The 57,671-nt window shown below is 27.8% G+C and carries 46 protein-coding genes, 2 pseudogenes, 1 riboswitch and 1 other annotated feature (1 of these 50 running past the window's edge); of the genes and pseudogenes, 38 read left to right on the top strand and 10 right to left on the bottom strand.

Features of this window, described 5'->3' with window-relative positions:
- The 4 genes from NGI68_RS15365 to NGI68_RS15350 all read left to right on the top strand — a co-directional run.
- Window positions 1-101: the 3' portion of a GNAT family N-acetyltransferase gene (locus NGI68_RS15365; RefSeq protein WP_251862322.1), read on the top strand. 295 nt of this gene lie to the left of the window's left edge; only the last 101 of its 396 coding nucleotides appear in the window; its start codon lies off the left edge, out of view; its stop codon occupies window positions 99-101.
- Window positions 102-264: 163 nt separating this feature from the next.
- Entirely contained in the window at window positions 265-669 is a 405-nt protein-coding gene (locus tag NGI68_RS15360; protein WP_251862321.1) for an erythromycin esterase family protein, read from the top strand.
- A 198-nt stretch (window positions 670-867) separates the two neighbouring features.
- Window positions 868-1,308 (top strand): CBO0543 family protein, encoded by a 441-nt coding sequence (locus NGI68_RS15355; protein ID WP_251862320.1) that lies wholly within the window; start codon window positions 868-870, stop codon window positions 1,306-1,308.
- A gap of 232 nt (window positions 1,309-1,540) precedes the next feature.
- Window positions 1,541-2,410, top strand: a complete 870-nt coding sequence (locus NGI68_RS15350; protein ID WP_251862319.1) for an AraC family transcriptional regulator — start codon at window positions 1,541-1,543, stop codon at window positions 2,408-2,410.
- A gap of 282 nt (window positions 2,411-2,692) precedes the next feature.
- Here NGI68_RS15350 and NGI68_RS15345 read toward each other — a convergent pair whose 3' ends face one another.
- Entirely contained in the window at window positions 2,693-3,895 is a 1,203-nt protein-coding gene (locus NGI68_RS15345) for a multidrug efflux MFS transporter (RefSeq protein ID WP_251862318.1), read from the bottom strand.
- Between the two features lie 274 nt (window positions 3,896-4,169).
- Between NGI68_RS15345 and NGI68_RS15340 the strand changes: the two genes are divergently transcribed.
- Window positions 4,170-4,739: a TetR/AcrR family transcriptional regulator gene (locus NGI68_RS15340; RefSeq protein WP_251862317.1), complete on the top strand. Its 570-nt coding sequence runs from the start codon at window positions 4,170-4,172 to the stop codon at window positions 4,737-4,739.
- A 163-nt stretch (window positions 4,740-4,902) separates the two neighbouring features.
- Here NGI68_RS15340 and NGI68_RS15335 read toward each other — a convergent pair whose 3' ends face one another.
- On the bottom strand, window positions 4,903-6,321 hold the full coding sequence (locus NGI68_RS15335) for an NCS2 family permease (protein ID WP_251862316.1): 1,419 nt from the start codon (window positions 6,319-6,321) through the stop codon (window positions 4,903-4,905).
- A 115-nt stretch (window positions 6,322-6,436) separates the two neighbouring features.
- Window positions 6,437-6,537: riboswitch (purine riboswitch) on the bottom strand.
- 251 nt (window positions 6,538-6,788) lie between these two features.
- On the opposite strand from NGI68_RS15335, the gene NGI68_RS15330 reads away from it, so the two are divergent.
- From NGI68_RS15330 to NGI68_RS15315, 4 genes are all read left to right on the top strand, one after another.
- Window positions 6,789-7,052, top strand: coding sequence for a hypothetical protein (locus NGI68_RS15330; protein WP_251862315.1), 264 nt, complete (start codon window positions 6,789-6,791; stop codon window positions 7,050-7,052).
- A gap of 208 nt (window positions 7,053-7,260) precedes the next feature.
- Window positions 7,261-8,127, top strand: a complete 867-nt coding sequence (locus NGI68_RS15325; protein ID WP_251862314.1) for a DegV family protein — start codon at window positions 7,261-7,263, stop codon at window positions 8,125-8,127.
- Window positions 8,128-8,567: 440 nt separating this feature from the next.
- A complete protein-coding gene (locus NGI68_RS15320) occupies window positions 8,568-9,080 on the top strand; it encodes a DUF2179 domain-containing protein (RefSeq protein WP_251862313.1) in 513 nt (170 codons plus the stop codon).
- A gap of 435 nt (window positions 9,081-9,515) precedes the next feature.
- Complete coding sequence (locus NGI68_RS15315; protein ID WP_251862312.1) at window positions 9,516-11,435, top strand: LTA synthase family protein; 1,920 nt, start codon at window positions 9,516-9,518, stop codon at window positions 11,433-11,435.
- 127 nt (window positions 11,436-11,562) lie between these two features.
- Here the strand turns inward: NGI68_RS15315 and NGI68_RS15310 are convergent, their stop codons facing one another.
- The 4 genes from NGI68_RS15310 to NGI68_RS15295 all read right to left on the bottom strand — a co-directional run bounded on the left by NGI68_RS15310 (window position 11,563) and on the right by NGI68_RS15295 (window position 17,213).
- Window positions 11,563-12,954, bottom strand: coding sequence for a sigma-54 interaction domain-containing protein (locus NGI68_RS15310; RefSeq protein ID WP_251862311.1), 1,392 nt, complete (start codon window positions 12,952-12,954; stop codon window positions 11,563-11,565).
- 830 nt (window positions 12,955-13,784) lie between these two features.
- Complete coding sequence (locus NGI68_RS15305) at window positions 13,785-14,420, bottom strand: CatA-like O-acetyltransferase (RefSeq protein ID WP_251862310.1); 636 nt, start codon at window positions 14,418-14,420, stop codon at window positions 13,785-13,787.
- A gap of 265 nt (window positions 14,421-14,685) precedes the next feature.
- Window positions 14,686-15,264, bottom strand: a complete 579-nt coding sequence (locus tag NGI68_RS15300; protein WP_251862309.1) for a pentapeptide repeat-containing protein — start codon at window positions 15,262-15,264, stop codon at window positions 14,686-14,688.
- 725 nt (window positions 15,265-15,989) lie between these two features.
- Window positions 15,990-17,213 (bottom strand): NupC/NupG family nucleoside CNT transporter, encoded by a 1,224-nt coding sequence (locus NGI68_RS15295; protein WP_251862308.1) that lies wholly within the window; start codon window positions 17,211-17,213, stop codon window positions 15,990-15,992.
- Window positions 17,214-18,311: 1,098 nt separating this feature from the next.
- Window positions 18,312-18,558, top strand: a binding site (T-box leader).
- 52 nt (window positions 18,559-18,610) lie between these two features.
- Between NGI68_RS15295 and asnS the strand changes: the two genes are divergently transcribed.
- From asnS to NGI68_RS15270, 5 genes are all read left to right on the top strand, one after another.
- A complete protein-coding gene (gene asnS, locus NGI68_RS15290; protein WP_251862307.1) occupies window positions 18,611-20,002 on the top strand; it encodes an asparagine--tRNA ligase in 1,392 nt (463 codons plus the stop codon).
- 366 nt (window positions 20,003-20,368) lie between these two features.
- Window positions 20,369-20,884: an RNA polymerase sigma factor gene (locus tag NGI68_RS15285; protein WP_251862306.1), complete on the top strand. Its 516-nt coding sequence runs from the start codon at window positions 20,369-20,371 to the stop codon at window positions 20,882-20,884.
- The gene (locus NGI68_RS15280; RefSeq protein WP_251862305.1) at window positions 20,881-21,660 is read left to right on the top strand and encodes a hypothetical protein; all 780 of its coding nucleotides are present in this window, start codon (window positions 20,881-20,883) and stop codon (window positions 21,658-21,660) included. The genes NGI68_RS15285 and NGI68_RS15280 overlap by 4 nt, the downstream gene beginning before the upstream one ends.
- Window positions 21,657-22,532, top strand: a complete 876-nt coding sequence (locus NGI68_RS15275; RefSeq protein WP_251862304.1) for an ABC transporter ATP-binding protein — start codon at window positions 21,657-21,659, stop codon at window positions 22,530-22,532. Before NGI68_RS15280 ends, NGI68_RS15275 begins: the two co-directional genes overlap by 4 nt.
- A 13-nt stretch (window positions 22,533-22,545) precedes the next feature.
- Window positions 22,546-23,802, top strand: coding sequence for an ABC transporter permease subunit (locus NGI68_RS15270; RefSeq protein WP_251862303.1), 1,257 nt, complete (start codon window positions 22,546-22,548; stop codon window positions 23,800-23,802).
- 309 nt (window positions 23,803-24,111) lie between these two features.
- Here NGI68_RS15270 and carB read toward each other — a convergent pair whose 3' ends face one another.
- The 4 genes from carB to argC all read right to left on the bottom strand — a co-directional run bounded on the left by carB (window position 24,112) and on the right by argC (window position 31,073).
- Window positions 24,112-27,300 carry a carbamoyl-phosphate synthase (glutamine-hydrolyzing) large subunit gene (carB, locus tag NGI68_RS15265; RefSeq protein ID WP_251862302.1) on the bottom strand — a complete coding sequence of 1,063 codons (3,189 nt, stop codon included), beginning with the start codon at window positions 27,298-27,300 and terminating at the stop codon, window positions 24,112-24,114.
- Between the two features lie 98 nt (window positions 27,301-27,398).
- Complete coding sequence (gene carA / locus NGI68_RS15260; protein ID WP_251862301.1) at window positions 27,399-28,466, bottom strand: glutamine-hydrolyzing carbamoyl-phosphate synthase small subunit; 1,068 nt, start codon at window positions 28,464-28,466, stop codon at window positions 27,399-27,401.
- 15 nt (window positions 28,467-28,481) lie between these two features.
- Window positions 28,482-29,699, bottom strand: coding sequence for a bifunctional ornithine acetyltransferase/N-acetylglutamate synthase (argJ, locus tag NGI68_RS15255; RefSeq protein WP_251862300.1), 1,218 nt, complete (start codon window positions 29,697-29,699; stop codon window positions 28,482-28,484).
- A 333-nt stretch (window positions 29,700-30,032) separates the two neighbouring features.
- Complete coding sequence (argC, locus tag NGI68_RS15250; RefSeq protein ID WP_251862299.1) at window positions 30,033-31,073, bottom strand: N-acetyl-gamma-glutamyl-phosphate reductase; 1,041 nt, start codon at window positions 31,071-31,073, stop codon at window positions 30,033-30,035.
- A 410-nt stretch (window positions 31,074-31,483) separates the two neighbouring features.
- Here argC and argB point away from each other — a divergent pair, with 410 nt between their 5' ends.
- The 24 genes and pseudogenes from argB to NGI68_RS15130 all read left to right on the top strand — a co-directional run.
- The gene (argB, locus tag NGI68_RS15245; RefSeq protein ID WP_251862298.1) at window positions 31,484-32,323 is read left to right on the top strand and encodes an acetylglutamate kinase; all 840 of its coding nucleotides are present in this window, start codon (window positions 31,484-31,486) and stop codon (window positions 32,321-32,323) included.
- 51 nt (window positions 32,324-32,374) lie between these two features.
- Window positions 32,375-33,526 carry an aspartate aminotransferase family protein gene (locus tag NGI68_RS15240; RefSeq protein ID WP_502799401.1) on the top strand — a complete coding sequence of 384 codons (1,152 nt, stop codon included), beginning with the start codon at window positions 32,375-32,377 and terminating at the stop codon, window positions 33,524-33,526.
- Window positions 33,527-33,877: 351 nt separating this feature from the next.
- Window positions 33,878-34,198 carry a PadR family transcriptional regulator gene (locus NGI68_RS15235; RefSeq protein WP_251862297.1) on the top strand — a complete coding sequence of 107 codons (321 nt, stop codon included), beginning with the start codon at window positions 33,878-33,880 and terminating at the stop codon, window positions 34,196-34,198.
- Between the two features lie 505 nt (window positions 34,199-34,703).
- Window positions 34,704-36,269, top strand: coding sequence for a MutS-related protein (locus tag NGI68_RS15230; protein WP_251862296.1), 1,566 nt, complete (start codon window positions 34,704-34,706; stop codon window positions 36,267-36,269).
- 296 nt (window positions 36,270-36,565) lie between these two features.
- Window positions 36,566-37,009, top strand: a pseudogene (locus NGI68_RS17310) (C40 family peptidase); the annotation flags it as partial.
- Window positions 37,010-38,514: 1,505 nt separating this feature from the next.
- Entirely contained in the window at window positions 38,515-46,641 is an 8,127-nt protein-coding gene (locus tag NGI68_RS15220; RefSeq protein ID WP_251862294.1) for a DNRLRE domain-containing protein, read from the top strand.
- A gap of 10 nt (window positions 46,642-46,651) precedes the next feature.
- Window positions 46,652-46,978, top strand: a complete 327-nt coding sequence (locus tag NGI68_RS15215; RefSeq protein ID WP_251862293.1) for an Imm8 family immunity protein — start codon at window positions 46,652-46,654, stop codon at window positions 46,976-46,978.
- Between the two features lie 456 nt (window positions 46,979-47,434).
- Window positions 47,435-47,596, top strand: a complete 162-nt coding sequence (locus NGI68_RS15210; RefSeq protein ID WP_251862292.1) for a hypothetical protein — start codon at window positions 47,435-47,437, stop codon at window positions 47,594-47,596.
- Window positions 47,577-48,353: a ribonuclease domain-containing protein gene (locus NGI68_RS15205; protein ID WP_251862291.1), complete on the top strand. Its 777-nt coding sequence runs from the start codon at window positions 47,577-47,579 to the stop codon at window positions 48,351-48,353. The genes NGI68_RS15210 and NGI68_RS15205 overlap by 20 nt, the downstream gene beginning before the upstream one ends.
- Before the next feature lie 11 nt (window positions 48,354-48,364).
- Window positions 48,365-48,796 (top strand): barstar family protein, encoded by a 432-nt coding sequence (locus NGI68_RS15200; protein WP_251862290.1) that lies wholly within the window; start codon window positions 48,365-48,367, stop codon window positions 48,794-48,796.
- Window positions 48,787-48,930 (top strand): hypothetical protein, encoded by a 144-nt coding sequence (locus NGI68_RS15195; RefSeq protein WP_251862289.1) that lies wholly within the window; start codon window positions 48,787-48,789, stop codon window positions 48,928-48,930. The genes NGI68_RS15200 and NGI68_RS15195 overlap by 10 nt, the downstream gene beginning before the upstream one ends.
- Window positions 48,931-48,960: 30 nt before the next feature.
- A complete protein-coding gene (locus NGI68_RS15190; RefSeq protein ID WP_251862288.1) occupies window positions 48,961-49,458 on the top strand; it encodes an SMI1/KNR4 family protein in 498 nt (165 codons plus the stop codon).
- Between the two features lie 357 nt (window positions 49,459-49,815).
- A complete protein-coding gene (locus NGI68_RS15185) occupies window positions 49,816-50,244 on the top strand; it encodes a hypothetical protein (protein ID WP_251862287.1) in 429 nt (142 codons plus the stop codon).
- A 17-nt stretch (window positions 50,245-50,261) separates the two neighbouring features.
- Window positions 50,262-50,822, top strand: coding sequence for a CPCC family cysteine-rich protein (locus NGI68_RS15180; RefSeq protein ID WP_251862286.1), 561 nt, complete (start codon window positions 50,262-50,264; stop codon window positions 50,820-50,822).
- Between the two features lie 111 nt (window positions 50,823-50,933).
- Window positions 50,934-51,458, top strand: a complete 525-nt coding sequence (locus NGI68_RS15175) for a hypothetical protein (protein ID WP_251862285.1) — start codon at window positions 50,934-50,936, stop codon at window positions 51,456-51,458.
- A gap of 503 nt (window positions 51,459-51,961) precedes the next feature.
- Window positions 51,962-52,468: a hypothetical protein gene (locus tag NGI68_RS15170; RefSeq protein WP_251862284.1), complete on the top strand. Its 507-nt coding sequence runs from the start codon at window positions 51,962-51,964 to the stop codon at window positions 52,466-52,468.
- Between the two features lie 257 nt (window positions 52,469-52,725).
- Complete coding sequence (locus NGI68_RS15165) at window positions 52,726-52,992, top strand: hypothetical protein (protein WP_251862283.1); 267 nt, start codon at window positions 52,726-52,728, stop codon at window positions 52,990-52,992.
- 445 nt (window positions 52,993-53,437) lie between these two features.
- Window positions 53,438-53,563 (top strand): hypothetical protein, encoded by a 126-nt coding sequence (locus NGI68_RS16985; RefSeq protein ID WP_286010123.1) that lies wholly within the window; start codon window positions 53,438-53,440, stop codon window positions 53,561-53,563.
- A gap of 10 nt (window positions 53,564-53,573) precedes the next feature.
- A complete protein-coding gene (locus NGI68_RS15160) occupies window positions 53,574-53,870 on the top strand; it encodes a contact-dependent growth inhibition system immunity protein (protein ID WP_251862282.1) in 297 nt (98 codons plus the stop codon).
- 222 nt (window positions 53,871-54,092) lie between these two features.
- Window positions 54,093-54,560, top strand: coding sequence for an imm11 family protein (locus tag NGI68_RS15155; protein WP_251862281.1), 468 nt, complete (start codon window positions 54,093-54,095; stop codon window positions 54,558-54,560).
- A gap of 140 nt (window positions 54,561-54,700) precedes the next feature.
- On the top strand, window positions 54,701-55,921 hold the full coding sequence (locus tag NGI68_RS16980; RefSeq protein WP_353505412.1) for an RHS repeat domain-containing protein: 1,221 nt from the start codon (window positions 54,701-54,703) through the stop codon (window positions 55,919-55,921).
- A gap of 17 nt (window positions 55,922-55,938) precedes the next feature.
- Window positions 55,939-56,283: an Imm40 family immunity protein gene (gene imm40 / locus NGI68_RS15140; RefSeq protein ID WP_251862280.1), complete on the top strand. Its 345-nt coding sequence runs from the start codon at window positions 55,939-55,941 to the stop codon at window positions 56,281-56,283.
- A gap of 415 nt (window positions 56,284-56,698) precedes the next feature.
- Complete coding sequence (locus NGI68_RS15135) at window positions 56,699-57,076, top strand: DUF2247 family protein (protein WP_251862279.1); 378 nt, start codon at window positions 56,699-56,701, stop codon at window positions 57,074-57,076.
- Window positions 57,077-57,376: 300 nt separating this feature from the next.
- Window positions 57,377-57,671: pseudogene (locus NGI68_RS15130) on the top strand (hypothetical protein); the annotation flags it as partial.

The following is a 57,671-nucleotide window of genomic DNA, read 5'->3' as shown; positions in this document are numbered from 1 at the left end:
TAATGTTTGTATCGTCTAAAGATAGAAAAGAAGCTCATAAATTTTATGAGTCAGTTGGATATTATAGGGATGTGGTTCAAGGTTTTAAGAAGTATTTGTAAATACAGAATGTTTTAAAATCGGGGAATTAATTAACAATATATGTAACAGGAATTTTATATGGTTCCTGTTATTTTTTTGTGCTTAGAAAATCATCAGCTAAGCAGGTAGTTTATTATGTGTAATTAATAATATAGTACATTACTGTTATTTGAAAAATTCATTATGATAAGTAGAGAGAAGAGAGTTAATAAGATTAAGTTGAATCTAGATGAATTTGGTAATGACTATTATGCTATTGGAACAGATTTTAATAAGAGTACTTTTAGTGCAGTTACAAGCAAAGATAAAGATAAAAATTTTAGTATTATAAATTCAAATTCCTTGGTATACGAATTTTTAAGTTTACCAGGAAATATATATTTCATGGATTTTAAAAAGGCTAAATCCGATAGTGATTTAAAGAAAATCGTTGAGGAAAAACAGGCCATGGGAAGTGTAGGTGCAAAGTTTAATAGTTGGCAAAAGATACTAAAAAGATTTTATACTTTAAATATGGTACCAAGCAAGGCTTATGATGGAATAATAGTAGTTAAAACTGCTACTCCTACAGAAATACTAGAAAATTAATAGGTGGTGTACAATGTGAGTTGTAGGGAATAAGGCAGTATATGTGTCTTTAGAATACACTGAAAATTTTAATTTTAAAATTGGTAAATTGACCAATAGAGAAATAAAAGTTAAAAATAAGTTAATCGTATGTATGTATTTATTCATGAATTTGGGAATTATAATATAAAAATGATAATTAGGTGATTTAATATAATAGTGGGTTTTATAATTCCTTGGATCTCCGGTGTAGTATTTTATTTTAAAGATAAAAAAACTCTTTTCACTATAGCACCATTCCAAAGTGTTATAGCATTTACAGTAAACTCTTGGGGAATATTTTATAAGTTTTGGAGCATAGCACCCCACCAGTATGAAAAGTTTTCTACTATGCCATATGATTTAGGTATATATCCAATACTTTCTGTTTACTTGATATATTACATTAAGAAAACAAAAATTAATCCTTATATTCTTGTGATTATTGCAGCAGTTTTTACAACATTTCTAGAATGGCTTGGTATATTAAATGGAAAAATCCTATATTCAAATGGATGGAATATAGGATTTGCTTTTATTAGTTATTTGTTGCCATATTTAATAAACTATTGGTATTATAGACAACTAAAAGATATGGGGATTTTTAATAAGGAAAGTTAGTGTAATTTCTCATAATATGTTCTATAAATATCAACTACTAAGAAAAATTTACTTACAGCAATAATAATTATAAACACTTTTATAAATTTTATTATTGTTTGTAAGTATTTTTAGTTTATTATAAAAAACTCTTAAAATGTAATTTAAATAAGATTGATATTTTTCGTACAACAATTATCAAGCAGTTAATTTATAAATAAGATAAAGTATTAATTGAAAGGATGATGGAAAAATGTTAGAAAATTTAAATACTGTACTGGAGTATATTGAACAGCATCTGACAGAAGATATAAAGAATCATAAATTGGAACTTATTACTGGTGTTTCTGATTATCATTTTAGAAGAATATTTTCATTTTTATCAGGAATATCATTGAGTAATTACATCAGATTAAGACGATTGTCAAAAGCCGCTATAGAATTGCAACAGGGTGCTAGTATAACGGAGACTGCTTTTAAATATGGTTATCAATCTATAGAAGGATTTTCAAGAGCATTTAAAGAATGGTTTGGAATATCTCCATCAAATGTGAGTGAAGCAATAGAATTTAAACTTTTTTCTAAGATGTCCTTTCAACTAACAATAAGGGGAGGAATAAATATGAATTACAGAATAGAAGAAAAGTCAGCATTTAAATTGGTAGGATTAAGTGCTAAAATACCCATCCAATTTAACTGGGAAAATAACAAAATAAAAGAAAAAATAATTGATAGATTTACTGAGGAACAACGACAGTTACTTAAAAACTATCGTAATACTCAGGTGAAAGAAGTAGTTAATGCGTCCTATAATTTTGATGAGGGACGTTATAATGAAAAAGGATTTTTAGATCATCTCATCGGGTCTATAACAACACTTGATATTGATTTCCCAGAACAATTTACTGTAATAAATGTACCACAAAATATATGGGCAATATTTAAAGTAGAAGGACCTTTCCCAAATGCTTTGCAAGATACTTGGGCAAAGATATTTAGTGAATGGTTGCCATCAACTGACTATCAACTTGTACAAGCGCCAGAAATTTCTTTTAATTATGATTTTTCTGATCCTAAAAATATTAAGAGCCAAATATGGATTGCTGTTAGTAAAAATAGTTAGGTTATATTAACTTTAAAAAATAGTATTATTTATAAAATATATATACAAAAAGTTTTAAAAAGTCATGTAACCTTATTGATGTTTTCAAAAATATACTGAAAGTTCATCCTATATATGTTTTATTTGTTAATATATTAAAAATCTCGGGAAATGTTTATTTTAAGGTTTGTAAAACATCACTAAATTAAATAGCTATAAAATATGAATTTAGTGATGTTAAATATTAGTTTTATAAATGGTCAAGAAAAATGAATATATTTTAGGATTAGAATTTGTTTTATATTATACTGAATATTTTTTTAAACTAAGCTTTTTATATACTTTAAAATAAACCCATATTGCATTTATAAATAACAGTGCACTAGTAATAAAGAATACATATCTAATACCAAAATTAGCGGCTATTTGCCCACCTAAAATTGAACCTGCAAATACACCTAAATATTGTGCAGAAATATTAAAACCATAAACTCTTCCTGTAAGAGAAGGGGGAGTAATCTTTTTAACTAATACATTAACAGAAGGATTGAGACCACCCATAGTTAAACCCAACAAAAAACGAAGTCCCATTAACTGCCAAACATTTTTTACAAAGGCCTGGGGTATAAAAAGTAGTGCAGCCACCACAAGGGCTACCAATATAATTTTGTGTGCTCCAATTTTATCAGAAAGTTTTCCAAGTCTTGGAGCTGCAATTATATTTGCTAGTCCTGAAGCTGAGAATGTGATTCCAGCTAAAAGAGCAATATGACTGGCGCTACGAGACAATTGGCTAACATATATTGTTACGATGGGCTCTACAGAATATAATCCTAAAATTAACACAAAAGAGGTAACAAACATTATAATAGTTAGATCCTTGTTAGGAATACTATTCCATGATTCTCTAGTTGTGAGTTCATTTTTATCTTCAGGAGTAAAAGATTCCTTTACAAATAAATAAGTTATAATAAATGTAGCTATAAGTAATGCACCAGTAATAAAGAAAACATTTTTTAAACCAAAGTGTTCTTCGATAAATCCACCAATTATTGGTCCAAGCAAGGATCCTGCAATATTTCCTGTTGAAATAGTACCTAAGGCCCATCCAACATGTTCTCTATCTGTTTGAGTTGCAATCAATGTAGTGCAAGCTGGACTATATCCTGTTACAACTCCTTGAAGTAATCTTAATCCTATAAGTTCATATACATTACGGGAAAAACCCATAGTAAATATAACTATAGACATTCCAAGACTTGCTCTTAAAAGCATAGGTTTTCGACCATATTTATCAGCGGCTTTACCCCAAATAGGAGAAAAGATAGCTGAAATTATAAAGGTAGCCCCAAAGGCTATTCCTGAAATTTGTTCAATTGAAGCTGTATTAGAAATACCAAGCTGTTTTATGTATAAAGGTAATACAGGTGCAATTTGGCTCATTCCTATACCCGATACGAACATTCCAATCCAACAAACTACTAAATTTCTTTTCCACAATTTCATAAATAAACTCCTTTTCTTACTGTAACCAAACCATTGTATAAAATTAATTAATAATATGTGTTTCTTCTATATTTATTAGTTTCTTACATAAGTAATAATAAAACAAATATTATATATTTATTTTAATTTATTACACAGTACATAATAAAATTCACAAATATGCTTTATTATATAATAATAAACTATAATCTATAGTTTGTAAAATACAATTTGTAGTTTGTAAAAAATATTATAATATGTTAAACTATCTTATAATATTGTAAGGAGTGGCAAAATGGTAAGAAAACGAAATCTAACCAAAGAGAAAATTATTAAAGTTTCTTTGTTATTGGCTGATGAAATTGGTCTTAATCAAGTTACTTTTCAAAAGATTGCAGAAAAATTGGATATAAAATATCCATCGTTATATAATCACTTTAACAATATGGATGATCTTAGAATAGAGATGACCATATATCTTTTAAATGAATTAAATTTGAGTTTAATGGAAAACTTAATTGGGAAAAGTGGGGAAGATGCTATAAGAAAATATGCTTATGCTTATCGAGATTTTGCCTTTAAGAACAGCAGTGCTTACAGGCTTTTTGTTAATGTTGCTAGCACAGAAAATGAAGAAATAAATAGATTATCAAGGCAAACTAATAATATAATGCATCAGGTCTTAAATTTTTATATTAAAGATGAAACACATTTAATACATAAAAGTAGAGCATTGAGAAGTCTTTTGCATGGATTTATATCCTTAAAGTTTCTTGGATATTTCCAAAATAAAGTTAGTCCAGAAGAAAGTTTTCAATTTATGATAGATGATTTTATTTTATCTCTTAGTAAAATTACAAGTTAACAAACTTTAAAATATAGAGATTAAAACAAGAAATATTTTAATCAATGAATGGCTATAAAAATAAAGTATTATATTTATTTTTATAGCCATATATTTTCTCTAAAAGTATTTTTGTTTTAAGTATGAGGGTAGTAGAAGCCTTTTAAGTCCAAATTTTTTTAGTTTATGCACTTGGTAGCATTATAAATCTGATTATGAATAATACAGCTAATACATAAACAATAGGATGAACTTCTTTATGTCTTCCAGTGAATATTTTCATTATTGGGTAGAATATTATGCCTGCTGCAATTCCGTTAGCTATACTATAACTAAATGGCATGATTGCTATAGTAAAGAAAGCTGGAAGTGCTTCTGTAAAATCATCAAAGTCTACATCTTTAACAGAGCTTACCATTAAAACTCCTACAATTACAAGCGCAGGTGCAGTAGCTTCTGCAGGGGCTATGCCTACTAATCCACTAAAGAATAAGGATAGTAAAAATAATATTCCTACTACTAATGATGTTAATCCTGTTCTTCCTCCTTCAGCGATTCCTGCTGTTGATTCTACATAAGTTGCTGTAGTTGTAGTTCCAAACATAGAACTTATAGTTGTGGCGACAGCATCAGATAAAAGAGCTTGATTCATATTTTTAATTTTACCATTTGGCAAAATCATATCTGCCTTTTGTGCTGTACCTACTAAAGTTCCTATAGTATCAAATAAATCAACTAGGCTAAAGGTTAATATAACCATTATGATACTGGTGAATGCTCCTATAAATCCAGCTCCATTATGATGTATAAGTCCATTAAAATCAAAAGCTAAAAATGTTGGGGCTACAGAAGCTGGTGTACTTAATATCTTCAAACCAGAAAGGTTAGTAGCTCCAAGAGGCATTCCTATAATAGTAGTTACAATTATAGATATAAGCATACCACCTTTAACTTGCCTTGCTACTAATATTCCCATTAAACATATTCCAATAAGTGTGAGTAAAGCTTTGGGATCAGAAAAACTTCCAAAGCTAATTAAAGTACTTGGATTAGATACGATAATATGTCCACTTTTTAAACCTATTAAAGCTATAAAAAGACCTATACCACCTGTTATAGCTATTTTTAAATTTTTAGGTAGAGCATCTACTATTTTTTCTCTTATGGATGTAACGGTAATAATTATAAATATAATTCCAGATATAAATACAGCTGCTAAAGCTTGTTGCCAAGTATATCCTAATGTTAAACATACACTATAAGTAAAGAAAGCAGTAAGTCCAATACCAGGAGCTACAGCAAAGGGTAAATTGCCGTAAAAAGCCATTATTATAGTTCCAATAGCGGATGTAAGACACATACCTGTAAATAATGCTGCCACTACAGGGTCATTTAAAGTGGTGAGTTTTCCTGCGGCATCTCCTTTTAAGCCTAAAGAATTCATTCCGGAGAATTTTAATATGTTAGGAATGACAAGTAGAGTATAGGCCATAGTAATAAAAGTTGTAAAACCAGCAATAACTTCTGTTTTTACATTCGTTTTGTTGCGTGAAAGTTTAAAGATTCTTTCCAATAAAGAACCCGTATTATGAGTTGTTTTCATTTTTATCCTCCCTAAATAATAGCATAAATTAAATAAAACGCGAAAAAACTACCAAGGATATAAGCAAATCCTTAATAGTTTTGGAATATAAATATGTACATATAAATATATATATAAATATAAAGGATTCACCCATAGCAAAGGCATTTATGGTACCTAGTAGAAACTTCTGAACCGTATTATCAGAAATATATGGATGACATCTATGCAATTTTAATACAAATAATAGCATTTTATGCTATGCAAGTCAATGTTTATTTAAAGGAATATTAACAAATATAAACAAAAATCAATTTTTACATTTATTAATTTCTATATTGTAATGTATATAATGCCAAAAAATACAAATATTTTACAATAATTAAACAAAAAGTACAAAAAATATAGAAAAAAAGTTGACTATTGAACTAATGTTCGATACAATAAACATGTAATAAAAAATTATTATGAAATTAGGGGTTGAAAAGATGAATATTTGTGAAGTGAAGAACGATTATAATTTATTTGTTAAAATTAACTATAAATCCGGTGACTACAGTGTGCTTAGCAAAATAAAAACTCATCTAACTAATAGGGTATTAGGGGAAAGATATCTTATTGGAGGTGGAATTTTAAATAAAAAAGGATCAACACTAATTTTAAAAATAAACAGCGTAGAAGATATAAAGGAAATAAGTAGCAATGCAAATGTTAATTATAAGTTATTTGCAGTGCCTAAAGTATTAAATTAAAGTACTATAATTAATTTTTAATAGGAAAATTTATAATATAATTAAGTAAGTTTTTACATAATTATGTTATTAATAATAAATAATATAATTAAAGATATAATAAACATATATAATTTATTATATCTTATTTTTTTACATCTATTGTCATATAGCAGTAAAGTGTTATAATTAATCTATATTCGTATATGGTTATTAGGAGGAATTTTAATTGGAAAAGATTGCATTGATTACTGATACAACTAGTGATTTACCAGAAGATTTAATAGGAAAGTATAACATAAAGCAGTTAGCTTTTAGAATAATATATAAAGATAGGGAACTTAGAGATAAAATTGATATAAGTTCTAAAGAAGTTTATGAAAACTTAGAAGTAGAAGTTCCTACATCCTCATTGCCATCTATGGAGGATATGGATAACCTTTTCACACAATTAGAAGAAGAAGGGTATACCCATGTAATATCTGTAGTTTTATCTAGCGGATTATCTGGAATATATAACGGAATGAAAATAGTAAGTGAGAACCATCCTAAACTTACAACATATATATGTGATTCTAAGTCTATATCCTTAGGAGAAGGTGTAATCCTAATAGAGTGTGCAAGAATGATAGAACAGGGCAAAAGTTATGAGGAAATAGTTAATGTTATTCCTAAGATAACAGAAAATACTAAAACATTTTTCGTAGTTGGAACTCTTGAGTATTTAAAAAGAGGTGGAAGAATAGGAAAAGTTGCAGGAACTATAGCGGAGCTTTTAAATATTAAGCCTATAATTTCTATAGATAATGAAGATGGAAAATATTATACATATACGAAAGTAAGAGGTAGAAAACAATCTTTAGCTAAGCTTGTAGATATTGTTAAAGAACTTTTAGAAAAGAGCAAATGCAAAATTTATGTTATGCATGGAAATGCAGAAGAAGAAGCTAAAGAAGTTTTTGAAATACTTAAAAAGTTGCCTAATGTTACTTTTAGTATGCTTGGAGGATGTATAAGTCCTGTGTCTGGAGTTCATAGTGGCCCAGGATTAGTAGGTGTTGCATGTTTCAAAGATGTAGATTGTTACATGAACTAATATTTATATATCACTATGAGCCTATTGTATAATAAATAAAGTGATTTATTTTAATTCAATAGTTATAAAAAATTAAAGAACAGTTATAAATAAATTAAATGCATTATTTTGACTTAACATAATAATGTATCAAATGGATAAAAAGCCTTAATATTAAAGTATTTTTCTAAGTACTTAATACTAAGGTTTTTTTGTGTAGAATAGTTCACCATGTAAGTTAAAATATGTACTAAGTTCCAACTTGAAGTTGAATATAAAAAGTTCATGTAAGCTATATATTTGAGGCTTTTGATGCATATAGAAAATTATTAAAAATAATTAACATATATTTTTAAAAATAGTATTAACAATTAGAAGATTTCCATATATAATATGTTATGGTTGGATGTTTGGAATTATATTTTTTATGTTGAAAATTAAGAGATAGGGGGGCTGGTTAAATGTTATCATACTATGCATTTATATTTTTTGCTAAAATCATGGAAGTAGCACTAATGACCATCAGAACAGTTTTAATTACTCGTGGTGAAAAATTATATGGATCAATTATAGGATTTGTAGAAGTGACTATATGGCTTTATGTAACTAGTTCCGTTTTAACGGGAATTAAGGAAGATCCTATAAGAATGGTAGTTTACGCTTTAGGATTTACTTGTGGTAATTATATAGGTTGTGTTATAGAAGAAAAATTAGCCATAGGACTATTAACTATAAATGTTATAGCGGCAGAATCAGATGGTAAGAGATTAGCAGAAATATTAAGAAACGAAAATATAGGGGTAACTATGGTAGATGCTGAGGGAAAAATAGATCACAAGAAAATGCTTATAATACACGCTAAGAGAAAGAGAAGACAGGAAATTATAAGAACCATAGAAAACAGTGATATCAATGCAATGATATCTATAAATGATATAAACACTGTTTATGGTGGATACGGCATAAGAAAATAAGAATATTATATATTGGTTATATATGAAATATAAAGTTATGGATGTATATAATTGATATTTTGGTTGTAAAAACTCTATGAATATTCATAGAGTTTTTATTCATGGTTTGCATAATTCATATATATACATATATAATAGTCAATAGAGAAATATTAAAAAAATTTTAATATTTTATTTAAACCATATACATAGGCAAATCTTATACTAATATAGAAAAGTTTTAATTAATACATTTAAGTAGAAGTTGACTTTTCCTTTTTATAAAAGGCTTGAATTTTAAATAAGTATAGATAATGATATTCAATTTACATTTGAGAAATTTATAAATCAAAATTTATATAATATATTAGTACCAGGATATAAAATACATTAAATTAATAGTAAGTTCTATATGTATAAGTTTAAAAAGCAAAATATTATTAGTGAGGGATGGAAATGGAGCGGGCTTTAAAGTTAAAAAATGTAATCACGAAAATACTTATTAGAAATTTAGACATAATATTATTTTTATTATTAGTAAGTTTAAAGGTAATTTTTTATGGAAAAGAAATATCTCCAGAATTTTTTAGCTACAAGTATATACTACCACCAGTAATTGCATCTGTAGGGATACTGCTAGGAGTAGGTTATTTCTTGCAGAAATACAAAAGAACTAAATTTTTATATGTAATTAATATAATAATCAGTTCTATAATTTTAGCAGATTTATTATACTTTAGATATTACAAAGATATTATATCTATAGGAGCTATAAGAAATGCTTTTTTATTAGGAGGTGTTGCCTCCAGTATTGTAAGTTTATTTAAACCGTTGGATTTTGTATATTTTTTAGATATATTTCTTATTTTGCCTTTCTTAAAAGTATACAAAAATATGCCTTATAAGGAAAACAAAAGAATTATACGATTAGGAATAGGAACTTTAATACTGGCAGGAGCTATTTTATTAAACGGAATAAACATATATAAGTTATCAGTAGATCAACCAGGATTACTTAACACTATGAGCAACAGAATATATATAACCAAGGTTTTAGGAAATGTGAACTTTCATGTTATAGATGCTTATCAATTTACAAGAAATAAAATAAATAACAGCAAGAAACTTCCTGAAGCTAAAGAAAAGGAAATAGTAAATACCTTTGATGAGAGATCAAAAATACAGGGAACAAAATTGAAAGGCGTAGGGGAAGGTAAAAACCTAATAGTCATACAAGTAGAAGCCCTTCAACAATTCGTTATAAATCGAAAAGTAGAGGGACAGGAAATAACCCCTAACTTAAATAAATGGATAAATAGAAGTTTGTATTTTGACAATTATTTTTATCAAGTAGCAGCAGGAAATACATCTGATGCAGAATTTATGTCTAATAACTCATTATATCCAGCAGCTTCAGGAGCGGCTTATTATATGTATAGTGGCAATGAATTTAAATCTATGCCAAGCGAATTTCAAGACAAAGGATACTATACAGCAGCTATGCATGGATATAAAGATGGATTTTGGAACAGAAATGTAATGTATAAAGCCCAAAAGTTCCAAGATTTTTATGGAGAATCTACTTATAATATAGATGAAGAAGTAGGTTTAGGACTAAGTGATAAATCATTTTTTAATCAATCTTTAGAAAAAATAAAAGAATTTAAACAGCCATTTTATAGTTTTCTAGTAACTTTGAGCAGCCATTTCCCTTATGATGATGTAAAAGGATATGGAGAATTTAATGTAGGAAAATATGAAGGTTCATTTACAGGTAATTATTTAAAAGGTATACATTATACAGATGACCAAATAGGAATGTATTTAGATAATCTTGAAAAAGAGGGATATTTAGATAATTCAATAGTAGTTATTTATGGAGATCATAATGCTATATCTAAGAACTATATACAAGAGTTGTACGACTTTGTAGGAGAAAAATCACCAAACGATTTAAAATGGTATGAATTACAAAAAGTACCTATGTTTATACATTTCCCTAAAGATGAGAATAAAGGCGTAAATCATACTTATGGTGGCCAAATGGACTTGTATCCTACACTAGCTAATATGTATAATTTACCTAGAAAATATATGTTGGGTAATGATTTATTAAATGTTAAAAATCCTAAAGTTACATTTAGAAATGGATCTTTTAGTGATGGAAAAGTGTTTTATATTTCTTGGACAGGAGAATATTATGATATAAAAACTGGACAAAAAATTCCGGAAACAGAAGAATTAAAGGCTAAAAAGCAGGAAAGTGCTAATGACCTTCAAAGTTCAGATGATTTATTAAATCATAATTTAATAAAAAAATTGAAACAAGAATCAACAGATACAGAACAACCAAAAGAAAGTGAATCAAATAATTAGAAATATATTTTATTAACATGACCCTAATTTTTTATGACAATACAATAAAGCTATATAAATTAGTTGTGATTAATTTATATAGCTTTATTGTATTGTCTAAATTAATGGTTATTATTTGTACTTGTATTTAGTAATTAACATTTATATTATATTTATTTATTTTTCTATATATGGTAGCTCTACTAATGCCTAATAGCTCTGAAGCTTGAACAATATTTCCTTTACAATGGAATAATGCATTTTTAATAGCTTTATGCTCTAAAACATCTAATGGAATTATAGGTTCTTTTTCATCAACAGAACAGTTAACTGATCCAGTTTTTATTAATTTGCTATTTAAAAATTTATCTGTAATAATATTATTTTCACAGATATAGTAACTTCTTTCTACAACATTTCTAAGCTCTCGTACATTTCCAGGCCAACTATAGCATTTAAGTTTATCCATAAATTCAGGAGCTATCTTTTTAAAGTTTCCTGGATTTTTAATATTTAATTTATCTATAAAATAATTAGTTAAAGCTTCAATATCCTCAACTCTATCATTTAAAGGTATTAGATGAATATTAATAACATTTAATCTATAATAAAGATCTCCTCTAAAGTTTTTATTGGAAACTTCTTCAGCCAAATTTCTATTAGTAGCTGCTAGTACTCGAATATCTATTTTCTTTTCATGAGTACCACCTACTCGCATTATTTTTAAATTGTCCAAAACCCTTAATAGTTTTGATTGAACATCTAATGGCAATTCTCCAATTTCATCTAAAAATATAGTACCACCATCAGCAAGTTCAAATTTACCAGGATAGCCGCCTTTAGATGCACCTGTAAAGGCACCTTTTTCGTAGCCGAATAATTCGCTTTCAACTAATTCTCTAGGGATAGCAGCACAGTTTACTGCTACAAAAGGACCATGATGCCTATCACTATGATTATGAATAGCTTGAGCAAATAGTTCTTTACCAGTACCACTATTACCATCTATTAAAATACTACAATCAGATTCAGAAGCTTTTTTAGCTAATTCTATTATGCTCTTCATTTTTTGATTCTTAGTTATTATGTCCTCAAAAGCATAGGAAGCTTTATAACCAACCACATTATTAACTAATTTATGTATATGCCTTGTATCTCTCATGGTTAAAATGGCTCCAACAATGGAATTGTGAAGTCTTACAGCCATTATGTTTGTAATACATCTTATAGAATTATTGCCTATAAAAAAGCAGGAATCTATGCTAAATTTATGGGTACCATTTTCAAGACAGTCCTGTATAAAACCATAATTTTTTAATATATCTTTTATAGAAGATCCTTTTAATTTATCTTCTGTAGAATTTAAAATGTTTAAACCCATAGTGTTTATTTTTATTATATTGTAATTATTATCAACAAGAATAAGTCCTTCATAAGCCACATTAAAAGCTACTTGAAGAACAGACACTGATAAAAATTTTTCACTATTTTCATTAGAAAATAGATTATCTAAATTAATAGTATTATCGTCGTTTACCAAAAAAATCACCTCAGTATTAGTGGTTGGTTTTAAAACTGTGATCAATTAAGTATAACATAAAAATCCACATATATTAAGCATTCATGTATATATGATATTGTGAAATAGACTTACTTTACAAAAGTTTATATCTAATTCTTACATATTACTTAACAATTTAAGAAAATTGCCACGTAAAAGGTTACTACCTTAGATTAAAAAAGGGATATGTGGCTTGAAAGGCAGGTCAATTAGCTAAGAAGTTCTAATTTAATTTTTTAAGATATATGGTCCAAAATATAAATAATAAATTTTAAAGCTTTTTCCAATGCCTTTTGCACCACATATACCAATTTTTTAACTTAAAGGAAGATATTAAACTATTTAAACGTAATTTTCTATGTAAGAGGAAGTACTAAAGGATGATTTTACTATTTTTGTTACGTAAAATCTACAATTATATTTTTATGATTGAAAGAAATGACTTTAAAAAAATTTTGGTTACAAAATAAATGCATAACATGTGTAATAAGTGTATCATTCATAAACTTTAACTATATTGATTCTTATGCTAAATATTTATGTGTGTTAGCAAACAAATTTTATATTTCAATTTAAAATTTTTATAGCCACCTATTGACTAAAAGTATTTCTTGTTTTAATTTTTTGTTATGTCGTAATTTTATTGAATTGCGAAATAAAAAATACCGCATAGTCTTTTGAATAATATGGTATTTGAAAAATATTTTTAATTTTGTTCTCAGATAATCAAAAACTAAAATTTGTTATATTTATACTGAAACTTAATTTTACTGTTACACTCTAACATTATACAGCATAAAATAGAAACACTATTTTTCATTCATTTCATCCTGTAAGTTCTTAAAAAACATGGATACATGATAACCGTCTGCAATTGCATGTGAGATTTGTATTGTAATCGGCATCATTAGTTTTGAATTGATTTCTTCATATTTCCCAAGAGTAATCATCTTCGTAATTTGATTTTCCTGTGTTTTTGAATTGGAAGAAAAATGTTCAAAATGCATCCAAGGTATGCAAGAAATATTAAATACATTGAGTGGTAAATCCATTTGGGGAACAATTATGCTTGAATCAGCATATTTTGCAGTTACATTTTTATATTGCTTATCAAATGCAAGATAACTTTCCATCGGTTCTTCACACAGTGTGAAAAAGAGTTTGCTCTTTTTGTTGAAACTAGAGAATGTTGGAATAATTTTTTCCCATTCAATAACATTTCCATCAAGAATGTCATATCGAAAATTTTGAATCGAATTCATTGCTTTATAGATTTTAAACACTGTGTACGCATGAAAACTAATTGATTCTTGATTGCACTTTTGCACAGCAGTTGTTACAGCTATTTTTATTGTAAATTCAATAGTAGTGCCTACACTTGTAAAGTATTGAAAATAGTCTGCTCTATCAAATTCTTTCATGTCTATTATTTTGTATGATTTCATAGCATAACCCTCCAAATTCTAATTTATGGATTAGTTTAATAAACAACTAACTCACATAATTATACAATAGTTATTATATCATTAATATGGTATTATTCAATTTTCAAAGAACATTTTCTCTTAACTATTTCACAATATCTACATTCTTGGGTCTACTATTTGAAATACGACGTAAAAACACCATAAAATTCAATTCATGAATAATACGGTGTTCAACTAAACTGTTAGTTTTTTCAATTGTTACATTAAATATAAATTTTATATATTAATCTATCACTATATCTATTGATTTTAACAAATTTGTTACTTCAGGAAATGAAAATTTCGCCTTCTTTAATTTATTACTTTGAATATCAATAGCATATCCATATGCCCCTCTAAAATCTGCCCTTGTCATATCGCATTGGATAAACTGTGTGGATTCAAAACGTACATCTTTAAAATTTCCATCTATCAAATCACAATCTTCAAAGAGACTCTCTTGAAATTTTGAACCAGAAAAGTTAAAGTTGTTTAACCTCATTGATATAAAGTTATTATATTTAAAGAAACATTCCCTAACTGTATTTATTGGTCCTTTACTAAGGGAATCTCCCTTTAAAGTATTCCAGTTTATACCTATAAATTCTGATTCATTTAGTGTGGCATTCTTCATAGTGGAAAATCTAAATATAACACTATTCATAGTGCAATTATAAAATGTACATTCTTTAAATAAACAATTATTAAATTCTACATCTATGAAATTACAATTATAAAAATCACAATCAATATATTCTTTATTGCTTATAATTTCATTCCTAAACTTCAAATCTTTAATTTTCTCATTTTCAAAATAATCCATAATACTTCTCCTCACTAAAATATACTTGTTTAATATAATTTATGAATATGGCAATTATACTATAATATCTTCTTTAGTCTTCATAATATATTACAATTATCACTTAAACATCAACATTATATCATACAGTAAAAAAGTTTTATCCAATAAAAATATTTTAAATGTATTTTTACATGGTATTATTCAATTTTCAAAGAATATTGTTCATATCTTCAATTTTATAAGTTATGTTGCCTTAATTTCAAATTACGACGTAATAGACTTTAAAGGATAAGAATTAAAACAAGAAACACTTCTAGTCAATAGACGGTTATAAAAATGAAGAATACTAATATTAGTTCACAAATAAAGTATTCTATTTATTTTTCTGGATATCTATTTTCTCTAAAAGTGTTTCTTGTTTTGATACCTTAAAATATTGTTACATAGACTTCAAGTAAAAAAGGGCAGTAAAATTATACTTAAATAATTATACTATCTTCCCTCAGATTAAAAATTGGGATATGTGGTGTAAAAGGCATTAAAAAGCTTTAGAAGTTCTTATTTATTTTTTAAAAGGATATGTGTCCCCAATATATGTTTGAGCGTTAGTTAGTTTATATTTTAGATCATATATCTTAAAAAAATTAAAGTAGAACTTTTTAGTTAATTGATCTAACTTTTTAAACATATATCCTTTTTAAATCTAAGGGTGGTAGAAACTTTTTGCGCGTAATTTTCTTAGATTATACTAATATTCCAGCTATGCAAGCTGTTAAGAAGCTGGCTACTGTACCGCCTATTAGAGCTTTTATGCCAAGTTGAGCTATTTCACTTCTTCTCTTTGGAGCAAGGGCTCCTATACCGCCTAGTTGTACAGCTATAGAACTAAAATTAGCAAATCCACATAGGGCATAAGTTAGTATAGTTACTGTTCTTGGATTTAATGTTCCTTGTTTCATAAGGGTAGATAAGTTTGAATATGCTACGAATTCATTTATAACAGTTTTTTGTCCAATAAGAGAACCTGCTGTTAACATATCTTGTGATGGTATACCCATTATATAAGCAAAAGGAGCACAAACATAACCTAATATATTCTCAAAGGTTAGACCATTAAAGCCAAATAAATGACCAATACCTTCTAAGCCAGCATTTAACATAGCTATTAAAGCTACGAAGGCTAGTAACATAGCCCCTACATTAAGAGCCATTTGCAGTCCTTCAGAAGCACCTCGTGCAGCTGCATCAATAACATTTTTATCTAATTTTTCTGTTTCACAGTTAACGTTACCTTTAGTTATGGCTTCTTCAGTTTCAGGAACTATTATTTTTGCTGCAACAAAAGCTGCTGGTGCAGACATTATAGATGCAGATAGTAAGTGAGCTGAACTTATACCCATTCCTATATAGCCTGCCATTACGCTACCGGCTACTGTAGCCATTCCTCCAACCATTACAGAATGAAGCTCAGATCTTGTCATTTTTTCTATATAAGGTTTAACTATTAAAGGAGCTTCAGTTTGTCCAACAAATATATTTGCAGCGGCAGATAGAGATTCCGCACCGGAAGTTCCTAAAGTTTTAGCCATAAAATTGGCTATATGTTTTATTAAAAATTGCATGATACCTAAATAATATAGAACTGCCATCAAAGATGAAAAAAATATTATAGTTGGTAATACTTGGAAAGCAAATATATACCCAAAACTATCTGTTTTAGTAATCAATCCACCGAATAAAAATTCTGAACCATTTTTTGTGAATCCTAAGAGTGCTGTAATAAAATCAGAAAGTTTCTCAAAAATTGTTTTACCAATAGCTGTCTTTAAAATTAAAAATGCAAAAATAAATTGAATAATAATTCCTACAGAGATTAGTTTAAGTCTGACTTTCTTTTTGTTTTCAGATATTAAATAACAAATACCTAAAAAAACAAAAATACCTATGAAGCTTATAAATTTTTCCATAAAATCCTCCTTATTTTTTGTACATGAGTATTATTAAATTTTGGTCATGTTTAGTAACCTTATCTTATTTTTGTAATAACATAAAGACTACTGGATAAATAAGTTATTCTTTTCTTTAAATAGAGTAAGGATTTCTTTTTTAGGAAACTCTATTTAAAATTTAGAATCACTTGATGAAAATGATAAAATAAAAAGCCTCCACAATATGGAAGGCTCAAATATAAACAAAATTCAAAAAAATCTAATACATGTATACATTTACAACATTCATATTATTATAATAATGTGAAGATAAATTTACTTTTCCGAAAAAAATTATAGAGACTTATTTTGGTTAAGTCAATGGATAATATAGTAATTAATGTCATAATGAAGTAAAATAGCCGTTTATAAGAGATAAAATATATTAATGAATAGCAATTATTACACCTAATTGTAAATGATTTCATTATTGATATGTTTAGGAATTTCGAAATACTGAAATTTTAAATTTCCATATTTTAAAGTATAAAAATAGTACAATTCTAAATATTAGAACAATAAAAAAATTGAATGTTTGGAATGATATGTAAAGATGCTATAAGATTTTACTTATTATTTATAAAAAACCCAAATTATTTATGTGAAAGCAAAATTATAATAATCTAAGAAGAATAAGTATAATAACATTTGAAGTAAGGAATGTCTTTATAATAAAAATGTGAAACCTAAAGATATACAATTTTATAGTAATAATTATATATTTTTTATAGGCGTAAAGAAATGATAATTAAAAGGGTTTAGTAAATATCATTGACATATAAAATTATAAATATTATAATTTTGTAATAAGTTCAATAATTCTTAAATATATGTTGTATAAATTTTTGGATTAAGACTAATAATTGTAATAACACTTTTTATAAAAGCTTTAATTTTATAAAAAAGATTTGATTAAATCATATGAAGTTGAAAACAACTTATACAATGATTGTTATTTCAATATAAGTTAACTACAGCTTATACAATGTTGGATACAGGTTATATAAGTTAAAGATAGCTTATATAATGTTCGATATAAGTGAAGATACTTGCAGATATATATTATGAATTATAAAATTAAAAACTATGAAGAGAAGAGTAGATATAGATAATATTTTAAAGCGAGTGGATTAGGGTGCAAGTTCCATAAATATGCTATATTGAATAACATCTCGGAGTTTCTAACCGAAATTGTTTAAAGAGTAGGCTTAGAGGTTTCCAAAGCCTTATATTTGGATTGTATGATTATTTTTAAATCATACTTTAAAGTTGGCCTTTTGGCAATTTGGGTGGTACCGCGGAATATATACCTTTCGTCCCTGTAGGGATGAAGGGTTTTTTTATTATGAAATAAAGTCCACAGAGGAGGAAAAAACATGGATATAACTTTAGTAAAATCACTTTACAGAGAAACTGAAAAACATATGGATAAAGAAGTTAAAATTAACGGATGGGTAAGAACGGTAAGAGATTCTAAAAATTTTGCCTTTGTAGAAGTAAATGATGGAAGTTTCTTTAAAAATGTTCAAGTAATATTAGAAACTTCTTTAGAAAATTTTAAAGAATTATGTAAAATGCCAATAAGCACATCAGTTGAGGTACAAGGAATAGTTCAAGCTACACCAAATGCAAAACAACCTTTTGAAATAAAGGCTACAAGAATTTCAATAGAAGGTAAATCAAGTACAGATTACCCTCTACAAAAGAAAAGACATACTTTTGAATATTTAAGAACTATAGCTCATTTAAGACCAAGAAGTAATGCTTTCTCAGCAGTGTTTAGAGTACGTTCTTTAGCTGCTTATGCAGTCCATAAGTTTTTCCAAGAAAGAGGATTTGTTTATACAAATACTCCAATAATCACAGGTAGTGACTGTGAAGGTGCAGGAGAAATGTTCCAATTAACTACTATGGATTTAAACAATATACCAAAAACTGAAGATGGAAAAGTAGATTTTTCAAAGGACTTCTTTGGATCACCTGCAAACCTTACAGTAAGTGGTCAGCTTTCAGCAGAAACTTTTGCTTTAGCTTTTAGAAATGTTTATACTTTTGGACCAACTTTTAGAGCAGAAAATTCAAATACTGCAAGACACGCATCAGAGTTTTGGATGATAGAACCAGAAATGGCCTTTGCGGAACTTACAGATTACTTAGATAATGCAGAAGCTATGGTTAAGTTTGTAATAAACTATGTAATGGAAAATGCCCCAGAAGAAATGGTATTCTTCAATAGTTTTGTAGATAAAGGATTATTTGATAGATTGGATAATGTTGTAAACTCTGACTTTAAGAGAATAACTTATACAGAAGCAGTAGAATTACTTCAAAAATCAGGAGCAAAATTTGATTATGATGTAGAATGGGGAATAGATCTTCAAACTGAGCATGAAAGATATTTAACAGAACAAATATTTAAGAAACCAGTATTTGTAACAGACTATCCAAAGGAAATAAAAGCATTCTACATGAGAATAAATGATGATGGAAAAACTGTTGCAGCAGCAGATTTACTTGTACCAGGAGTAGGAGAAATAATAGGTGGAAGCCAAAGGGAAGAAAGATTAGATGTACTAGAAAAGAGAATGGAAGAATTAAACTTAAACAAAGAAGATTACTGGTGGTATTTAGAACTAAGAAAATATGGAGAAACTAAACACTCAGGATATGGTTTAGGTTTTGAAAGAATATTAATGTATATGACAGGAATGAGTAACATAAGAGACGTAATACCATTCCCAAGAACTCCAGGAACTGCTGAATTCTAAAAACAAACTTATTGATTTAGTTTGTTATATTGTTTAAAGTGACTCTAAGAATGGTATTTTTATAAGTTAAACCTTCAGTTTAGTTAAATTTGGTTTGATAGGGAAAATAAGATTTTGCAAGTTAACTTTAGCTAGTACAATTAGTTTATTTATTATATTAAAATTGATAAATGAAAAAGTAGAAACATGGCGTTTATAATGCCATGTAGCATATAACTTTATTAGTTATACAACTTTTAAAATATTATAAGAAGTAGCTTCATTTTGTTTGAGGCTACTTTTTACATTTTTGCAATTATATTTATATATTGACTTTTTTCAATCTATAATCGTTATAGTGTATGAGACGTCTAGGAGGTGATAATAGTGGAAGATTCTGAATTGATACTAGAAATTAAAAACGGGAAAATTCATTTGTTTGATGAATTAATAAAAAAATATTATGGGAAAGTATATTACTATTGTTACCGACATTTAAACAATAAACAGGCTGCCCAGGATCTAACTCAAGAAGTATTCATGAAAGTAATAAAAACTATTGGAGGTTATAAACATTATGGAAAATTTGAAAACTATCTTTACGTAGTTGCAGGAAATGCATGTAAAGATTTCTATAAGAAAGAAGCCAGGTATGTTTTAAAAGAAATAGAAGAGAGCTCTTCTGAAGAGGAAATTTGTAAATTGGAAAATAAAGTAATGGTTCAACAGGTTTTAAGAAAGCTTTCAGATAAGCAACGTGAAATAATAATTTTAAGATTCTATGAGGATTTAAAAATAAAAGATATTGCTAAGATTATGAATTCAGGTGTCTCTATAACTAAATATAGATTGAAAAAGGCAATGAAATTAATTAGTGAGAGTATGAAAGGAGGACAAGCATGAATAAGAAGGAGAAAGAAATAAGAGATATGTTAAATAATTATTCAGTGCCCAGTTATAATAAAGATGCACCTATGAAGGCCATTGAGTTTATTCATAAAAATTATTCAAGTATACCAAAGTTTAGAACAAACAATAAGCAATTTATTTTATCTCAAATTGGCTTTATTAGAAAAAGAACATGGCTATTTCAAGTTATAATTTTAGGATTAATTTGTTTAGCTTTTTATAATATAGATACTGACTATTCTTTAAGTTTTGAAACAGTTTCTTTAATATCAATTTTATCTCCTCTTTTATTGATTATAAATATTGAGGAAATATCAAGGATTTACTACAAAAGCATGTTAGAAATTGAATTTTCTACAAAGAATTCCCTAAAAAAGGTTTTAACTACAAAAATGCTGATTTTGGGTATAACAGATTGTATTGTATTAATTATTATGATGATATTTGCAGGAAATCTAATGAACATAAGTGCACTTAGAATTATTATGTACACATTTGTACCATTTAATTTAGTGTGTATAGGATGTATGCAACTAATGAAATATTTTAAAGGCCGTGAACTTAATTATTCTTGTATCACTTATAGTGTTTTATTAATGTTAATATTTCTTTTAGAAAAGGTTAACCACTTAGGAATTTATGCACAAAATTTTATATTTAATTGGATTTTAATTTATATAATTACTACAATTATCTTTGCTATTGAGATGAAGAAGTTCTGGAAGAGATTAGATTTGTTTGATGATGTTATTAAGGAGGGTATTATATGAATTTGTCTATAGAAAGATTAAAAAAACAATATGGCAGTAAAATGGCAGTAAATGAGCTTTCTTTAGATTTAAAAGAAGGAGTATATGGTCTTTTAGGGGCTAATGGCGCTGGAAAAACTACTTTGATGCGAATGATTTGTGGGGTGCTAACACCTACTTTTGGGGAGGTTAAATTAAATGGCAAAAATACTATAGCTATGGGGGAAGATTATAGAGATTTGATAGGATATCTTCCTCAAAATTTTGGATATTATCCAGATTTTACAGCAAAGGAGTTTATGCTATACATTGCATCTTTAAAGGGGTTAATGCCAAGTTTTGCAAAGAATAAGAGTAAAGAGTTATTAAGCATGGTAGGACTAGATTCTGTTGCAAATAAAAAAATTAGAACTTTTTCAGGAGGAATGAAACAAAGATTGGGAATTGCACAGGCAGTATTAAATGATCCTAAAATTTTAGTTTTGGATGAACCTACAGCAGGTCTTGATCCAAAAGAACGAGTAAGATTTCGTAACTTAATATCAGATTTGTCCAAAGATAAAATAATAATATTATCTACTCATATTGTATCTGATGTAGAGTATATAGGTGATGAAATACTTATAATGAAAAATGGAAATATTATTGCAAGAGATTCGGTGGAAGGGTTAATAAAAGAAATTGAAAATAGTGTATGGAAATGTACAATATCAGAATCAGAAGAAGATTATTTTTGTAATAAATATTGTATAGTAAATCTACAACATAATAGAAGTGGGTCCTTAAATTTAAGAATAGTAAGCCGTAAAAAGCCAATGAATACTGCAGTTAATGTACCTTCCTCTTTGGAAGATTTATATTTATATCATTTTCAAGATGAATTTATGGCATAGGAAGGTGAAGTATATGTTTAGTTTAATAAAATTTGAGTTTAAAAAGTTAGCAAAAAAGAAATTAAATGTTATAACCATTTTAGTTAGTATAATACTTACTATTATACTTTTTTCAACCACTATTACAAAATTTGAATACCTGGGCATAGAAGGATATTCTACAGGATTTAAGGCAATAGAGCTTAAAAAACAAGATGCTAAAAAATTTCCTATAGAGGTAACAGAAGATCAAGTGGAAAAGGACATTAAAAATTATCAAAGTCTATTTTCAAATTCTGGGAATACTATAAAAAATGAAGAAGGACAACTTTCACTTAAAAACCATGTTTTTCTTAAATCTGTTTATCCTAAATATGATTATCTATCAATGATAGCTGTAAATTACTGTGAGCCAGGTGGTGAAAGTGAAGTTTATGATCTTTCTAATTTACCTAGACTTAAATTGCAAAATGGAGCAAAATTTTATGAAACTAGAAATAATAAAATTTCAACATTTCTAAATATGAATCATAAAGGTGGAAATTATTCTGATAAAGAAAAAAAGTTTTGGATTAATAAAATTTCTAAAGTTAAAACCCCATACACCTATGGTTACTATATAGGCTGGGAATCGATACTTAGAATATTCGGAGCATTAGTCTTTACACTTTTGGCTATAGTTATAACCGTTGCTCCAATGTTTGCAGGGGAATATCAATGTGGTGCTGATTCTATTATTTTATCATCTAAATATGGAAAAACAAAGATAATTAAAGCTAAAATAATAGCAGCATTTGCATTTGCAACTATTATATTTGTATTAAATTTAATTTTTGCACTAGCTATACCTCTTTTGAGTTTTGGAACTGATGGGTGGAATTTACCTATCCAAATTCAAAATACAACAATACCGTCACCGTATAAAGCTACATTTTTAGGGGCTACTGTTATGTGTATAGGTATTGGTTATGTAGTTATACTTGGCAGTGTATCTTTTACACTTTTATTATCAGCCAAACTTAAAACACCGTTTACTGTTTTAATAGTTCAGGTAATAATTTTATTTGCTTCATTATTTATGAAGGAGGGAGCTGATAATAGTTTTCATAATCATATTCTATATTTGCTGCCATCTAAAGCTATAGATTATGAATTTTCAAAGTATATATCCTATTCATTTGGAGGGGTAATCGTTAGCTTGCTTTTAATGCGTGTTATAGTCTATGGAGCTATAGGAGTTATTTCTTTACCTCTTGTAAGAAATGCTTTTAGAAAACATCAAGTGCAATAAGTGATTTTAGGTATTTTTGTATTGACTAATGAATTACAATTTTTCAACATATTATTGGATTGATACTTTTAATTAAAAATTGTTATAATGATATTTCATATAAAGATTATGATAATAGTATTTTATTGAAATATTCAGAAGTCATATTAAATTATTAAAGGAGTTGTGGCACTAAGGGTGAATCTTAAAATATATTGTGTTAACTTTAAGCTTATAAAACAATATATTGTGTCTAATTTCTTTAATGCCACAGCTACTTTAAAGTTAAGTTTTTTAATTATACTTATATATTATTTTTGATAAATTACCTTAAGATAAATACTCTGATAAACATTTATAATTGATGATAGTATTATTTTTCTTAACATCTATAGCTTTTAAAAATATTTTAGCAGTGTCTATGGAAGTGAATACAGGTATTTTAAATTCAGCTGCTTTTCTTCTTATCTTAAATCCATCTCTCGAATTGTCATTTCCAAAGGTTGGAGTATTTATAATCAAATTTATTTTTGATTTTGATATCATGTTTATAAGTTGACTTGTATTCAAAATTTCACAATGAATACCATAGGATTTTATATATTCATAGGTACCTTTGGAAGCATAAATATTAAAACCTCTTAAAATATAATCTTTTATTAAATCTAAAGACTGTTTTTTATCCACATCTCTCAATGATATATAAATATGGCCGCTATTAGGTATAGAAAAACCCGCAGATACAAATCCTTTATATATGGCAATATCAAAAGTCTTATCTATACCAAGTACTTCTCCTGTAGACTTCATTTCAGGTCCAAGAAATACATCTAGATCGCTAAGCTTTTCTGTGGAAAAGACAGGTACTTTTACTGCATAAAAATCTTTTGAAGAAAGCAATCCTGTGCCAAATGTACTATTGGAAAGTTTTTTATTTAACATTGTATCAACTGCAAGTTTAACCATTGGAACGTTTGTAACCTTACTTAATATTGGTACTGTTCTGGATGCTCTAGGATTAACTTCAATAACATGTATATTTTCACCATCAAAAACATATTGAATATTCATAAGTCCAATTATATTGAGAGCTTTTGCTATTTTTTCTGTATAATTTATAATTGTTTTGATTGTAGAATTTTTTAATGTAATTGGAGGATAGACTGTTATACTGTCTCCAGAATGTATTCCTGTTCTTTCTATATGTTCCATAATGCCAGGAATTAATATATTTTCACTATCACAGATTACATCAACTTCTATTTCCGTTCCGCATATATATTTATCTATTAGTATAGATGAATCAATGGATACCAACATAGCCTCATGTATATATTCTTTCAATTCATTTTCATTAAATACTACATGCATAGCTCGTCCGCCGATTACATATGAAGGACGTATTATAACAGGATACCCCAATTGGCTTGATACTTTTAATGCGTCTTCCTCATTTTTTACAGCAAAGCCTTTAGGGACTGGTATATTAAGATTTTCTAATAAAACTCTAAACTTATCTCTGTCTTCAGCAAGATCAATTGCGTTATTTGAAGTGCCTAAAATTTTAACACCGGCTTTTTCTAATCTGTCTGCTAAATTTATAGATGTTTGGCCGCCGAATTGTATTATTACTCCATAAGGTTTTTCTTTTCTTATGACATTTAATACATCATCAAAATATAGTGATTCAAAGTATAGCTTATCTGCTGTATCAAAATCTGTGCTTACTGTTTCAGGATTGTTATTTATTATTATAGATTCAAATCCAGCTTCTTTAATTGACCATACCCCATGTACGCAGCAGTAATCAAATTCAACCCCTTGACCTATTCTTATTGGTCCTGAACCAATAACTAATATTTTTTCTTTGTCTGATATAATAGATTCATCCTCATCTTCGTAACATGAGTAATAATAAGGAGTTTCAACTTCAAACTCACCACTGCATGTGTCTACCATTTTATATACAGGATAAATTTTATTTTTCTTTCTTAGAGTATCTATTATTTCTTTTGATGTATTACTAAGATTTATTATTTCATCGTCTGTGAAGCCCATTACTTCAGCTTTTTTTAATGTTTCTACATCAATAGCGTTACTTTTTAATAGATTTTCCATATGAATTACATTTTTTATTCCATACAAAAACCATTTATCTATTTGAGTTAGTAGATGGATCTTATCAGGAGATATTCCTATTCTAATAGCTTGTGCTATAGCAAATAATCTCTCATCATCGCTTGCTTTTATCTTTTCAATTAAAGATTTTTCATTATAATTTTCAAATTTTTCAAGTCTTAATCCAGTAAATCCATTTTCAAGGCATGTAATAGCTTTTAATAAAGCTGATTCAAAAGTTCTACCTATGGACATTACTTCTCCAGTTGCTTTCATTTGAGTGCCTAGATTTCTTGATACAGTAATAAATTTATCAAAAGGCCATTTAGGAATTTTAATTACTACATAGTCAAGGGAAGGTTCAAAACAAGCACTGGAGGATTTAGTTATATAATTTTTTATTTCATCCAAGGAATAGCCCAATGCAATTTTCGCTGCAATTTTTGCTATAGGATATCCTGCAGCTTTAGAAGCAAGTGCGGAAGAACGGCTTACTCTTGGATTTACTTCTATAACAATATATTTTGAACTATTAGGATCAAGAGCAAATTGAATATTACAACCGCCTTCTATCTTTAATTTTCTTATTATTTTTATTGAAGCTTGTCTAAGCATTTGGTATTCTGCGTTGCTTAGAGTTTGAGAAGGGGCAATTACAATACTATCTCCTGTATGAACACCTACAGGGTCAAAATTTTCCATGTTACATACAATAATACAATTATCTTTATTATCTCTCATAACTTCATATTCTATTTCTTTCCACCCTGCCACACTTTCCTCAATTAGAATCTGTTTTATTGGGCTTAAGGATAAACCTTTTTCACAAATTTCTTTATAATTTTCAAGATTATAAGCTATACCACCACCTGTACCACCAAGGGTATAGGCTGGTCTTATAATAAGAGGGAAATTATGATTTTCTGCAAAGTGTATACATTCTTCCATAGAAGAGGCAATGGTACTCTTAGCAATAGGTTCATTTATCTCTTCCATAAGCTTTTTAAATTCTTCTCTATCTTCAGCTTTTTTAATTGATTCACTGTTGATTCCAAGAAGTTTAACCTTGAATTTATCTAATATTCCGTATTTTTCTAAGTCCATAGCTAGATTTAAAGCAGTTTGTCCACCAAAACCAGCTAAAATTCCATCTGGTCTTTCTGTCTCAATTATCTTTAAAGCACTTTCTATTGTTAAAGGCTCAATATAAACCTTATCTGCTATATTAGTATCTGTCATTATAGTTGCAGGGTTACTATTTAAAAGCACTATTTCTATACCTTCTTCTTTAAGTGCTTTACACGCTTGAGTTCCTGAGTAATCAAATTCTGCAGCTTGTCCTATAATTATAGGTCCTGAACCTAGAATCATTATTTTTTCGAATGTTTTTTTCATAAGCATTCTCCTTAGCATTCTTAAGTTTAATTTTAAATTTTCAGTAATTTTTTTAGTTAATTTGGAAAACAAATTAATATAAATATTTCTTTAGGTTTAGTCTTTTAATTTTTATTGGACATATCTAAGAATTTATCAAATAGATAAGAAAAATCCTCAGGACCTGGAGCTCCTTCGGGATGAAATTGTACAGAAAACACAGGAAGTTCTTTATGTTTCATTCCTTCTACAGTTCCATCATTTAAATTAATAAAATTAACAATCATTCCATTTTGTTCTACGCTGGTTTTATCCACTGCATATCCATGATTTTGAGAAGTAATAAAGGATCTGTCTCTATCTATATGTAAAACCCCATGATTTCCTCCTCTATGGCCAAATTTCAATTTATATGTATCTCCACCGCAAGCTAGGGCAATGATTTGATGGCCTAGACATATTCCGAAAGTGGGGAAATTTTTAATAATTTTTTTGGTAGTTTCTATGGCTTTAACAGCATACTTTGGATCTCCTGGACCATTGCTTAAAAGAACACCATCTGGTTTTGATTCTAAGATTTCTTCATATGAAGTATTGTATGGAAATACGGTGATATGGCAGTCCTTTTTTATTAAATATCTTATAATATTTGATTTTGAACCAAAATCTAAAAGTGCAATTTTAGGACCACTACCTTTAATATTATAAATTTTAGATGTTCCAATTTTTTTCATCCAGTCTTCAGGTTCATTGTAATGTTTAAGCATTGAATCTACTTCTTTTGAACATAAAGATTTACTAGAAATTATACATTTCAATGTGCCATGGTTTCTTATTTTTTTTGTTATACTTCTTGTATCTAAATTGTATATACCAACGATTTTTTGTTTTTTTAACATATTATCTAATGTGCATTTACTTAGATAATTTGAAGGATTATCACAAATCTGTTTAACAACAATACCTCTTGCATGAATTTTATCTGATTCATTATATATATGATTTACACCATAGTTTCCTATTAAAGGATAAGTCATTGTAATAATTTGACCTGAATATGAAGGGTCTGTTAGTATTTCTTGATAACCTGTCATAGAAGTATTAAAAACTAATTCTCCCAAGGATGTACCTTCATAGCCAAAATGTTTTCCTTCATACACAGTACCATCTTTTAAATATAAAAAAGCATTCATTTATAACACCTCATTCTAAGTTGTATAACAGCCATTTATTTTTACATAATCATAGCTTAAATCACAGCCCCAAGCAGTTGCGCAATTTGTACCACTTTTTAAATCCACTGTTACCTTTATTTCATTTGAGGACAGAATTTCCTTAGCTTTATTTTTATCAAATTCTAATCCCACACCATTTTTTACTATATAGAGCTTATCATTAATATCTTCTAAATAAATATCTACTTTATAAGGATTGAAATCTGCACCAGAATAACCTATGGCACACATTATTCTTCCCCAATTAGCATCACTGCCAAAGAATGCACATTTGGTTAAATTGGAGCAAATAATAGATTTTGCGCATTTTCTAGCATTTTCAAGAGTTTGTGCATTTAAAACAGTTGCCTCAATCAATTTAGTAGCACCTTCTCCATCTTTTGCAATCATCTTTGCAAGGGTTATATTAACAAAATCAAGAGCCTCTTTAAATATTTCATAATTTTTATCTGTACAGTTAATTAGAGTATTCCCTGCAGTTTTATTGGCTAGTATTGTTACCATGTCGTTAGTACTTGTATCTCCATCAACAGAAATCATGTTATAAGATTTTTCCACACTACTTTTTAGAGCTTTATGTAATATTTCTTTAGAAATATTAGCATTTGTAACAATGGATGACAGCATAGTGGCCATATTTGGATGAATCATTCCAGAACCTTTAGCAATACCACTCATGATAATGGGTTTGCCTTGAATTTCAAATTCTACTGTAAATGTCTTTTGAAAGGTATCAGTAGTCATTATAGCTATAGAAGCATCGTTACCGCCATCCTTTGATAAATATGAACAAGCTTTTTCAATACCTGGAACTATAAGTTCCATAGGAAGTTGCTTGCCTATAATGCCGGTAGATTGTACTAATACTTCTGATGGATTTATGTTAAGGCAGTTTGCTGCAGTTTCAGCCATTATCTTAGCATTTTTATATCCTGTATCTCCAGTGCACGCATTTGCAATACCGCTGTTAATAACAATAGCTTGTATATTATCAGATTTAATATTTCCCATGTTAAGTAATATAGGAGCAGCTTTAACTTTATTTGTTGTAAATACAGCTGCGGCGCAGGCTTTGACTTGGCTGTATATAATAGATAAATCTTTTTTACCACTTTTTTTAACACCGCTTTTAATACCACATGCAGTAATGTAAGGTACATCAGTAATTGTTTTGTTGTGTAATATTTTCAATATATATCACTCCTTAATAATTTTGTATTTAGTTGGCTGTAGAATGGTACAATCATTGATTTTACTAGCTTCTTCAATGCTTCGATTATATATTTCATTCCAATATGGTATAATGTTAAGACGATCAATCCACAACAAAGACCACAAAGGAGAAATTTTAAATGATTTGTTCATATAATTTTAATTAATTAAATTTTAGGGATCAAATACATCAGCTCAACACTCTTTCTTATAAATACATATCTAGGTAGTATTTTAAACATGTTTTATTAAAATTTTTCAGTACAGAAATTAATATTAAAGATTTCCTTAAAAAATCATTGATTTAAAAATTTACGGAAAAATAGGAATCATATCTAGTGATGTGGTTTCAGGGAAGCCAAACATTATATTCATATTTTGAACGGCTTGTCCGGCGGCGCCTTTAACAACATTGTCAATGGCAGAAACTATAATTATTCTGTTAGTTCTTTTGTCTATTTGAAAATTTATATCACAAAAATTAGAATTTTTAACCCATCTAGTTTCTGGAACAGTTTTTGTTAATCTTACAAATTGTTCATTCTTGTAATATTCTTTATAACAATTTAAAATAGTATCTTTTGATAAATCACTTTTTAATGAAGCATAGCAAGTTGCAAGAATTCCTCTATTCATAGGTACTAAGTGGGGAGTAAAGGATATATTTATATTTTTATTGGCTTCTAAAGAAAGTTGTTGTTCAATTTCTGGAGTATGTCTGTGGCAGCCAATATTATAAGCTTTTATAGATTCATTACATTCGCAAAATAAAGTATTTATTAAAGCACTGCGTCCAGCACCAGATACTCCTGATTTGGCATCTATAATAATTGAATTTTCATCTATTAGGTTGTATTTTAATAAAGGAGCTAAAGCCAATATTGAAGCTGTTGGATAACATCCAGGATTAGCAATTAACTTTGAGGTTTTTATCGCATATTTTGGCATAACTTCAGGAAGTCCATACACTGAAGTTTTTAAAAAATCAGGATATTTATGGGGAACATTATACCATTTACTATAGATATGAGAATCTTTTATTCTATAATCAGATCCAATGTCAATTACTTTTATATTATTATCTAAAGCAGTTTTAACAAGTTCAAAAGATTTGCCATGAGGTAAGGCTGTGAAAATTAAATCTACTTTAGGCATATGTGAAATAATTTTATCTATGGATGTACATTTATTATTAAATAGATTAAAAAAATTCTTATACAAAGTATCATATTCTTCTTTATCATGATTTTTAGAAGCTAGAAATTGAATTTTTACATTTGGATGTTTATGTAATAACCAAACTAGCATCTCACCAGCATATCCAGTTGCCCCTACTATTCCAACGTTTATCATTTTTATTTCCTCCTATAATATTTCAGTAATTGAATTTTAATGTTATTTAAAATAAATTATGTTTGTATATAATTTTTAACATATTTCTTTAGATGTAATGATTAAGTACATACACATAATATTTTTATACACACTATAAAAGATATATTGGAAAAATTCATTTTAATTATTGAATTAATGGTATATTATATGAATAAAAATTCTTATAAATGTATAAGCAAAAAATCTCTTAAATATTGATAACATTTAGAATAATACTAGTAAACATTGATACGCATCAGATTATTAAAACAATTATACATAATAAAATTAAAAATATCAATAAATTTTTATAAAAAACATTGCATAAATATTCATTAATATTTATAATAGTAGAAAATTATATTTTGTTATAAAGGTAGGTGACTAAAGTGGAAAATTACAGTAAAGAGATTATAAGAAAAATGAAGAGGAAAATAATAGTAATAAAATACGGTGGAAGTGTGATAAAAAACGAGAAATGTAAAAAAGCATTTCTAGAAAATGTGGCATATTTAAGAAAGGTAGGAATCAACATAGTTATAGTACATGGTGGTGGTCCAAGTATTTCAAAGTATCTAAAGGAAAACAATATAAAAACTCAGTTTATTAATGGATTAAGGGTAACTGACAAAAAAACAATGGAAGTTGTAGAAATGGTATTGTCAGGAAATATAAATAAAGAATTAGCTTCAACACTATGTAAATTACATGTCCATGCATTAGGAATTAGTGGTAGGGATTGTAACCTTATTACGGCCAAAAAGAAATATGTGTATGTTAATAATGAAAAAATAGATATAGGTTATGTGGGAGAAGTTGAAAAGATAAACACAAAATTTTTGAAGGACATTATAAAATTAGGATATATTCCAGTAATAGCACCTATAGGTACAGATGAATTTAAAGGTACATACAACATAAATGCAGATTATGCAGCCTCAGCAGTAAGTTCAGCCTTAAAAGCAGAGAAATTAGTTTTAATGACAGATGTAGAAGGTGTATATCTAGACATAAATAACAAGAGTTCATTGTTGAAACAAATTACTGTTTCTGACATAAAGAAATATATAAAAAACGGCATTATTAAAGGGGGAATGATTCCCAAAATGGAATGTTGTATTCAGGCTATAGAGCAGGGCACCAATAGTATTAATCTTATAGATGGTAGAAAAGAGAATAGCTTATTGTTAGATGTTTTTGAAGAGGGAAATTGTACTGCAATAGTTTAGTCTTTAAGGAAATATGATAAAAAATAAAGATATGCAAGGGAGGTAATTTTGTTGAAAAAAGATAATTTCATGAATGTGTATAACAGATTTAATGTTAATTTTATAAAGGGGAAGGGCACAAAATTATGGGATGACAGAGGAAAAGAATATTTGGATTTTGTTTCTGGAGTAGCGGTAAATTGTTTAGGACATTGTGATGATTCAATTGTAGATACAATACACAATCAAAGTAAAACACTTATGCATGTTTCAAACTTATATTATACAGATAAACAAAATGAGCTTGCAAAAAAAATTACATCTATGGGAGCTATGGAAAAAGCGTTTTTTTGCAATAGTGGAACAGAGGCTGTTGAGGCAGCGTTAAAAATTGCAAGGAAATATGGAAGACATATTGATAAAGAAAAAAATGAAATAGTGTATATGGCTAACTCATTTCATGGAAGAACTATGGGAGCGCTATCTGTTACAGGTAAGGTACAATATCAAGAGAGTTTTAAACCGCTTATAGGCAATGTTGTTGAAGCTAAATTTAATAATATAGATAGCATTAATAATTGTATTAATAATAATACCTGCGCAGTTATATTAGAACCAGTGCAGGGGGAAGGTGGAATAATAAGTGCAGATATTAAATTTCTTAAAGAAGTTCAAAAACTTTGTAGTGAAAACAATGCTTTATTAATATTTGATGAAGTTCAATGTGGAGCAGGTAGATTAGGAAGTTTTTTTGCATATGAAAAGTTTAATATTATACCAGATATAATTTCTATGGCTAAAGGGCTAGGAGCTGGTTTTCCCATAGGAGCAGTACTTGCAAAGGGAAAAGCAGCAGAAGTAATAGAACCAGGAGATCATGGCAGCACTTTTGGGGGAAATCCTCTTGCTTCAGCAGTAGCTTTAACGGTTATTGAACAATTGGTTGATAAAGGAATTATTAAAGAAGTAAATAATAAAGGGGAATATTTTAAGAAAAAACTTAATGAATTAAAGAGCAACTATTCTTGTATAGGTGAAATAAAAGGTATGGGACTTTTATTAGGGGTAGAATTTGATAATTCAGAGGAAATTATAAAAAAATGTCTACATAATGGCCTTTTACTTGTTGGTGCAGGGAAAAATGTTGTGAGATTTTTGCCACCTTTAAATGTTTCCTATGAAGAAATAGATGAGGCTATAAACATTTTAGAAAAGAGTCTCTAGATTTATTAAAATTTTATACAGAACCGCCATTTGAAAAATAATTTACATTCACCAATACTGTGCCTTTTTAAAGTAAATAAAAAATAGTATCTTTATGGCCAATTGATAGAAGATACTATTTTTTAGATTTTAGTGAAATTTATTTAACAGTATGTTAATACATTTGGTCTTTTTATAGGATATAGGTATAAATATTTTGAATTTTTAAATGTGATGATAGTTTAAATAGAAAATAATTGACGACTATATCATTTATTGATATATTATATTTAATGATATATCAATAAATGATATACTTATATTTTACAGTATGTAGTTAAATTATATATAAAAAATAGAGAGGAAAATTGTATGCCCAGAAAAGATGTTATTGATATTGGAGAATTAACAGATACAGCTTTTTATATTTTATCTAGTGTTATTGAAGAAAAACATGGATATTTAATAATGAAAGATATTGAAAAGTTTACTAATAATGAGGTGGTTATTGGCCCTGCATCACTTTATACAACATTAAAAAAACTTTTAAATGCAGGATTAGTTGAATTGAATCCTAATGTAAATGAAAATAAAAAAGTATATAGAATAACCAGCAAAGGACGGGAAATGCTTATAAAAGAAATAAATCGTAAGAAACAAATGATTACATTTGCTGAAAAATTTTTAAGGTAGAACTGATTATATTTATTAAAAGGTTTTAAGATTAAATTGATTGTATTTGTTTAAAATTTAAAGGTTAAATCAATTATGTTTATTTGAAATTTAAAGATTTTAAGATTTAATTGATTATATTTTTTTGGAATTTAAAGATTAAATTAATTATACTCCTTTCAAATTTTAACATAAAACGGATAATATATGTTTAAAACTTTAAACATGAGCTTCATTATATTGATTTAAGAATTTTTAAATTATATATGTTCAGATTTAATAAGAGATTTGTAAAGTAAAAAAGGAAGTGAACTTATGAAGTATAAATATGTAATGATAAATGGTCTTGCATTTAAAATAAAAAAAACTTTATAATAATTCAGAAAGTCTTTATAATATATATAAATTAACTTATGATAATAAATGAAATGATTCTAATAAGTACATATTGAGGCTTGTTATTTTATAATTATAAGTAGATAGGAACCATATAAAAATTGAAATAAATATTGAAAGGAGAACGAAATTGAGCAATAAAGTAGTTTTGGGCTTAGCAAAAGAGCAATATGAAGAAGGTTCTGATAAAAAGAGGAACTTGAAAAATATAAGAAAATTTTTTGATATGAAAGAAAAAAAAGACTATACCATTGATGATGAAACTTGGTCTGATATGGATATGGATAGAGTTTATGAAAAATTAGATAGAAATTCTAGTACTCTGGGGGAATCTGCCTTGTATTATATGATGAGAAATCCCTTAAAGGATGAGGAAGAATTAAAGCATAGAAATGAAGTAATTCAATTGTTTAAAAGTCATCTAAAATTAAGAGAAAAGCTTTTAGTTACATATTACGGATTAGGAAGAGACAGAAAAAATACTTTTTTAGATATGATAGAAAGTGAGTTAGTGGTAAACAAACTTAAATATTATTTATATACTTTATTTGGTAAAATATTTCCTATAATAGCTATTTTATTTACTGTATTTGTAAATGAAAGCTATGCTAAGTTTATAGCTGGATCTGCCATTTTAAATATGATTGTTAATTATATGGAAAGAAACACAATAAAATCTAGAGGAATAATATATTTAAGAGAGATTATAAAATCGGCTAAAAAAATAACTAGTATTAAAAATGATGGTATTAAAAATTACGTAGACAACATAAATACTAATCTTAAACATGTAAAAGATATTGACGTAGGTACATTTTTAATAGGATTTGTGAATATGTGGCAAGGATTATTTGAAGTTATATCAGTTCTATTTTTAATAGAAGAATGTGCTTATTATAAGATATCTCAGGTTTTAAAAAATAAGAAAGAATACATAATGAATATATTTTATATTGTAGGGGAATTAGAAGTGCTATTATCTATATCTGGCTATCAGAAAAACTTAAAGGAATTCTATGTAAATCCTATTTTTACAAAGGAAGTTTGTTTAGATATTAAAGAAGGCATACATCCTCTATTAGATAAACCTGTATCAAATTCTATTTCTATTAAAGATAAAGGCATAGTGCTTACAGGAACAAATATGTCTGGTAAATCAACATTTTTAAGAATGTTAGGTATAAACATATTGCTATCACAAACATTTTATTTTGCATTAGCTAAGGAATACAAAGCTTCAATTTTTAATATAGTATCTTCTATTAGTCCTAACGATGATTTATCAAGGGGAAAGAGTTATTATATGGCAGAAGCAGAGGGAATTCTTAGAATAGTTAAAGCTCTAAAAAAAGACTTACCTGTATTTTGTCCAATAGATGAAATATTTAGAGGTACAAATCCAATTGAGCGAATAGCTATGTCAGCAGAAATACTTTCTTATATTCAAAATAAGAAAACAGTTTCTATTGTGGCTACTCATGATAGAGAATTGGTAGATATATTAAAAAATACTTATGAATTTTACTATTTTAGTGAATCTGTTAATAATAAAAAGGGATTAAATTTTGATTATAAATTAAAAGTTGGAGTTTCTAACACAAGAAATGCTATAAAACTTTTAGATTATATTGGATATCCAAAAGAAATAACGGAAAAAGCCTATAAGAGAGCTGAAACAATAAAGGGATTTATATAAGTTATAATCAAATGGTATATTTTAATATATTATTGAAAAAGGATTTAATACTAAGATATATTTTTATATTTAGTATTAAATCCTTTTTTATTAATTATGCAATTTATTTAGTTAGTAACTTTAGTTATTAAATTAAAAAACTTATACCTAGATTTTAACTCATATTAAAAATATAGAGGAATGTATAAATAAGTAAAAAGAAAAAGGATAAAAAAAGAAGGAATTGAATTAATTGTGAAGAATATAGATATTAATGGTAAAAATGCAAAATAAATAGACAAACAGGAGGAAGCAACATGAAGAAAAAGATAACCATATTAAGTATTTTTTTAGCTGTTCTTATGACTTTAGCATTAAATGTAGGTAATGTTAAGGCTGCAGCAACAGGACAAGACATAGTAGACTATGCTAAAAAGTTTAGAGGTATACCATATGCTACTAATGGAACAACTCCAGCAGGTTTTGATTGTTCAGGATTTGTACAATATGTATATAAAAATGCAGCAGGTATAAATTTACCTAGAGATACATATGGTCAAATTGGAGTAGGTACTCCAGTATCACAGAGTGAATTACAACCAGGAGATTTAGTGTTTCCACATACAGGTCATGTAGGTATATATGTTGGTGGAGGACAGATGATTCATTCTCCCAAAACAGGTGATGTAGTAAAAATTGCACCAATATATAAATTTTATCAAGGTAGAAGAATAAGTGGTGTTACTCAATATCCAAAAGTTTCACCAAATGCTAAACCAATTAAAAGTTCTTACATGCTTATAGTAACTTCACCTCAACCCGTAAGAACTGCGCCAGTTGATTCAGCTTCTGTAGTTAGAACATTAAAGTATGGAGAGAGAATAGATATATATGCACAATATGGTCCTTGGTCTCTAATTGCAAGAGGAAATACTCAACAATGGATAAGATCAACATACTTAGCACCAGCCGTTCCAACAGCACTAAATGGAAATGAAAAACCAGTAAGAACTGGTTTTATGATTGCAGTTTTGCAACCACAAACAGTAAGAATGTATCCAAGTGATACAGGCTGGTCTACTGGAACATTAAAATATGGAGATAAAGTAGACATATATGCAGAGTATGGCCCTTGGTCTCTAGTAGCAAGGGGATCAACTCCAAAATGGATAAGATCAACATATCTAGCAAAGGCTGTGCCAACAGCACTAAATGGCAATGAAAAGCCAATAGAAACTGGCTTAATGATGATAATTCCAGATTCACAAACAGTAAGAATGTATCCAAGTGATACAGGCTGGTCTACTGGAACATTAAATCACGGAGACAAAGTAGATGTATATGGAAGATATGGAGACTGGTCTTTAGTGGCAAGGGGATCAACTCCAAAATGGATAAGATCAACATACTTAGCACCAGCTGTTCCAACAGCAGATAAAGGAACTGAAAGCCCAATAACAACAACTATTTATAAAGTTATACAATCTTCAGTATCAGCAAGAATATATCCAAGTGATACAGCATGGATTTCTAGAGAGTTAAAACAAGGAGAAACTGTAAATATATATGGACAATATGGAGATTGGTATTTAATAGGAAGAGGCAAAAAAGCTCAATGGGTTAAAAAGAGCGTTCTACAACCAGTATAAATTATCCACTCTCATAATGGATTACTCCAAATGTTTATGTGAAAATAATTTATAAAAGTTTTAAAATTAATATATTGAAGATATGGATATTTTAGTTATAAAATTATCAAGAATATCCATAATAAAATGGTGGCAATTACAATATTGCCACCTAAATTTTTTTGATACTTTTCCTACAGTAGTTTTAAGTTAAGTTAATTTGATAAAAATAAGTATATGTTCTAAAGCAGGGAATATCAATGGTTATGAGAACTTATGAATTTCATTAAATTTTATAAATAAAAAGGCCGGGTTCGATTCTAACATATTCCGGTCTAGATTGTTGATAAGTGTGTAAGCTAGTGATACCAATCAGCAGTGATAGATATAGCTTTATGGACTAATAATTTTTGAGAAGTCTTAAGCTGTATTTTTTTCAAATAACCATGTATCCATTAATTTACCAAGTATTATATTAGGGTAGTCAATGTCAATTATATTTTTTAGTATATTTTAATATAGCAATTATACATAAGTTCATAATTTTTAAAGAAAAAGTTAACAAAAGGTTGAAAACATGTTAACAATTTTGTAATATATAATTAATAATTGTAAAAATTAATTATAGGGGGTAATTTATGAATATAAGTAAAATTAAAAGAAGTATAGTATATATATTACTGTCGTGTATTATAGTTTCTTGTGTTCCAATTGATGTATTGGCAGATTCAGTTAATAATAAGTTTAGAAATACATATGTAGAGCCACAATTTGGAAATGTAAGTGAAAACCAAGAACCAGAAGTGGAAACTAAAATACTTAAAGAATCTCTAGAAAAGAGAGAAAGTAATGTTAAGCACTTTATAAAAGAAGATAATACCTACGAAGCTGTTATATATAATGAACCTGTACATTATTTAGATAGGGGTGTATGGAAAGATATTGACAATTCTTTTTCTGAAATTGAAGATAAAAAGGAATATACATATAAAGAAAATGAAGATATTAAAAAAACAGATTCCCATTTGAATAATAAAAATGATAATAAAATTGTTAAAAAAGAATCAGAAAATATCAATAAACAAAAAAATGATAATAAAAAACAAAATGATGATAATAAGAAACAAAATAGTAATTTAGATAATAAAAACACAGATAAAAATGATGACAAGAATAATAAAGATAAAACTATTGAAGAAAAAAAATCTAATAATGAAAATATAGAAAATAAACAAGACAATATTAAGATTGATAGCAAGCAAAATAATTATAAACAACAAGTAAAAGATAATAATGTAGATAAAAATGAAAATAAAAATACAGCAACCCAAAATACAGTAACTAAAAATAATTCAGATAATATAAAAATACAAAATAAAAAAATAGAAAAACAAAAATTCTTAGTTAATAAAAATAATGATTTTAGAGTTAAGATAGCTAAGAATGCTAATTCAAATCAATTAGTAACTATACAAAGAGATAAATATAAAGTTGAGTGGAAGATTGATGACATAAATAATTCTATAGTAAAAATCATTCCTAAAGATACAAATAAGATGGAAAATGATATTAATAATACTGTAGAAAGTAAGGTTAAAAAATTAAAATTAAAAAATAAAGGTAATCTTAATGAAGTCCAGCAAAAAGAAATTATAAAAGAAAATGAAAAAGATAAAACTGTACCAAATGTATCTTCAGAAGTCAAATTTGAAAATATACGTAATAATATAGATCTTCAATATAATATTACTTCACAAAAATTAAAGGAATATATAATATTAAATGATAAGGTAGAAAATCCAGAGTTTAAATTCAAAATAAAAGCAAGTAATCTTACTCCAAAAATAGAAGAAGATAATAGTGTAAGTTTTTATGCAGAAGATAATAAAAGAAAAATATTTGATATAGATGCTCCTTTTATGATTGATGCTAATAATGCCACTAGTAATGATATAAAAGTAGAGTTAATTAAAGATGGAGACGAATATATATATTTATTAAAGCCTGATAGTAAATGGCTTAATAGCATAGAAAGAAAATATCCTATAAAAATAGACCCTACAGAAAATAGTTCCCTAGGAGTTAAGGATATTCAAGATGCTTATGTAAATTCTTCTGAACCTACTAAAAATAGACAAAAGGATTTCTTTTTTACTGTAGGATATGGCAAATATAGTAAGGTTAGTAGAGGTTTTGTAAAGTTTAATAAACTTCCTAGTTTAAGTTCTAGTGAAATGGTTGTAAGAGCCACATTGGAGTTAACTCTTCCAACAGTAAATAAAACTGCTCATCAAGTTAATGTTCATGAAGTTAAAAGGGACTGGAACTCTAGTTCCATAACATGGAATAATAAACCGGATTATAATACTGAAGTTTTAGATTACGAGATGGTTAAGGAAAAGAAAAAATATTCATGGGATATAAGTTCTGTGGCCAAAAAATGGTACACAGAAGGGCAGAATTATGGAATAATGTTTAAACAGAAACAAGAAACCCCTACATCAGGTGTTAATGAATTTTTATCATCAGATAATGGAGATCAATATTCTGCTTACAGGCCCGTTGCTAATATAGCATATGTTAACACTTCAGGTATAGAAAATTATTGGACCTATCATTCACAAGATACGGGTAAATCAGGTACAGTATACGTTAATGATTATACTGGAAATCTAACTTTAATACATGATGATTTAGCGTTGAATGGAAATAAAATGCCCATTACTTTAAAACATATATATAATACAAATGAAGTTTTTAATAATGATAGTGAATATGTTAGTAAGGCGCAAGCTAAGGGATATGGTAATGGATTTAGACTAAATTTAAGTCAAAGAATTGAGTATAAAAATGAAAAATATATTTATACAGATGAAGATGGCACTAAACACTATTTTAAATTAAATAAATCTAAAAATTTATATGAGGATGAAACTGGCATAGATTTAAATTTAAAAGTTACACCTCAAGATGCACTAAATACATATACAGTTACAGATAAAGATAATAATAAGCTTATTTTTTTAAAAAGTGGATATTTATATAAATTAAAAGATAAGAGTGACAACACTATAACTCTTTCTTACAATGGTGCTACACTAACCAAAATAATAGATGGGGCTGGTAGAGAAGTATTTTTAAATGTATATGATAGTGGTTATTTAAAGAGTATAGAATATCCTAAAGGAAGAGTAGTGGCTACTTTTGCTTATAATGGTGGAAAGCTATCCCAAATAACCTATATAGATGGGAAGAAGACCCAATATTTATACAATAGTAAAAATAATAGGTTAGAAACAGTTAAAAATGTAAATGGTTCAGCTTTTAAGTACAGCTATTATCCTGGAAGTTCCAATAGAATATCTAAGATAACTGAATATGGAATGAACAATGAATTAGGAACAAGTCTTAATTTAAAATATGGTTATAATGTTACCGAATTTAAAAATATAAATAAAAAGGGACAAGAAATAAATAAAAAGGAAATATATCAATTTAATAATCAAGGTAATACAATTTCTGTGCGAGACGAAAATGGACAAGCACTTTATTATAAATATTCTAGTGAGATAAGTTCTAATAAACTTACATTGGAATCTAAGTTGCAAAAAACAATAACAAACTTTTTGAAAAATCATAATGCAGAGTATGATGATAAGTGGAAAGTTGATAAATGGGGAAGCTCTCAAGGGGTAGGACAGTTTGATCCCATTGTTAATTATTCAGGAAAGAGATCATTAAAAATAACCAAAAATAATAAAGATAGTAGACATTTTTATAGTCAAGAACTAAATTTAGAAAAAGGGAAAAAATATACTTTTTCAGCTTATATGGCTACAAAAGATATATCAAATTCAAGTAAAAAAGGAGCAGCCATATTTATAAACTATCAAAACAAAGATGGAAAATGGGAAACTGAAGAGTCCAAATTTTTAAGTGGAAATAATGATTGGATAAGAAATGAAATAGCCTTTGAGTTACCAAAAGATGCTGCTAGTAATACTGTATATGCTAGAGCTGGTGTAATAGAAGAAACAGGAACTGCATATTTTGACTGTTTACAAATGGAAGAAGGAGTAGTGGCTAATAGATATAATCTAGTTGAAAATTCCAACTTTATTGGACAAGATTATTGGAGTAAAAGTCCAAATTGTACAGCAGAAGATAAGTTAGTTACCTTAGATAAAAGTGATACTACATATCCCAATAACTTAGATAAAGAAAGAACAGCTTTTTTTATAAATGGAGATGGAGCAAAAGAAAAAAATGTATATCAATCTCTAAATTTATCCGGTAAAAAAGGTGATGTATTTGTATTAGGTGGATGGGCTAAAGCTAATTCTGTAGCTTTAAAATCAAGGCGTTATTTTGCTTTAGATGTAGGTTTTGAAAGATATGATGGAAAGTTTGATTGGAAGCCTATATCTTTTAATGAGGATTCATCCCAATGGCAATATATCTGTGATAGGATAATAGCAGATAATGATTATAAAAGCGTTAAGGTTTATTGTATATATTACAATAATGAGAACAAAGCTTATTTTGATGCAATTCAGATGTATAGAGAAGAATTTGGAGTAAGCTATAAATATGATGAAAAAGGAAACATAGTATCTGTAAAGGACTTAGCAGGAAAAGAATCTAAATTTCAATATAATGAGAAAAATGAATTGATAGATAAAGTAAATCCAGATGGCAGTAATTATAGGTATAATTATGATGATAAAAATAATTTAACTCATGCTATATCTGGTGAAAATGTGGTATATTCTTTTGATTATGATAAAAATGGAAATCCTATTAAAGCAAAAGTAGGAGATGAAAATCTTTCTATAAATACAGAGTCTACATATACTGAGGATGGAAACTATATAAAGACTGTTAAAGACTCTAGAGGGAATACAGTAACTTATGATTATGATACAACTAAAGGAAATTTAAAAAGCGTTAAAGATGCTAAAGGGTCAGCTATAACAAATAACTATGATTCAGTTGATAGATTAAAAGATGTTGAGAAGAATGTAAATGGTAAAGTAGTTAGAAATGACTATAGTTACAATGATGAAGATCAATTATCTTCTATAAAACATAATGGATTTGAATATAACTTTAATTATGATAATTTTGGAAGAAATTCTTCTGTAACAGTAGGAAAAAATAAACAAAATTTGACTAGTACTGAATATGATGATGATTCAGGTCAAGTTTTAAAAGAGAATCTCGGAAATAATCAACATATAAAATATGGATATGATGATTTTCATAGAGTTAGCTCACAATCATATGGAAAAGATGGTAAAGAGGTAGAAAAGTTTAATTATAATTATGATGCAGATGGAAATTTGGCATTAAAAAAGGATATCGAAAATGATGTGTTGTATAAATATAGTTACGATTTATCTAACAGAATCACAGAAATAAATAATTCTGATGGAGAAATTACTAAGTATAATTATGATGATAATAATAATATAAAGACAATATTTGAAAAAATATATGGTAGAGATTATGCAACGAACTATAGTTATAATGCTGATAATAAACTAACTAATGTTAATTATAACAGAGGACAAAATAAAGAGACTAAGGGTGAAAAATTTCCTTTAAATAATAGTACTTCTGGTCTTAATGGAACATCTGCTTATACTAGCAATAGTATATTTGAAACACAGGGAGAAAATGCGTTATCAAATTATGAAGGAACAAAAAATTTATTAAATAATAGTTCTTTTGAAAGTGATTTAGCTAACTGGAGGTCAAGTGATTGGAGTAAATTATCTGGGAAATCTAGAATTGTGAAAGATGGATTAGATGGAACTAAGTGCTTAGAAATATATGATAGTAATCCTAGTACTAAAAAAGGAACTAATATAGTAACATATCAATATTATAATTTAGCTGCACCACTTTCGGAAGCTAAACAATACAATGTAAGTGCTTTTGCAAAAAGAATAGGAAATGCGCAACCGGTAATATCAATCAGTGCCTATGATGCAAATAATAAAGAAATACCAAATTCTTATACTATAAAAAATCATACTATAGAAAATAATAAATGGACAAGAATAGATAGTACATTTACAGTACCCAAAAGTGCAAAAAAACTATTGGTTGCAGTTAGAGGTCCTGTAAAAGATAATGACAAGATAAGGTTTGATAAGGTTCAGGTAGAAGATAAACCATACGCTTCACCATATACATCATCACAATCAGATGGTACAAGAACACTATATAAGCTTACTCCGCAAAAGACGGCAGGAACTATGTCTGTATGGTTTAATACCAAGGGAACAGGCACAAAAAACTCAAGACTTATTTTAAGTAATGAAACGGATAAAGCATTATTAAACCTTTATATAGATTCAAATAATAAATTAAATTTAGGAGTAATAAAGAATGATGGTAAGTTTAATAATGTTATTACATTAAATGATGTTGTAACTTCTAATGCATGGCATTTTGCTGCAGTAAGATGGCAGTTAGAGGGAAAAGTATTAAAATGCAAAATTTATTTGGATAAAAGCTCTATGGAAAAAACTACAGAAGATTTTAAAGATTTTAGTGGATGCATTACCGGCGTGGGAAGTAGTGTGCCAGGCAAGTATCAAATTAACGGATATACTAAAAACTTTAACTACTGTAAGGAAGCTATTAAAGATGAAGAAATAAACGACTTATTTAAAGAAGGAAAAGACGCTACAAATTCATATACAAATATAAATTATAACTATGATAATTTAGGGAGATTAGTAGGAAAAAATTTAAATACTTCCAAGGGAAAATTAAATGTTGGATATGAATATGAAAAAGGTAAAGATTCTAATTCTACAACTAATCTTGTAAAAACAGTAAATAATAATGGAAATAAAATAGAATATAGTTATGATGCTAATGAAAATATAGATGAAGCTGTATATAATAAAGGAGCTTCTAATGAGAAAAAGATAAAATACTATTACGATGAAGCTGATCAATTAATAAGAGAAGATAACAAAATAATAGACAAAACTGTAGTTTATGATTATGATGCTGGAGGAAATGTAACAACTAAAAAAACATACAAATATACTACGCAAAAAGATTTAAATAGCAGTTCTCCAGAGTCAATTTATAATTATAAATATGAAGATGACAACTGGAAAGATAAATTAACAAAAATAGAAATTACAAAGGATGGAAAAACTACAACAAAAGAAGTATCTTCAGATGGTATAGGTAACTTTACAAAGTATGATGGATATACCTTTGATTGGGAAGCAGGAAGACACTTAACAGGAATAAAAGGCAATGGGAAAAACATACAATTTGAATATGATGATGAAGGTATCCGTACAAGAAAAATAACAGATGATGAAGATATATATTATCATGTGGTTGACGATAAAGTAACCTATGAATTAATATATAATAATGATGGAGAAGAAGAAGAAATCTATTACACTTATGATGGTGATGATAGACTTGTAAGTTTAAATTTTAGAGGTCAGGAATATTACTATATAAGAAATGCAGAAAATGATATAATTGCATTATCAGATGCCACTGGAAAAGTAGTAGTATCTTACACTTATGATAGCTGGGGTAAACTTTTAGGTATAGAAGGAGAACTAAAGGATACCTTAGGAGTAAAGAATCCATATAGATATAAAGGATATAGATATGATAATGAAACAGGACTATATTATTTAAAATCTAGATATTACAATCCAGATTTAGGAAGATTTATAAGTGCAGATGCAATGGCAGGAAAAACTGGAGAGATACTTTCACATAATTTATTTGCATATTGTGGAAACAATCCAGTAAATGCTATAGATGAAGATGGAAATATGTTCGGATGGATAAGAAATGCATGGAACGCAACTAAGAGAGCTGTAGTAACAGGAGTTAGAAAAGTAGTTAGTGCAGTAAAAAGAGTAGCATCAGCAGTTGTTAGTGGAGTAAAAAGATTTGTTAGGTCTGCCAGTAATTATGTTAGAAATGTGTATAGAGGATTCACAAATACTGCAACAAGAACTTACCAGAGGGCACGGAGATGGGTTAACAATACGGGTAGAAGTATTAGTAGAAGTGTACAGAATGGAGCCCATAGAGTAATTAGGCAGGTTCGGAATATAGCTCAGGATAAAGAGAAAATGGAAATGATTCGAACCATAGTAGGTATTGCATCCATAGCAGCCATTGCAATACCGGTAGTCCCGGCAATAGCTGTAGCAGTATTAGGGGTAATAGAAGTGGGTCTTGATTTAGCAGCAGGAGATAATAAGTCTGCAGCAATGAATTTACTATGCTTATTCCCAATGGGTAAAGGTATTAAAATGGTCACAGGCATAGGTGGAGATGGCTTAAAAGGTGCTAGGGAAGGTAAAAATCTGTATAAGATTGCTACTAAACAAATGGATAATGTTGTGAAATCAAAATGGTGGCATCCTAACTATGTTGATAATCTAAATGAAGTTCAAACAATATTAGGAATAAAACAAATAGATAAAGGATTAACTACACTTGGAAGTGCTACAGAAGAAATAGCATTAAATACAGGTAAGTCTTGGGTTGGTGAAGGGTATAAAACAATAACTGATAATGCAGGTAATGTAATTGGGTACTCAAGTAGTGATGGAATGAGAGCCTTTAGAATGCAATATAAACCTAAAGAAGGAATGTGGAGAGCTAACTTCACAGAAAACTACAAGTATATCAATGAATTCGGGGACATAACAAATAAAGAATTAAAGAATGTCCATATTGATATTTTAGGTAAATAGGAGATTAAAAATGAAATTAGAAATAAAAGCTTATAATGTAATTAATGAAATATGGGATGATATAGATGATTTTTTCATATCATGTCAAGTAGATATTGGTTTTAAAGATGAAATAGGAGCAGAAATCTATTCTTTTGATATTGTTAGCCCTAAAAAACTTCAAAAAATGTTGGTGAGAGATGCAGTTGAGATAGGAAAAGGATATTTTATTATGAATGATTATAATAAGAACTCAGTATGTAATAAAATAGAAAAATTAATTGATAGAAAAATTTCAGAAGATAATAAGTATGATATTTTTGATGAAGTTAGTGTTTATTTTAAAAATCAAATGTAACTGCAAAAAAATTCTTTTAACTGCATAAAAATTAATAATAGAAGAATAGTATTAAATCAATAAAAGTAAGATAATTTAAGACTGCATAATTATAATAATGCAGTGAAAACATGAAATGAATCAGCTGAAATTTAAGTAGGTTGGTTCATTATTTTTATCAGTTAATATATATGAGTAGTTAAGTAAGCGTCAAAGAATCGACGCCTATAAATACAATTTATTTCATGCTAAAATAAACCCTGTAGTAGAAAAAATCTACACATTTACAGGTTTTTAAAATTTAATACTTAAATTTATAGGAAAATCATTCTATTTATTTTTCACAGTCCTCACAAAAGCCGGAAGGCTGCTTGCCCACGGCATAATATCTTCTAAAAATTCTTCATTGATAATTTCTCAATTAGCAATTATATCAAATAAATAGATGAGATATTTTGCTATAGATCAAGATGGAACATGTTTAATTGGATAAGAAATGCATGGAACGCAACTAAGAGAGTTGTAGTATCAGCAGTTAGAAAAATAGTTAGTGGAGTAAAAAGAGTAGCATCAGCAGTTGTTAGTGGAGTAAAAAGATTTGTTAGGTCTGCCAGTAATTATGTTAGAAATGTGTTATAGAGGATTCACAAATACTGCAAGAAGAACTTATCAGAAAGCACGGAGATGGGTTAGTAATAGGGGTAGAAGTATTAGTAGAAGTGTACAGAATGGAGCCCATAGAGTAATTAGGCAGGTTCGGAATATAGCCCAGGATAAAGAGAAAATGGAAATGATTCGAACCATAGTTGGTATTGTATCAATAGCAGCCATTGCAATACCGGTAGTTCCGGCAATAGCCGTAACAATATTAGGGGTAATAGAACTGGGACTTGACTTAGCCGAAGGAAATAATATTGGGGCAGCAACATGTTTGTTAAGCTTATTCCCACTGGGAAAAGGAATTAAAATGGTTACAGGCATAGGTGGAGATGGCTTAAAAGGTGCTAGGGAAGGTAAAAATCTGTATAAGATTGCTACTAAGGGCCCATTGGAAATGAATTTACAGAAGTTTGGTAATGCTGGGGAAAAAATCTCATGGATTATGCCTAAGAGCTTGCCACTAGAGGAAGAACAAGCAGTATTAAATACATTAAAGTATATTGATAATGGCACAAAACCAAGCAGTAGTTTAGCAAAAAGATGGGGAATAAAATTTGGTAACTATCAGCAGTATTTACCAAATGGTAAATATGTAGAGTATAGAGTTTCACCACCTGTAGGTACTACAAATGCTGGTGCTAGAAGAATAGTTCAAAATGTAGAAACAGGTGAATTATATTATACATGGACTCATTATGGAGATGCAGCAAAGCCAGCATTTGTAAGAATAAGGTGAGGAGTAGAAGAGTGAAAGAATTAAATACAATTTTTTATTTTGATATAGATGACTATGAATTTGCGATTAGGCAAATTGAAGATATGGATTATAAAATATACTATATTAATGGAGAAAGAATTTCTACTATTGATGAATTATTTGTTTGTATAAAAGATAGATTACCGCTAGACCCTCCATTGTCAGGAAATGTAAATTTTGATGCTTTTGTGGACTCATTGTGGGGTGGTCTTGATAACCAAGATTATGAAAAAATAGTGATTTTTTGGCAATATCCTAATGAACTTATGAAACAAGATAAGAAGAGATTCGAGAAGTTAATTCAATGTATAAATGAAGTAGCTAAGGAACTCTTATTAGAACAATATGGAGTTGATAATCCAATTATACTAAAAACATTTCTTTTTGGGAAGGGAGCAATGTTTTCAAAATTTTGTATTTAAGAATTAGCTATATTGACTGGATGCAAGTTTCCCCTCAAGAAGTTCAAAGACTAAGTGAAAAAATATTTGCTACAGCAGGAGTTCTAGGTGTTGCAACAAAAGGATATTATAAACACTTTAATCAATATATATGAACAAAAATAGATATATGAGGACGTACGTTCGTGGATATTAAATTGCTTATAGAAAAGATTAAGACATTACCTAATTGTAAAGTATATTCTCAAAAAAAATTACCTATACCAAATCAAAAACATATATTGCCAGAAGATGTAAAGGAATTTTATGAACTTTGTGGAGGAATTTCATTATTTGAAGGAGAAAGCTATGCTATTAATATAGTTCCACCAGAAAAATTTATATTAGATAATCCCATAATTATAGGGGAATTATGCGAGGAAGATATTACTTCAGAATGGTATATTATTGGGGAGGATTGTAACGGAGATTATATTACAATTGATTTGAACTCAAAAAGGTTAGGTAAATGTTATGATAGTTTTTGGGATAGACATGGAATTGTTGGAGAATGTCCTGTTATTGCTAGGAATTTTACAGAACTGTTATCTAATCTTATAAAAAGCAAAGGTTATAGCTGGTATTGGTTAGAAGAAAGTTTTGAGCCACTTGGAGATGCTTATGATAATATAGAATTAGATTAATAAAGATTTTTAATAATCCAGCACACCACTAACACTGGTCACTGCTGGGTTTCTTTTTTATTATTAATTTAATATTTAAGTTTATAGGAAGAATATTTATTATAATATTAATTATATGAAGGAATGCATAATGTAATATAATTACATTAGCAGATTATATGAATGATAGTATAAATTTAGTTGAATATTTACTTGATTGAGTACACAAATAACTATCAATAAATATAAGTATGAAATAGACGTAGCAGGGAATTAAATTAAATATACCTGAACCTTGATTTAGCCTAATGAAATGGAAATGATACTGCACCAGTAGTATGTTTGTTAAGCTTATTCTCACTGGGAAAAGGAATTAAAATGTTAACAGGCATAGGTGGAGATGGCTTAAAAGGCGCTAGGGAAGCTAAAAATCTGTATAAAGCTGAAGGCCTATTGAAAATGGATTTACAGAAGTTTGGTAATGCAGTGGCTGAAGCTGTAAAATGGAAAGGTTTCAGTAAAGGTGAACTAGCAGAACACTTCATAAAGCATGGTAATGAATTTGGAAATGTCACGCAAAATCAGTATTTAAAGTTAGCAAAAGATTTTGCAGTTGAGTCGAATTCTGTATTTAGGGAAACAAAAGTCGGTAATTTTATAATAAAATATGATGAGTCAACTCGTCGTGTTCTTGTAGGTCAAGCAAGATCTCGTGAAATCAGAACTTTCTATAAGGCGGACTTTAGAGATACTGATCCATTTGAAGCAGCAGTTAACTTGGCAAAACAACTAAGTGGAATAAAATAGAAAGGAGAAAAAGTGATTTGGACAGAATAAAAGCTATTACAATAATTTGTAAGAATGAACTAACAATGATTACTAAAGAAAAACGTGAAGAATTACTAATTAATTGGTGGCAAATTGATAGTGAAGATACAGAATTTCAGGCATTACCAGAAATACTACAGACAGAACTTCTTGAGTCAGATGAGCCATGTTTTGATGTTATGAACACAAGATATAATCCATTATTGATAGAGGCATTAAAATATGAGTTTATAGGTGTGAAAAATGAGTATTTGTCTAAGAAGATTTCAGTAATATTAAGAAAAGAAATTACCGTTGAAGGTCAACCAGAAAGTTTATCAGCATGTCCGTGTTGTCAATATAAAACATTAAAAGAACGAGGACAATATAAAATTTGTCCTGTCTGTTTTTGGGAGGATGATGGGAACGATGAACCTTCTAGATATAGTTCGGCTAATCGTATGACTCTAGAGCAAGGGAGAACTAATTTTATTAACTATGGTATTGTCATAGAATTGGGATCATCTTATATTAAGACTGATTCAAAAGAGCGGTATTATAAGGAATCTATTGGATAATGGAAGAACTGTTAGGGAATCTCTTCTTTCCGGACCAAATGGGCTACTTAAGATTGAGTCTGTTTGGGATGGGGGGAAATTAATTACAGTTCAATTGTTTGGAGGAAAATGATGAGATTAATTATGAATAGTGTTGAATTTAATATGTATGAATTAGATTCTGAGTCAGAATTAAGAGAATATATAAGAGTGAATGAAGGAATTATAGTAGGAAATGATGTACAAGTTAAGAAGAAGTTTTATATGATTGAGCAACTGACTGAAAATATGAAAAAATTTATAGGTATTTTAAATGAAGATCATGGCATTTTGCCTATTATAGTAAAATTAAAAAATATAGATGTAATTGTATTGGCATCAGATAGATCAATTTATATAATTAACTTAAGGAAGAATGAAATTATAAAGAATATATTATGTGATTCTATAATTTTTGAGCTAATGATTAAAGAAAATGAGGATAAAATGTTTATTCTTTGTGAATTAGGTATTCAATGTTTAACTACTGAAGGTGATAAAATTTGGACTTATAATAGTGAAGTTATAAGTGATTTTACTTTTTATGATAATTATGTTAAGCTCACTGTTGAAGATGTAGATTATAAAATTTCTTTGCTAAATGGTAAAGTTATATAAGAAGTGAGCCTTAAAAAATTAAATTATGTATAGTAAAAATAGTGATTTTGTTTATAAGTATTTAGAAGATACAGAGTATAAGATATATAATATTAAGGGTAATGAGAATAAATTTATTGAAGATTTATTTAAATAGTTTAAAAGAGAGTTGCCACAATATCCTCCACTTTCAGGAAATGTTAATTTTAATGCTTTAGTGGATTCACTTTGGTGGGATTTGATTGTGAAAGGGAAGAAAATTAGCTATTGTATGGACTAATCCAATTAAGTTAATCGAAAAAGATAAAGATAGATTTAGGATATTAATTGAGTATTTAAAAGAATTATTTAAAACTCTTACATTGAAGGAATATGGAATTAATAAGCCTATATTTCTTAAAATAATATACTGGGATATGATAACTTGAATAAAAGGATTCTTGAGTTTCTATTATAAAAGACTATCAATAGGATATTTAAATCAAGCAAAAGACTTGTATATATTTAAATGAATGTATTTATCAATGCATAAATTTAAAAAATTACTAAAAAATAATGATATTGAGAATATATATCTAACAGGATTCGTTGATATTGAATATGGGATAGCACAGTTTTATCCTGATTTAAGATTTATATATTTTGAAATTAATTCTAAATTTATAGAATTTGAATCAATTAATCAATATTCTAAACTTAGGATTAAAGTTGTAAGTTCAGTAAATCATAATTTTGAAATTGATAAAGATATGATAAAAGGTAAGTCATCTGTCAGTGAAATTATTTTAACACAAGATGGTACAATAAGTAATTGTATAGATAATATTAAGTTTTATAATTTAGAAAAAAAAGAAGAAGAGTTAATTTGTGATCCTATTGAAATAAAGTTAAAGAATGAACAAGTTATATTTTTGGATACATCTTTTTATTTTGGAATTAATATAGGAGGATATGAACAAAAGAAAATATGGAAATTAAATTTAGATAATAGTTTGGAAATAAATGAAATCTATATGAAGATATCTGATTAATAGTAATATTGCTTAATAATTAAGGAAAATATTTCTAATGAAATAAATCAATGTGTGTTAAGTAGATATATTAAAAATTATTGTTGTAAAATTTAGTTAATAGGGTGATTTGTTATGATAAAAAAATATTCAATAGAACTTAAAATTAAAGCAGTAATACATCAATATCTAAACAATGGGGGAATAAGATGTATATAAAATATGATGAATTTTAATTATTAGAATTATTTAATAGTGAACCAATTAGTATTAGGGATATGGAAGCAGGAGAATTAATATATTCAAATAAAGATGATAAATATTTTTCTATTATGTTATTTATAAGCGTTTATGAACAATTAGCTGAAATAACTTTGTCTTATAAAGAAAAAGCTATTTTTAATTGTAAATTGAAAAAGGTAACAAGTATTAGCAAGATTCATGAAGATATGATTATAAATTATGAAGATGGAAAAAAGGTAAGAGTAAAATTTTATCCACAAATGGGAGTAGAGTTAATTGAAGAAGATAATAATATGTATTAAATATGGAACTATTTTATAAATAAATTTATAAAATTATTTAAAATATATATTATTCAATAAAAATAATTCTAAGAATAAATAGTCTATCACTTATGATATAAAGGATATAAATTATATTGTATTGTATCTGTGATAGACAATATATTACTGATGATGCATGTATAGTAGTTAGTAAGGATGGTTAAATAATAACATCAAAATTTTTATCGAATTAAGAATATTTAAAAATATCCAATAATTATTACTTTCAAAAGCAAGCAAAAGATAAAGCTATTGAGGTATATTTTAAGATTAGATCTTAATAATTAGAGAAGCTAGGAGAAGTAACATTACTTTTCTTGGCTCTCTTTTTTATAAAACATATGAAAAGACAATAAAAAATGTATTTGTAAATATATGACATAAAGATATAATAAATTCAGCAATTAAGGATTGAAATAATGTTATGGGAATAGGAGTTAATCAAGATTCTAATGTAGTTAAAGATTTTATGAATGTAAAGTTTATATTAAGATTAAGATGTAATGGCAATGATGGATTTAATATTCTTACTGCATACCCATCAGAATAGGAGGAGTTTTATGGAATGGAAAGAAAAATTAGAAATATTTTTAGGTGGTACTTTTCATCAAGATATTGAATCGCCAGAAAATGCAATAAAAGAATACTCTGATTTATGGAGAGAGTCATTATTAGAAATCATTAATGCTATTAATGATTTTGCAAATTCAGATTTATCAATAGATGAAAAAAATGAGTTTATAGAGAGAAATACAGAAATTTATTTTCCAGCAATAAAAAAAGAACCTATTGTTTGGTTAAATGAAGTAAATATGTTTTTTAAAAAGAAATATCAAAATGATATATTAAAAAAATAAGAATTATGGGAACAATCATAGCATTTCAAAGAATTATATATTTAGAAAAACAGGATTTTAACTCCTGTTTTTCTTTTTAGAAGCAAGCTAGTTATGAACACTAGAATAAAATAACAAATACAGGTCATAGAAGCATTCACATTAACTCGTATTATGAAAATATTAAAGAACAGTTAATAAAAGCAACAGTTCCACATTAAGAAAATAGGGGGGATATAAGATATGAAAGTATGGAAAATGAATTCAGATGCAAATAAATATGATAACTTTACATTATATAATGAAAGTGATTGGGATAAGTTAATGTCATATGGATTTGATGGAAAGAGTATAAAGGACACTTGGATACCATTTTCCGTGGAAGAAATTGAAATAATAAGAAAAGGGGATAAGCCAAGCTTTTCAGGATCATTACCTGTATTTAGTCGTAAAGCTGTTGAAGTTTTAAAAAAGTACTTAGACAATAATGCAGAAGTTCTTCCACTTTCATATGACAAAGGAAATTATTTCATCATAAATGTTATTAATGTAAAAGATTGTATTGATATTGAAAAATCAGAAGTTAAAAGATTTAAATGCTCAGGTGAAATTATGAGGTTTATAAAATATGCTTTCAAACCTGAAGCTATAAACAATGAACATATATTTAAAATCCCAGAGTTAAAAGGACATGTGTTTGTATGGGACTAATTTAAGAATTTAGTAGAAAGCAGTGGATTAAAAGGATTTCTGTTTATAGAAGTTTGGGATTCTGAAAAAGATTTTTAATCCATCAAAAAAGTAAGAATTTAGGGTATGTAGGTAGATTTGTGTAAAATAAATTTACCTACATTTTTCAATATATTTATAAAGAATATATAAGAAATGCAGAAAATGATATAATTGCATTATCAGACGCTACTGGAAAAGTAATAGTATCTTACACTTATGATAGCTGGGGTAAACTTTTAGGTATAGAAGGAGAATTAAAGGATACCTTAGGAGTAAAGAATCCATATAGATATAAAGGATATAGATATGATAATGAAACAGGACTATATTATTTAAAATCTAGATATTACAATCCAGATTTAGGAAGATTTATAAGTGCAGATGCAATGGCAGGAAAAACTGGAGAGATACTTTCACATAATTTATTTGCATATTGTGGAAACAATCCAGTAAATGCTATAGATGAAGATGGAAATATGTTCGGATGGATAAGAAATGCATGGAACGCAACTAAGAGAGCTGTAGTAACAGGAGTTAGAAAAATAGTTAGTGGCGTAAAAAGAATAGCATCAGCAGTTGTTAGTGGAGTAAAAAGATTTGTTAGGTCTGCCAGTAATTATGTTAGAAATGTGTATAGAGGATTCACAAATACCGCAAGAAGAACTTATCAGAGGGCACGGAGATGGGTTAACAATACGGGTAGAAGTATTAGTAGAAGTGTACAGAATGGAGCCCATAGAGTAATTAGGCAGGTTCGGAATATAGCTCAGGATAAAGAGAAAATGGAAATGATTCGAACCATAGTAGGTATTGCATCAATAGCAGCCATTGCAATACCGGTAGTCCCGGCAATAGCTGTAGCAGTATTAGGGGTAATAGAAGTGGGTCTTGATTTAGCAGCAGGAGATAATAAGTCCGCAGCAATGAATTTACTATGCTTATTCCCAATGGGTAAAGGTATTAAAATGGTCACAGGCATAGGTGGAGATGGCTTAAAAGGCGCTAGAGAAGCTAAAAATCTGTATAAAGCTGAAGGTCTATTGAAAATGGATTTACAGAAGTTTGGTAAGGGAGTGGGTAAGTCTAATCCACTAGAAAATATAAAGTTTACGGACAAAGTAAAGGCTCAGATGAAGCTTGGTGATTATCATAGTTTTCCGGAGAGTGTTGAGGGATTTGGTGTTAATGGAAAAATAACTAAAATAACAGGTGGAGATAAAATTGTTAGAACTAAAATAGAAATACCTGGTAGCTATAAGGGAAAGGATGGCATATTTGAGTACATTATTGAGTCAGATGGAGTAACTTGCAACCATAGATTGTTTAAACCCAATAAATAATAGAGGAGGTGGGAATTATGACAGATTATTATATTAGATTTCTAAATGATTTTCCAAGAGAACTAATTGAGGTTGGGTATAGTCTTAAAATTATAGGTATAAATGAAATAGCATGGAAGGAAAAAGATGCTATGAAAGTAGTTGATTTTCTAATTAGCAAAGGGTATGCAATTCTTGGAGGAGATGTTTATTCAATCAACGGAGATGGATTTGAGTCAACTTATGATAGTTGGTATATTAATAAATCAACAAATCAAAGTTTCCTTGAAGAAAGCAGGAAAAAGGCTTTTGAATACATTTCTGAATATGCAGAGAGAAATGGGGGGAATTATCTTTATAGCATTGTATCTGAAATAGTTTAGAGAGACTCAAATATTAACATGGAGTAATTTCTAGGTGCAAATTTTCCTTTAATATTGTATTTGTTTTATCCAGCACACCACTAACACTGGTCACTGCTGGGTTTCTTTTTTATTATTCATTTAATATTTAAGATTATACGAAGAGTATCTATTATAATATTAATCATCACTAAATCAAATGCATAAGGTAATAAAATTAGTTAAAAACTATTTTAGATAATGAAACATATATAGAATTTTAATATAATAATTAAGATATAGGTATAAGAAAAATAATAGATGAAGTTGATTCATATTAATTATCTGGGTCTAACAATGATATTATAGGTAGATTTGAATGGATTGTAGAAAATGGAAAGGTAACACACAGAATGTTCATTGAGAATGGAATAATAAATGGGAGGCCGATATTACCATGATAGAACTTGAGCAATTTAAAAAAAATAAAATAAGCATAAATTGGACAACGATTATTATTGGATGGTACGGACCAGAAAAATTTATTAGGCAACTCAATGAGAAAGATATAATTAGTTATGCAATAAATTTAATTGTAAATAATGATAATCAACAAGAAGAAATTTTAATGTTGGCAAGTTGTAGGGAAAAAGATTGTTATGAAATTGAAGAATTAATAAATAAGTTGGCTAATAAAGAGAAAGCAAATAAAGAGGTAGAAAAAAGAAAATGGCAAGTAATTTTACTAATGAACTTACTAAATAATTTAAATAATAGTCCAACTTACGGATTAATAGAAATTACGGAGTTTTGGGAGAAGTTCAGTTATCCATAAAATAGTCCTCACGTTGTTCAAGGATTAAAGAATAGTATAAGTCCTTGTGAATATTATTCCAAAGAGAATTATGATATTGTAATTGATATGCATAAACATTGGATTAAAAGATAATTGGAATAATTATACATAATTTAGTTAGACAGAACCTATAGAGTAAAAATTTACCCTACAGAATAGACACTATAAAAAGTCTATGCCGTAGGGTACTTTTATGTATAATAAAATAAAGGTTGATTTATATGTAAACGTGAAAGAATTGCTACCTACATTTAATTTATAGTTTTTGCTAAAACACAAATGATTATTGAAGATGCTATTAAAAGTTCTAAAACTATTGCTAATAATGCTCCAGATACTTTTCTATATCAAACCCAAAGAATAAGAGTAGTTATAAATGAAAATGGAGATGTAATTACAGTAATACCTAAACAATGGAGGGCTAAAATGTATATAAAATATGATGAATTTGAATTGTTAGAATTATTTAATAGTGAACCAATTAGTATTGGGGATATGGAAGCAGGAGAATTAATATATTCCAATAAAGATGATAAATATTTTTCTATTATGTTACTTATAAGCGTTTATGAAC

It is taken from the genome of Clostridium sp. Marseille-Q2269, assembly GCF_943736985.1.
In the GTDB taxonomy this organism is placed as follows: Bacteria; Bacillota; Clostridia; order Clostridiales; family Clostridiaceae; genus Clostridium_F.
Note: the sequence above shows the minus strand (reverse complement) of the source record. Positions and strands in the feature narration are given on the sequence as shown.

What these genes read in the sequence shown, in the direction of transcription:
- NGI68_RS15360 (WP_251862321.1), top strand. Translation starts at nt 265, where the DNA reads ATGATAAGTAGAGAGAAGAGAGTTAATAAGATTAAGTTGAATCTAGAT.
- NGI68_RS15350 (WP_251862319.1), top strand. Translation starts at nt 1,541, where the DNA reads ATGTTAGAAAATTTAAATACTGTACTGGAGTATATTGAACAGCATCTG.
- NGI68_RS15345 (WP_251862318.1), bottom strand. Translation starts at nt 3,895, where the DNA reads ATGAAATTGTGGAAAAGAAATTTAGTAGTTTGTTGGATTGGAATGTTC.
- NGI68_RS15340 (WP_251862317.1), top strand. Translation starts at nt 4,170, where the DNA reads ATGGTAAGAAAACGAAATCTAACCAAAGAGAAAATTATTAAAGTTTCT.
- NGI68_RS15335 (WP_251862316.1), bottom strand. Translation starts at nt 6,321, where the DNA reads ATGAAAACAACTCATAATACGGGTTCTTTATTGGAAAGAATCTTTAAA.
- NGI68_RS15330 (WP_251862315.1), top strand. Translation starts at nt 6,789, where the DNA reads ATGAATATTTGTGAAGTGAAGAACGATTATAATTTATTTGTTAAAATT.
- NGI68_RS15320 (WP_251862313.1), top strand. Translation starts at nt 8,568, where the DNA reads ATGTTATCATACTATGCATTTATATTTTTTGCTAAAATCATGGAAGTA.
- NGI68_RS15315 (WP_251862312.1), top strand. Translation starts at nt 9,516, where the DNA reads ATGGAGCGGGCTTTAAAGTTAAAAAATGTAATCACGAAAATACTTATT.
- NGI68_RS15305 (WP_251862310.1), bottom strand. Translation starts at nt 14,420, where the DNA reads ATGAAATCATACAAAATAATAGACATGAAAGAATTTGATAGAGCAGAC.
- NGI68_RS15300 (WP_251862309.1), bottom strand. Translation starts at nt 15,264, where the DNA reads ATGGATTATTTTGAAAATGAGAAAATTAAAGATTTGAAGTTTAGGAAT.
- NGI68_RS15295 (WP_251862308.1), bottom strand. Translation starts at nt 17,213, where the DNA reads ATGGAAAAATTTATAAGCTTCATAGGTATTTTTGTTTTTTTAGGTATT.
- asnS (WP_251862307.1), top strand. Translation starts at nt 18,611, where the DNA reads ATGGATATAACTTTAGTAAAATCACTTTACAGAGAAACTGAAAAACAT.
- NGI68_RS15280 (WP_251862305.1), top strand. Translation starts at nt 20,881, where the DNA reads ATGAATAAGAAGGAGAAAGAAATAAGAGATATGTTAAATAATTATTCA.
- NGI68_RS15275 (WP_251862304.1), top strand. Translation starts at nt 21,657, where the DNA reads ATGAATTTGTCTATAGAAAGATTAAAAAAACAATATGGCAGTAAAATG.
- NGI68_RS15270 (WP_251862303.1), top strand. Translation starts at nt 22,546, where the DNA reads ATGTTTAGTTTAATAAAATTTGAGTTTAAAAAGTTAGCAAAAAAGAAA.
- carB (WP_251862302.1), bottom strand. Translation starts at nt 27,300, where the DNA reads ATGCTTATGAAAAAAACATTCGAAAAAATAATGATTCTAGGTTCAGGA.
- carA (WP_251862301.1), bottom strand. Translation starts at nt 28,466, where the DNA reads ATGAATGCTTTTTTATATTTAAAAGATGGTACTGTGTATGAAGGAAAA.
- argC (WP_251862299.1), bottom strand. Translation starts at nt 31,073, where the DNA reads ATGATAAACGTTGGAATAGTAGGGGCAACTGGATATGCTGGTGAGATG.
- NGI68_RS15235 (WP_251862297.1), top strand. Translation starts at nt 33,878, where the DNA reads ATGCCCAGAAAAGATGTTATTGATATTGGAGAATTAACAGATACAGCT.
- NGI68_RS15220 (WP_251862294.1), top strand. Translation starts at nt 38,515, where the DNA reads ATGAATATAAGTAAAATTAAAAGAAGTATAGTATATATATTACTGTCG.
- NGI68_RS15215 (WP_251862293.1), top strand. Translation starts at nt 46,652, where the DNA reads ATGAAATTAGAAATAAAAGCTTATAATGTAATTAATGAAATATGGGAT.
- NGI68_RS15210 (WP_251862292.1), top strand. Translation starts at nt 47,435, where the DNA reads ATGTTTAATTGGATAAGAAATGCATGGAACGCAACTAAGAGAGTTGTA.
- NGI68_RS15205 (WP_251862291.1), top strand. Translation starts at nt 47,577, where the DNA reads ATGTTAGAAATGTGTTATAGAGGATTCACAAATACTGCAAGAAGAACT.
- NGI68_RS15185 (WP_251862287.1), top strand. Translation starts at nt 49,816, where the DNA reads ATGTTAACAGGCATAGGTGGAGATGGCTTAAAAGGCGCTAGGGAAGCT.
- NGI68_RS15175 (WP_251862285.1), top strand. Translation starts at nt 50,934, where the DNA reads ATGAGATTAATTATGAATAGTGTTGAATTTAATATGTATGAATTAGAT.
- NGI68_RS15170 (WP_251862284.1), top strand. Translation starts at nt 51,962, where the DNA reads ATGCATAAATTTAAAAAATTACTAAAAAATAATGATATTGAGAATATA.
- NGI68_RS15165 (WP_251862283.1), top strand. Translation starts at nt 52,726, where the DNA reads ATGGAAGCAGGAGAATTAATATATTCAAATAAAGATGATAAATATTTT.
- NGI68_RS16985 (WP_286010123.1), top strand. Translation starts at nt 53,438, where the DNA reads ATGGGAATAGGAGTTAATCAAGATTCTAATGTAGTTAAAGATTTTATG.
- NGI68_RS15160 (WP_251862282.1), top strand. Translation starts at nt 53,574, where the DNA reads ATGGAATGGAAAGAAAAATTAGAAATATTTTTAGGTGGTACTTTTCAT.
- NGI68_RS15155 (WP_251862281.1), top strand. Translation starts at nt 54,093, where the DNA reads ATGAAAGTATGGAAAATGAATTCAGATGCAAATAAATATGATAACTTT.
- imm40 (WP_251862280.1), top strand. Translation starts at nt 55,939, where the DNA reads ATGACAGATTATTATATTAGATTTCTAAATGATTTTCCAAGAGAACTA.
- NGI68_RS15135 (WP_251862279.1), top strand. Translation starts at nt 56,699, where the DNA reads ATGATAGAACTTGAGCAATTTAAAAAAAATAAAATAAGCATAAATTGG.